At 48.8% G+C, this 46,005-nt stretch carries 45 protein-coding genes, 2 tRNA genes, 2 rRNA genes and 1 riboswitch (1 of these 50 cut by a window edge); of the genes, 15 read left to right on the top strand and 34 right to left on the bottom strand.

Annotated features, from left to right (window positions below):
- Both ggt and L4D06_RS18885 read left to right on the top strand, forming a co-directional pair.
- Nucleotides 1-528 carry the 3' portion of a gamma-glutamyltransferase gene (gene ggt / locus L4D06_RS18880; protein ID WP_429740710.1) on the top strand. 1,257 nt of this gene lie to the left of the window's left edge, so the window shows 528 of its 1,785 coding nt (coding positions 1,258-1,785); its start codon lies beyond the left edge, outside the window; its stop codon occupies nucleotides 526-528.
- 30 nt (nucleotides 529-558) lie between these two features.
- Complete coding sequence (locus L4D06_RS18885; protein WP_274166443.1) at nucleotides 559-1,056, top strand: DUF2780 domain-containing protein; 498 nt, start codon at nucleotides 559-561, stop codon at nucleotides 1,054-1,056.
- 157 nt (nucleotides 1,057-1,213) lie between these two features.
- On the opposite strand, the gene uvrD is transcribed toward L4D06_RS18885, so the two are convergent.
- Nucleotides 1,214-3,391, bottom strand: a complete 2,178-nt coding sequence (gene uvrD / locus L4D06_RS18890; protein WP_429740711.1) for a DNA helicase II — start codon at nucleotides 3,389-3,391, stop codon at nucleotides 1,214-1,216.
- Nucleotides 3,392-3,768: 377 nt separating this feature from the next.
- Here uvrD and L4D06_RS18895 point away from each other — a divergent pair, with 377 nt between their 5' ends.
- Genes L4D06_RS18895 through L4D06_RS18910 form a run of 4 tightly spaced genes read left to right on the top strand, consistent with a single transcriptional unit; the run spans nucleotide 3,769 to nucleotide 6,118 of the window.
- Nucleotides 3,769-4,029 (top strand): BufA1 family periplasmic bufferin-type metallophore, encoded by a 261-nt coding sequence (locus L4D06_RS18895; protein ID WP_274166441.1) that lies wholly within the window; start codon nucleotides 3,769-3,771, stop codon nucleotides 4,027-4,029.
- Nucleotides 4,030-4,053: 24 nt separating this feature from the next.
- A complete protein-coding gene (gene bufB / locus L4D06_RS18900) occupies nucleotides 4,054-4,911 on the top strand; it encodes an MNIO family bufferin maturase (RefSeq protein WP_429740712.1) in 858 nt (285 codons plus the stop codon).
- A complete protein-coding gene (locus L4D06_RS18905; protein ID WP_429740713.1) occupies nucleotides 4,908-5,663 on the top strand; it encodes an HvfC/BufC N-terminal domain-containing protein in 756 nt (251 codons plus the stop codon). The genes bufB and L4D06_RS18905 overlap by 4 nt, the downstream gene beginning before the upstream one ends.
- Nucleotides 5,664-5,680: 17 nt before the next feature.
- The gene (locus tag L4D06_RS18910; RefSeq protein WP_274166438.1) at nucleotides 5,681-6,118 is read left to right on the top strand and encodes a DoxX family protein; all 438 of its coding nucleotides are present in this window, start codon (nucleotides 5,681-5,683) and stop codon (nucleotides 6,116-6,118) included.
- Here L4D06_RS18910 and L4D06_RS18915 read toward each other — a convergent pair.
- From L4D06_RS18915 to lptM, 6 genes are read right to left on the bottom strand one after another with little or no spacing between them, the layout of a single operon-like run.
- Entirely contained in the window at nucleotides 6,102-6,827 is a 726-nt protein-coding gene (locus L4D06_RS18915; RefSeq protein ID WP_429740714.1) for an HAD-IA family hydrolase, read from the bottom strand. The two genes, L4D06_RS18910 and L4D06_RS18915, sit on opposite strands and share 17 nt — an antisense overlap.
- Before the next feature lie 44 nt (nucleotides 6,828-6,871).
- Nucleotides 6,872-7,786 (bottom strand): tyrosine recombinase XerC, encoded by a 915-nt coding sequence (xerC, locus tag L4D06_RS18920; protein WP_274166436.1) that lies wholly within the window; start codon nucleotides 7,784-7,786, stop codon nucleotides 6,872-6,874.
- A complete protein-coding gene (locus tag L4D06_RS18925; protein ID WP_274166435.1) occupies nucleotides 7,783-8,457 on the bottom strand; it encodes a DUF484 family protein in 675 nt (224 codons plus the stop codon). The genes xerC and L4D06_RS18925 overlap by 4 nt, the downstream gene beginning before the upstream one ends.
- Nucleotides 8,454-9,284 (bottom strand): diaminopimelate epimerase, encoded by an 831-nt coding sequence (gene dapF, locus L4D06_RS18930; RefSeq protein ID WP_274166434.1) that lies wholly within the window; start codon nucleotides 9,282-9,284, stop codon nucleotides 8,454-8,456. Before dapF ends, L4D06_RS18925 begins: the two co-directional genes overlap by 4 nt.
- A 9-nt stretch (nucleotides 9,285-9,293) precedes the next feature.
- Complete coding sequence (gene lysA / locus L4D06_RS18935) at nucleotides 9,294-10,547, bottom strand: diaminopimelate decarboxylase (RefSeq protein ID WP_274166433.1); 1,254 nt, start codon at nucleotides 10,545-10,547, stop codon at nucleotides 9,294-9,296.
- Nucleotides 10,548-10,571: 24 nt separating this feature from the next.
- Nucleotides 10,572-10,742, bottom strand: a complete 171-nt coding sequence (gene lptM / locus L4D06_RS18940) for an LPS translocon maturation chaperone LptM (protein ID WP_429740715.1) — start codon at nucleotides 10,740-10,742, stop codon at nucleotides 10,572-10,574.
- Between the two features lie 74 nt (nucleotides 10,743-10,816).
- Between lptM and cyaY the strand changes: the two genes are divergently transcribed.
- Nucleotides 10,817-11,128 carry an iron donor protein CyaY gene (gene cyaY, locus L4D06_RS18945; RefSeq protein WP_429740716.1) on the top strand — a complete coding sequence of 104 codons (312 nt, stop codon included), beginning with the start codon at nucleotides 10,817-10,819 and terminating at the stop codon, nucleotides 11,126-11,128.
- Between the two features lie 55 nt (nucleotides 11,129-11,183).
- Here cyaY and L4D06_RS18950 read toward each other — a convergent pair whose 3' ends face one another.
- Nucleotides 11,184-13,739: a class I adenylate cyclase gene (locus L4D06_RS18950; RefSeq protein ID WP_476397367.1), complete on the bottom strand. Its 2,556-nt coding sequence runs from the start codon at nucleotides 13,737-13,739 to the stop codon at nucleotides 11,184-11,186.
- A 567-nt stretch (nucleotides 13,740-14,306) separates the two neighbouring features.
- Here L4D06_RS18950 and hemC point away from each other — a divergent pair.
- The 4 genes from hemC to L4D06_RS18970 are packed head-to-tail and all read left to right on the top strand — an operon-like array spanning nucleotide 14,307 to nucleotide 18,406.
- Entirely contained in the window at nucleotides 14,307-15,242 is a 936-nt protein-coding gene (gene hemC / locus L4D06_RS18955) for a hydroxymethylbilane synthase (RefSeq protein ID WP_274166429.1), read from the top strand.
- Nucleotides 15,239-16,006, top strand: coding sequence for a uroporphyrinogen-III synthase (locus tag L4D06_RS18960; RefSeq protein WP_274166428.1), 768 nt, complete (start codon nucleotides 15,239-15,241; stop codon nucleotides 16,004-16,006). The genes hemC and L4D06_RS18960 overlap by 4 nt, the downstream gene beginning before the upstream one ends.
- The gene (locus L4D06_RS18965; RefSeq protein WP_274166427.1) at nucleotides 15,996-17,222 is read left to right on the top strand and encodes a uroporphyrinogen-III C-methyltransferase; all 1,227 of its coding nucleotides are present in this window, start codon (nucleotides 15,996-15,998) and stop codon (nucleotides 17,220-17,222) included. The genes L4D06_RS18960 and L4D06_RS18965 overlap by 11 nt, the downstream gene beginning before the upstream one ends.
- Nucleotides 17,219-18,406: a heme biosynthesis HemY N-terminal domain-containing protein gene (locus L4D06_RS18970; protein ID WP_429740717.1), complete on the top strand. Its 1,188-nt coding sequence runs from the start codon at nucleotides 17,219-17,221 to the stop codon at nucleotides 18,404-18,406. The genes L4D06_RS18965 and L4D06_RS18970 overlap by 4 nt, the downstream gene beginning before the upstream one ends.
- Nucleotides 18,407-18,807: 401 nt before the next feature.
- Here the strand turns inward: L4D06_RS18970 and L4D06_RS18975 are convergent, their stop codons facing one another.
- The 3 genes from L4D06_RS18975 to L4D06_RS18985 all read right to left on the bottom strand — a co-directional run bounded on the left by L4D06_RS18975 (nucleotide 18,808) and on the right by L4D06_RS18985 (nucleotide 23,006).
- Nucleotides 18,808-18,966, bottom strand: a complete 159-nt coding sequence (locus L4D06_RS18975; RefSeq protein ID WP_429740718.1) for a hypothetical protein — start codon at nucleotides 18,964-18,966, stop codon at nucleotides 18,808-18,810.
- Between the two features lie 15 nt (nucleotides 18,967-18,981).
- Entirely contained in the window at nucleotides 18,982-19,752 is a 771-nt protein-coding gene (locus tag L4D06_RS18980) for a class I SAM-dependent methyltransferase (RefSeq protein WP_429740719.1), read from the bottom strand.
- 86 nt (nucleotides 19,753-19,838) lie between these two features.
- Entirely contained in the window at nucleotides 19,839-23,006 is a 3,168-nt protein-coding gene (locus tag L4D06_RS18985; RefSeq protein ID WP_429740720.1) for an ABC transporter substrate binding protein, read from the bottom strand.
- Between the two features lie 121 nt (nucleotides 23,007-23,127).
- Between L4D06_RS18985 and asnC the strand changes: the two genes are divergently transcribed.
- The gene (asnC, locus tag L4D06_RS18990) at nucleotides 23,128-23,589 is read left to right on the top strand and encodes a transcriptional regulator AsnC (protein WP_028024249.1); all 462 of its coding nucleotides are present in this window, start codon (nucleotides 23,128-23,130) and stop codon (nucleotides 23,587-23,589) included.
- A 93-nt stretch (nucleotides 23,590-23,682) separates the two neighbouring features.
- Here the strand turns inward: asnC and hemB are convergent, their stop codons facing one another.
- The 9 genes from hemB to rmuC all read right to left on the bottom strand — a co-directional run bounded on the left by hemB (nucleotide 23,683) and on the right by rmuC (nucleotide 31,925).
- On the bottom strand, nucleotides 23,683-24,738 hold the full coding sequence (gene hemB, locus L4D06_RS18995) for a porphobilinogen synthase (protein WP_429740721.1): 1,056 nt from the start codon (nucleotides 24,736-24,738) through the stop codon (nucleotides 23,683-23,685).
- Between the two features lie 42 nt (nucleotides 24,739-24,780).
- Nucleotides 24,781-25,560, bottom strand: a complete 780-nt coding sequence (tatD, locus tag L4D06_RS19000; RefSeq protein WP_274166420.1) for a 3'-5' ssDNA/RNA exonuclease TatD — start codon at nucleotides 25,558-25,560, stop codon at nucleotides 24,781-24,783.
- Nucleotides 25,561-25,639: 79 nt separating this feature from the next.
- Entirely contained in the window at nucleotides 25,640-26,404 is a 765-nt protein-coding gene (gene tatC, locus L4D06_RS19005; protein WP_274166419.1) for a Sec-independent protein translocase subunit TatC, read from the bottom strand.
- A 37-nt stretch (nucleotides 26,405-26,441) separates the two neighbouring features.
- Nucleotides 26,442-26,795: a Sec-independent protein translocase protein TatB gene (tatB, locus tag L4D06_RS19010; protein WP_028024245.1), complete on the bottom strand. Its 354-nt coding sequence runs from the start codon at nucleotides 26,793-26,795 to the stop codon at nucleotides 26,442-26,444.
- A 3-nt stretch (nucleotides 26,796-26,798) separates the two neighbouring features.
- Nucleotides 26,799-27,029 (bottom strand): Sec-independent protein translocase subunit TatA, encoded by a 231-nt coding sequence (gene tatA, locus L4D06_RS19015; RefSeq protein WP_016959503.1) that lies wholly within the window; start codon nucleotides 27,027-27,029, stop codon nucleotides 26,799-26,801.
- Nucleotides 27,030-27,161: 132 nt separating this feature from the next.
- Nucleotides 27,162-28,796 (bottom strand): ubiquinone biosynthesis regulatory protein kinase UbiB, encoded by a 1,635-nt coding sequence (gene ubiB, locus L4D06_RS19020; RefSeq protein ID WP_274166418.1) that lies wholly within the window; start codon nucleotides 28,794-28,796, stop codon nucleotides 27,162-27,164.
- Nucleotides 28,793-29,425, bottom strand: a complete 633-nt coding sequence (locus L4D06_RS19025; RefSeq protein ID WP_274166417.1) for a ubiquinone biosynthesis accessory factor UbiJ — start codon at nucleotides 29,423-29,425, stop codon at nucleotides 28,793-28,795. The genes ubiB and L4D06_RS19025 overlap by 4 nt, the downstream gene beginning before the upstream one ends.
- 9 nt (nucleotides 29,426-29,434) lie before the next feature.
- Nucleotides 29,435-30,214 carry a bifunctional demethylmenaquinone methyltransferase/2-methoxy-6-polyprenyl-1,4-benzoquinol methylase UbiE gene (ubiE, locus tag L4D06_RS19030; RefSeq protein ID WP_274166416.1) on the bottom strand — a complete coding sequence of 260 codons (780 nt, stop codon included), beginning with the start codon at nucleotides 30,212-30,214 and terminating at the stop codon, nucleotides 29,435-29,437.
- A gap of 181 nt (nucleotides 30,215-30,395) precedes the next feature.
- Entirely contained in the window at nucleotides 30,396-31,925 is a 1,530-nt protein-coding gene (gene rmuC / locus L4D06_RS19035; protein ID WP_274166415.1) for a DNA recombination protein RmuC, read from the bottom strand.
- Between the two features lie 133 nt (nucleotides 31,926-32,058).
- On the opposite strand from rmuC, the gene L4D06_RS19040 reads away from it, so the two are divergent.
- Entirely contained in the window at nucleotides 32,059-32,937 is an 879-nt protein-coding gene (locus L4D06_RS19040) for a DMT family transporter (protein ID WP_274166414.1), read from the top strand.
- A 9-nt stretch (nucleotides 32,938-32,946) separates the two neighbouring features.
- Here the strand turns inward: L4D06_RS19040 and tsrA are convergent, their stop codons facing one another.
- Together tsrA and L4D06_RS19050 are read right to left on the bottom strand one after the other, a co-directional pair.
- On the bottom strand, nucleotides 32,947-33,237 hold the full coding sequence (gene tsrA / locus L4D06_RS19045; RefSeq protein WP_274166464.1) for an H-NS-like global regulator TsrA: 291 nt from the start codon (nucleotides 33,235-33,237) through the stop codon (nucleotides 32,947-32,949).
- Nucleotides 33,238-33,470: 233 nt separating this feature from the next.
- The gene (locus L4D06_RS19050) at nucleotides 33,471-34,667 is read right to left on the bottom strand and encodes a multidrug effflux MFS transporter (RefSeq protein ID WP_429740722.1); all 1,197 of its coding nucleotides are present in this window, start codon (nucleotides 34,665-34,667) and stop codon (nucleotides 33,471-33,473) included.
- A 99-nt stretch (nucleotides 34,668-34,766) separates the two neighbouring features.
- Between L4D06_RS19050 and L4D06_RS19055 the strand changes: the two genes are divergently transcribed.
- Together L4D06_RS19055 and L4D06_RS19060 are read left to right on the top strand one after the other, a co-directional pair.
- A complete protein-coding gene (locus L4D06_RS19055; RefSeq protein ID WP_274166412.1) occupies nucleotides 34,767-35,735 on the top strand; it encodes a LysR family transcriptional regulator in 969 nt (322 codons plus the stop codon).
- Nucleotides 35,736-35,818: 83 nt separating this feature from the next.
- Nucleotides 35,819-37,606 (top strand): aminopeptidase P family protein, encoded by a 1,788-nt coding sequence (locus L4D06_RS19060; RefSeq protein WP_429740723.1) that lies wholly within the window; start codon nucleotides 35,819-35,821, stop codon nucleotides 37,604-37,606.
- Between the two features lie 52 nt (nucleotides 37,607-37,658).
- On the opposite strand, the gene thiH is transcribed toward L4D06_RS19060, so the two are convergent.
- From thiH to L4D06_RS19120, 12 genes are all read right to left on the bottom strand, one after another.
- Nucleotides 37,659-38,771, bottom strand: coding sequence for a 2-iminoacetate synthase ThiH (gene thiH / locus L4D06_RS19065; protein WP_429740724.1), 1,113 nt, complete (start codon nucleotides 38,769-38,771; stop codon nucleotides 37,659-37,661).
- Nucleotides 38,772-38,786: 15 nt separating this feature from the next.
- Complete coding sequence (locus L4D06_RS19070) at nucleotides 38,787-39,557, bottom strand: thiazole synthase (protein WP_274166463.1); 771 nt, start codon at nucleotides 39,555-39,557, stop codon at nucleotides 38,787-38,789.
- Nucleotides 39,558-39,559: 2 nt separating this feature from the next.
- Complete coding sequence (gene thiS / locus L4D06_RS19075; RefSeq protein ID WP_274166409.1) at nucleotides 39,560-39,760, bottom strand: sulfur carrier protein ThiS; 201 nt, start codon at nucleotides 39,758-39,760, stop codon at nucleotides 39,560-39,562.
- Nucleotides 39,741-40,535 (bottom strand): HesA/MoeB/ThiF family protein, encoded by a 795-nt coding sequence (locus tag L4D06_RS19080; RefSeq protein ID WP_429740725.1) that lies wholly within the window; start codon nucleotides 40,533-40,535, stop codon nucleotides 39,741-39,743. The genes thiS and L4D06_RS19080 overlap by 20 nt, the downstream gene beginning before the upstream one ends.
- On the bottom strand, nucleotides 40,513-41,193 hold the full coding sequence (thiE, locus tag L4D06_RS19085) for a thiamine phosphate synthase (protein ID WP_429740726.1): 681 nt from the start codon (nucleotides 41,191-41,193) through the stop codon (nucleotides 40,513-40,515). The genes L4D06_RS19080 and thiE overlap by 23 nt, the downstream gene beginning before the upstream one ends.
- Before the next feature lie 8 nt (nucleotides 41,194-41,201).
- Nucleotides 41,202-43,115 (bottom strand): phosphomethylpyrimidine synthase ThiC, encoded by a 1,914-nt coding sequence (thiC, locus tag L4D06_RS19090; RefSeq protein WP_429740727.1) that lies wholly within the window; start codon nucleotides 43,113-43,115, stop codon nucleotides 41,202-41,204.
- Between the two features lie 108 nt (nucleotides 43,116-43,223).
- Nucleotides 43,224-43,322, bottom strand: a riboswitch (TPP riboswitch).
- Nucleotides 43,323-43,372: 50 nt separating this feature from the next.
- Nucleotides 43,373-43,756 carry a fluoride efflux transporter CrcB gene (gene crcB, locus L4D06_RS19095; protein WP_274166405.1) on the bottom strand — a complete coding sequence of 128 codons (384 nt, stop codon included), beginning with the start codon at nucleotides 43,754-43,756 and terminating at the stop codon, nucleotides 43,373-43,375.
- A gap of 488 nt (nucleotides 43,757-44,244) precedes the next feature.
- A tRNA-Trp gene (locus L4D06_RS19100) sits at nucleotides 44,245-44,321 on the bottom strand.
- 76 nt (nucleotides 44,322-44,397) lie between these two features.
- Nucleotides 44,398-44,538, bottom strand: coding sequence for a hypothetical protein (locus L4D06_RS19105; protein WP_274166404.1), 141 nt, complete (start codon nucleotides 44,536-44,538; stop codon nucleotides 44,398-44,400).
- An 887-nt stretch (nucleotides 44,539-45,425) separates the two neighbouring features.
- Nucleotides 45,426-45,502 (bottom strand) — tRNA-Asp (locus L4D06_RS19110).
- A gap of 105 nt (nucleotides 45,503-45,607) precedes the next feature.
- Nucleotides 45,608-45,723: ribosomal RNA gene (gene rrf, locus L4D06_RS19115) — 5S ribosomal RNA — on the bottom strand.
- Nucleotides 45,724-45,842: 119 nt separating this feature from the next.
- Nucleotides 45,843-46,005 (bottom strand): 23S ribosomal RNA (locus L4D06_RS19120); the annotation flags it as partial.

Raw genomic sequence — 46,005 nt, forward strand, 5'->3', positions numbered from 1 at the left:
ATCGTGGATAAAGCGGGCAACATTGTGTCAATCACCACCACGATTGAGAACGGCTTCGGCTCGCGTCTGATGACGCGAGGCTTCCTACTCAATAATGAGCTGACCGATTTCTCCTTTGCAACTCACAAAGATGGCGTACCCATTGCGAACCGCGTAGAGCCGGGTAAACGCCCACGCTCATCCATGGCTCCCACCATCGTGATGCGAGACGGTAAGCCTTATATGGCAGTTGGCTCTCCAGGCGGAAGCCGCATTATCGGCTATGTTGCCAAAACATTGGTCGCGCACCTTGATTGGGGGCTAGATATCCAATCCGCCATCGATTTACCCCACCTCGTCAACCGATTTGGCACTTATGATCTTGAAGCAGGGACTGACGCGGAAAGTTTCAAACCAGCACTTGAACAGATGGGATATAAAGTGAATATTCGTGACTTAACTTCAGGTATACACGGTATTGTAATCGATAGTGGCACCTTGGAAGGCGGAGCCGACCCAAGGCGCGAAGGATTGGTCACGGCCAAGTAGCCGAAATTAATGCCCCTCAGGAGGAGCACCATGTTACGTAAATTAAATGTGATGGCACTTTCCGCCGTATTGATCGCTGCGGCCATGCCGGCACATGCACTGAGTTTGGACAGTTTGGTGGGTGATGCAAAAAAAGAAGCCAGCAATCTGATGACTGGCGTCAGCAAAGAAGCGGCAGATAACCCACTCACGTCTCTGCTTTCAAGCGATCTCAACGTCAACGACGATCAAGCAGCTGGTGGCGCTGGCGCATTACTGGCAATGGCGTATCAAGAGCTTGGTACAGATCAAGCAAGCGAGCTCACGAAGATGGTTCCGGGTTTGGACTCTCTCACTGGCGCCATTCCTGGCGATCTAGGCAGCATGCTAAATAACATGGAGTCGGTGAACAAAGTGTTCGACGCGTTAGGGTTAGACCCTACCATGGTGACCCAATATGCGCCGGTGATCTTGAAGTACCTTGGTGAGCAAGGAGCCAGTGATTCGTTGTTAGGTTCGCTATCAAGCCTTTGGGGTCAAGCGGCTTAATTGCTCCGTGCTCCGCCGCTAAAGAAAGCACTCAAAAAAAATCAGCAACGCTCAAGTATCAAAAAGGGAGGCATTCAGCCTCCCTTTTTCTTTATGTCTCTTGATGAAGCTTGGTTTAGCTTTGCCAGTCAATTACCGCTTTCAAAAGGCTCAAGCCTTACATAACTTCAAGCTTGGCATATTGTGTCACCAACCACTTGATACCCTCACCGTTAAACGCCACCTGCACACGGCTTTGGTTACCACTGCCTTCAAAATTAATGATGGTGCCTTCACCAAACTTAGGATGCTGCACACGCTGGCCTAAATTAAAGCCCGTTTGGTTGAAGTTCTGCTGAGATTGGGTTTGTGAGAATCGACCACTCGCAGCCGCAGGGCGTGTCACCTTGGCACGCATGCGCACTTCTTCCATGCACTCTTCTGGCAATTCACGAATGAATCGAGACGCTTTGTGGAACATGTCTTTGCCATACACACGACGCATTTCTGCGTGGGTAATGTAGAGTTTTTGCATGGCGCGCGTCATACCCACATAGCAAAGACGACGCTCTTCTTCGAGTCGACCCGCCTCTTCAGAAGACATCTGGCTTGGGAACATGCCCTCTTCAACACCCACCATAAACACCATTGGGAATTCCAACCCTTTGGCACTGTGAAGCGTCATTAACTGGACGGCATCTTCGAACTCATCAGCCTGCCCTTCACCCGCCTCCAGTGCTGCATGAGACAAGAACGCCGACAGTGGCGACATGTCTTCTTGCACTTCTTCAGGCACTTCGTATTGTCGCGTTGCCGTCACCAGCTCTTCCAAGTTATCGATACGTGCTTGGGCTTTCTCGCCTTTCTCAGCTTCGTACATAGCGCGTAATCCCGAATTTTGGATCACGTAGTCCGTTTGCTGGAACAGTGCCATTTCACGGGTGTCGTCTTCCAACGCATTCACCAACTCGACAAAGCGACGCAATGAATTCGCCGCGCGCCCCGCCAAGACTTGCTCTTCCAATAGCTGAACGCTCGCCTCCCACATCGTGGCACCGCGATCACGCGCCGCCAAACGAATGGTCTCCAAGGTACGATCGCCGAGGCCACGGGTGGGTGTGTTTACCACGCGTTCAAAAGCAGCGTCGTCAAAACGGTTCGCCATCAAACGTAGGTACGCCAACGCATCTTTGATTTCTTGGCGTTCGAAGAATCGCATGCCGCCGTATATGCGATACGGCAGACCCGCTTGAATCAAGGCTTCTTCTAGTACACGTGATTGGGCGTTATTACGGTATAGCATGGCGCAATCATTCAATGCGCCGCCATCGTCATGCCACGATTTGATTTTACCGACGACAAAACGCGCTTCGTCTAACTCGTTAAACGCACTGTATACAGAGATCAATTCACCTTCTTGACCATCGGTCCATAGGCTCTTACCCATGCGCTCGGCGTTATTAGTAATGAGGTGGTTAGACGCTTTCAGAATGTTGCCCGTTGAACGGTAGTTCTGCTCCAAACGAATCGTTTGTGCGCCTACAAAATCGTCGAGGAATTGTTGAATGTTCTCAATTTTCGCGCCGCGCCAGCCGTAAATTGACTGGTCATCATCACCCACAATCATCACATTGGCTTGTGTCCCCGCCATCATGCGAAGCCACGCGTATTGGATGTTGTTGGTATCTTGGAATTCGTCCACCAGAATATGCTGGAAGCGCGCCTGATAATGCTCTCGGATATGGGTTTTATCACGCAGCAACTCATGGCAACGCAATAGGAGTTCAGCAAAATCCACCAACCCCGCTCGGTCACAAGCTTCTTGGTAAGCGCTGTACACACGCAACCACGTCTTTTCGACAGGATCAAATTGCGCATCAATATGGTGTGGGCGTAGCCCTTCGTCTTTTTTGGCGTTGATGTACCACGACGCCTGACGCGCAGGCCAATGTTTCTCATCCAGATTTTGCGCTTTGATCAAACGACGCAGCAAACGCTGCTGATCATCTGAATCCAGAATCTGGAAATCTTGCGGCAAATTCGCATCAAGATGATGGGCACGCAAAATGCGGTGGCACAAACCGTGGAATGTACCGCACCACAAACCGGAGGATGTGCCCTGCATCAATTGATCAATACGACCACGCATTTCCGCAGCGGCTTTGTTGGTAAAAGTCACGGCCAACACAGAAAACGGAGAGGCATGCTCGACTTTCATTAACCATGCAATGCGATGAACCAGCACCCGGGTTTTACCACTCCCCGCGCCCGCTAGCACCAGATAGTTGCCGAGCTGGGCGGCTACGGCTTCGCGTTGTTTGTCGTTAAGACCGTCGATCAGGTGGGATACGTCCATCGTTCATTCACTGGTTATTTATACACTGGTTGGAGATTATATACCCAAGTGACTTTCAGGTGCGAACCTAAGACCAAAATTCTGAGGAAAAACGCATTAGCTTTACGTTTTGAGCAATCTTCGGGGCTGAGTCATTGTGATTAGCGCTGTCATCCTCACTATTCACACAGCCCACAAATAATATTTATGCATTACAAATCATAAGGTTAAATAATCTCACACCGACCAGACTATTAATTTTTTGTAAAAAATAACCTCAGTAGCGAAAGTTTTCATATGTTCCACCTATCTTTTTAAGTGAGCACGTTATGAAGACGGCTCTATCTTTAATCAATTGATAATCCTAAGGACCTCCGTCCTTACAATGAGGAATTGACATGAAAAAGACGAATTTTGCTGTCGCTGCTGCTGTCACTAGTCTGCTTGCTGTGGGTGCTACCACATTAACCACCACTGTTGCTCAAGCGGCAGAAAAAGAGAAATGCTACGGCGTGGCGAAAGCCGGTAAAAATGACTGTGCTACCAACACGAGCTCATGTGCTGGTACTTCAACGAAAGACGCACAATCTGATGCATTCATCGTCGTACCAGAAGGTCTATGTGACCGTCTATCGGGTAGCTCTAAAACCTCATCTTAATCGACGAAAGCAAAGGGATTAGGCATGGATAAGTTTTCACCATGGATTGGTGTGGGGCTTAGGCATCCACATCATGAACACTTCACTAATCAGACTCCGGATATAGGATGGTTAGAAGTACACAGTGAAAACTTTTTCCAGCCTGATTCTGCTGCTGTCGAGACATTGCTCGCCCTGCGTCGTCAATATGCGATTAGCTGTCATGGGGTGGGCTTGTCATTAGGGTCTACCGACCCCATTAACCGCGAACATTTACGTCGTCTAAAACGACTCATAGATACCATTGATCCATTCTTCGTGTCCGATCACTTAAGTTGGAGTTCGGTTAACGGCGAGTACTTTAATGATTTGCTTCCCCTTCCTTATACCGACGAAGCCCTTGAGGTGTTTTGCGCCAATGTCGATGCCACACAAGATTATCTTGGTCGGCAAATGCTGGTTGAAAATCCTTCGAGCTATTTGAGCTTCAGCCATTCCACGATTCCCGAATGGGAGTTTTTAGCCGAAGTCTCACATCGCACAGGCTGCGGCTTGCTGCTCGATCTCAACAATATACACGTCAGTGCCTTTAACCATGGCTTTGACGCTCAACAATATTTAGCAGCCATTGACCCCGACAAAGTCAAAGAGATTCATCTTGCTGGTTACACAGTGAATCCGTTGCCTGAAGGGGAGATCTGGATTGATACTCACAGCCAACCTGTTTCTGAACCTGTGTGGGCACTCTACCGCGCATGGATAGCTGCTAACGGACCGCGACATACCTTGATTGAATGGGACACGGATATTCCCGCCCCCGAGGTTCTCCTCGCGGAGGCAAAAAAAGCCCATGATATTCTCACTACGCTCTCCCCCAGCACTCTCAGTGGGGTGGCATCATGACCTCCCCCGATTTGGCTTCCCTGCAACGCCAGTTTGGTGATGCATTGCATTACCAGCCTCACGAGTTACCCGTTGAGCGCGGCGTGACATCGCCCGATGCTTTGCTTCAGGTCTATCGCAATAACTTTGTGATGACACTGAGTGAATGCCTTACCGTGGTTTACCCCGTGGTCAAAGCACTCGTCGGGGATGTCTGTTTCGATGCGATTGCACGACAACATGTGCTGCACACGCCAATGAAAGATGCCTGCGTGGATCGTTACGGCGAGGGTTTCAATCACACGATTACCGCCATACCAAACATCATTGAAGCGGTTCCCTATTTGGCGGACATCGCGACACTGGAGTGGCATATTCAAACCGTTAATCAGGCGGTTGTGCCACCCGCGCCATTTCCCGTTGATGCGCTCGCGTTGGTTCCACCAGAAGAGTTTGGTGATATTCACCTGCACGTCTCGCCTGCTGCCAAAATCATTCAAAGTGACTTTGCCATCAGCCAGATTTGGGATGCAGTGACTCGCCAAGACGAGGAACAACTTCAATCTATTGACTTTAATTCTGCAGAATCTGTACTCATACATTTCAGGCATGACACGCTTACCGTGACTGTGCTGGACGCCATTGAGGCAGGTTTGATTGACGCCTGCGCACATTCGCCATTTCGAGATATTGCCCCAGAGCAGTTGCAACATATTGCCAGCGCCATGCAGCGCGGTGTCTTTACTGACTTCAACCTTACTCGCACGCCATAAGAAAAAGGATATTGCGTATGCTTTCTTTGATTACCAAACTGGATAATATTTTTGAATCTGCGCTTAAGCCTCTAGCGCCAGCGTTGTTGCTGATCAGCCGTTTATGGGTTGCGTGGGTCTTTTTCCGAGCGGGACAAACCAAAATAGCGAGCTGGGATAGCACCCTCTATTTGTTTGAATATGAATATCAGGTGCCCGTTTTACCTTGGGAAATGGCCGCATATCTAGGAACTGCCGCAGAGCTTATCTTGCCGGTATTCTTGGTGTTAGGCTTACTTACACGCCCTGCTGCGCTTGCCTTATTTGTGTTTAATATTGTGGCGGTGGTGTCTTACCCTGCGCTTTGGGACAAAGGCTTCTTTGACCACCAGATGTGGGGCGTCATGATGTTGGTCACCATGATTTGGGGACCAGGTTTGCTGGCTGTCGACAATAAACTCAAACAGCGCGGGTGAGGGTCAGAAGTTGACTCAGGTGGGAGATTTCCACATCCGGTAATAACGAAGCATGCCGCTGCACCGTCAGCGGCTGTTGCGTATCATTAAACCAACACGCTTTAAAACCTACCAATTTCGCGCCTCGCACATCCGACTTTAAGTGATCGCCGACATGCAGAATACGTGATGGTTTTTGCCCAAGAAGAGATTTAGCTTTCATAAAAAGTGCAGGGGCAGGCTTGGCAGGTCCATCAGGCCCTGCTTGAAGTATTCCTTGAAAGTAAGGAGTGAGCCCCAATCTATCGCAGTCGACATTGCCGTTAGTGATCGCCACCAAGGGATAACGCGCAGACAACGCAGATAGGGCTTCGACCGCTTCATCAGGAACCACAAAATTACTGCGCTCCATCAAAAAGAAATCAACAGCGCTATTGGCGAGTTGCGCTCCGGCGCTGTCACTCAGGCCGCAGCGACTGGCAGCAAGGCGGATTTGAGCACGTCGAATTTCAGTCACAAACCCTTTCAAACACGCATCATTGTCGATCACTTGCTGTCGCATTTCTTGCCACTGTGACCAACTAAATGCCGCCATTGGCGCACAATGCTCTTCTAACCAATCCAGTAACTTTTGCTCGGCACGAATAATGACGACGCGATTGTCGTAAAGGGTATCGTCCAAATCAAAGGTCAACGCACTCACCGCTTCCCATCTACGATAAAACTTCATGTTCATTCCTTTTCATCGTCAGTGAGCGAGATCAGCCCGCTGCGCTAGTCACTCTTGCGCTTTCGTGCCCGTGGATGGGCCGCATCATACACTTTGGCAAGATGCTGAAAATCGAGGTGGGTATACACTTGTGTTGTCGACAAGTCAGCATGACCCAACAACTCTTGCACAGCGCGCAAGTCGCCGGATGACTCCAGCATATGGGTCGCGAAGCTATGCCTGAGTTTGTGCGGATTAATATGACTATTCACTGCCTGCTTTTGCCCCCACTCAGCCATACGTTTTTGTACGCTACGCGGGGAGATACGGTTTCCCAACTTGGAAATAAATAACGCCTCTTCAGGCCCTTTGAGCAGCAGGTTGCGCACTTTTATCCAATTGATCAGCCATTCTTTGGCCATGCCAGTAAACGGCACAACGCGCTCTTTGTCACCTTTACCAATCACACGTAAGTCGCCCTTTCGTACGGCGACATCACGAAGATTAAGGCCAATGAGCTCAGACAAACGCAACCCAGCGCCATACATCAACTCCATCATGGCGCGATCTCGCACCGCTAATGGGTCGTCGGCGTCCACAGAAAGCAGTTGGTTGATTTCATCGACATCGAGATTTTTCGGTAACGTACGGCCTTGCTTGGGCGCAGCCACGCCTTTAGCTGGATTCGCACCCAAAACGCCATCGGCCACCAGAAAATCAAAGAAACTACGAAGGGCGGATAAGCGCAGCGCAATACTGCCCGGTTTTAGGCGCTCACGTTTGGCTTGAGAAGCGATTTGACGCACCCAGCCGGCATCCACGTCCTGCCATTGGGTCACGCCAGATGTTTGCAAGAACGTGGCGCAGGCAGTGAGTTGTTGACGATAATTTGATTCGGTATAGCGGCTTAAGCCTCGCTCACGGATCATGTAGTCAAAAAATCGCGCCAACGGTTTTTCCATCGACGAGAGGAGACTCATTCGTCATCCTGCCATTTGTTCAGCAATATGCCGATGTGCTCGGCAATTTGCTCAACAAACAAGGTGTCCATGCTTGGCTGAAAATGCCCGCCGTCTTTACTCGCAAACGACAAAAAGCCGATTTCTTTGCCCGCAAACACTGGAACCAATGCGTACGACCCGAGTTCAGGCGCTTGGCTCACAAATTGCTGACCTTCGGCTTTTCGCAAACGACCAAGATAAACGCGTTGACCACAAAAGTGCGCTGACTTCACTGCGTCGACACTTTTCTTGTCCAGCGCATGATGCCCAACATCGTAAAACCGCAGGCTTACCTGCAATTGCAGAGATGTCGCCAACACTCGCAACGCTTGATGAATCGCTTGCTCATCATTGGCGGCAAACAACGCTTTATGAGTTTGCGAAAACGCCCTAAACAGGTTTTCATTTCCTGCGGCAATACTCATTAACTGCGTGATGTCTTCTTCTAATTCCGCCACGCGATCACGTAATCGACCGAGCTGAATTTCAACCAAAGAGACCGTGCCACGCTCGGCGTGAGAAATACGAAGCTGCGCCAACAACTCAGGCTGGCGTAGAAAGAAATCTGAATGGTCTTTCAAATAGCTGGCCACGGCATCTTCAGTTAATGCTTTTGCCAGTGGCCCTTCGAGCTTGGAAAGCTCCGTCATACTGTTATTTGTCCATCATAAACATGTGAGGTTGGGCCTGTCATATACAAAGGATGACCCGGTCCACGCCAGCGAATGTGAAGATTGCCGCCCGGCAATTGCACGAGTACAGACTCATCAAGCAAGCCTTGCATGATACCCACGGCAACAGCGGCGCAAGCCCCACTGCCACACGCTTGTGTTTCGCCAGCGCCACGTTCGTAAACACGCAGGCGGATCTCGCTGCGCGATACAACCTGCATAAAGCCTGCATTCACACGCTCTGGAAAACGCTCATGCGATTCCACTAACGGGCCCAAGGCCTCTACAGGTGCAGTATCAATATCATCAACCACGGTCACGCAATGTGGATTTCCCATGCTGACTGCACCAACAAACAAGGTGGTATCTTCTACACGTAAAATATAGGTTTTTTCTTCCGCATTTGCGCGAAATGGAATTTTAGCGGGTTCCCAGATAGGCTCACCCATATTGACCGTGACACCATCATCACTCTCAATATTAAGCACCATTTTTCCCGATTTGGTGCTGACATGGATTTGATGTTTGTTGGTTAGCCCTTTCATACGAACAAAGCGAGCAAAGCAGCGCGCACCATTGCCACACTGCTCAACTTCACTGCTGTCGGCATTAAAAATCCGGTAGTGAAAATCACTTTCTGGATCATAGGGGGGCTCGACCACCAAAAGCTGATCAAAACCCACCCCCGTGTTTCTGTCCGCCAAACGACGAATCATATCCGGGGAGAAATACGCATTCTGCGTCACGCAATCAACCACCATAAAGTCGTTGCCGAGACCATGCATTTTCGAAAATTGTATTTGCATCCGGTTCCTTTATTCAGGCAAAACCTGTTCTAACTGCCACAGTGACTCTAGAGGCTCTCTCTGACGAACCAGATGGGCCGTTTCACCGTCAACGATCACTTCTGCTGCGCGACGACGCGTGTTGTAATTTGATGACATCACGAAGCCGTATGCACCTGACGAACGTACCGCCAGTAAATCCCCTGCTTCAAGAACCAGCGCGCGATCCTTACCTAGGTAATCACCCGTCTCACACACAGGGCCAACAAGATCGTATGTCTTGGCTTCCCCTTCACGAGGACGAAGCGGCACGATGTCTTGCCAAGCTTGATACAAAGCAGGACGAATCAAGTCGTTCATTGCGGCATCAATGATGGCGAAATTCTTTTCAGCGTTATGCTTTAGAAATTCCACTTTGGTCAGCAATACGCCAGCGTTGGCTGCAATCGCTCGACCCGGTTCAAACACCAATTCAATGTCTTGGTGATTATCAAGACGGTCTAGCAGTGCTTTTGCATATTCTGACGGTTGAGGCGGTTTTTCATCGTGATACGTCACGCCCAAACCACCACCCACATCAAGGTGTTTAATTTGAATACCATCTGCACGCAAAGCATCAATCAGCGCCAATAGGCGATCTGTTGATTCAATAAACGGTGCCAATTCCGTTAACTGTGAGCCGATATGACAGTCGATACCATGAATGGCTAAGTGTGGCAGGCTATGCGCGTACTGGTAAACCTCACGAGCACGATCAAACGCGATACCAAACTTGTTCTCTTTTAAGCCCGTGGAAATATATGGGTGCGTTTTCGCGTCCACATCGGGATTGATGCGCAAACTCACTGGAGCGACTTTGCCTAACTCACCCGCGACTTGGTTAAGTCGATCAAGCTCGGATTCCGATTCCACGTTGAAGCACTTAATACCTAACGACAGGGCACGCGCCATTTCATCCGCCGTTTTAGCCACACCGGAGAACACCACTTTCGCTGGGTCACCTCCTGCCGCCAACACGCGCTCAAGTTCACCTTGTGACACGATGTCAAAACCAGAGCCTAGACGAGCGAGTACATTGAGCACGCCCAAGTTGCTGTTTGCCTTAACGGCATAACAAATCAAATGCGGATGATCGCCCACTGCGTTATTGAATGCATGCCAGTGGCGCTCTAATGTCGCACGCGAATAAACATATAGCGGCGTGCCATAAGTTTCAGCCAATTGCGCCAATGGCAGCTCTTCAGCCCAAAGCTGTCCGTCATCCTGATAATTGAAGTAATCCAACGTTGTCCTTCCCTGTCCGATATATTATGGCTGATCAACGCCCTGAGCTTGCGTATCCTGTGTGTTTTCCGAGTCTACTGGCGCACCATTTTGCGCTGGCGCGTCTTCGGGAAAATAAAGAGGTCCTTGCTGACCACATGCCGACAGCAGGGTAAATGCTGCTAACACAGCAAGTTTCAGGGTTGTTCGCATCATTTATGCCAGTGATCCAAAAGTTAATGACCTCTATAATCGCATCAACACACTGAAAAGCAATAGGACGGAATACAATGAACGCAAGCGAATACCACGATCTTGTCGACACAGAATGGATGGCCATAGAAGAAGGCATCGATGAATGTGGTGCGGATATCGATTACGAGACATCTGGGAATGTCTTGACGCTGGATTTCGAAGACCGCAGTCAAATCATCATTAATCGTCAGGAGCCGATGTCAGAAATTTGGTTGGCATCAAAATCAGGTGGTTTTCACTTTGGCTACAAAGACGGTAAATGGCTATGTAGTAAAACAGACATGGAATTTAGCGACATGGTGAAGCAAGAGTGCAGCAAGCACGCTGGAGAAGCGGTGAATTGGTGATTAGGGTTGGTTGATTATGTCGCTGACCGCCTCTGGCGAACAGCGACACAATGCACTATCTTGACGCGATCTGCGCGGGCTCACTGCGCATTTCTGCACCGCGTTGCCACTGGCGATCACTCTTGTATGGGATCACCTGCGCACGACCATCCGCTTGATGAATAATGTCGTAGAACTGTGGGAGGTTGAAGTTAACGGCTTGCCCGCTAAAACTCACTTTCTCTTGTGACGAAGTGTAGAAACGGTTCACCCCTTGCACCATTTCTTCTTTATCACCACTGCACTGTCGGTACATTTCTACCCGGTTGTTTTCATCCAACACGTAGATATTGAACCCTTCTTTGCAGTCTTCAAAGAAGAACTGGATAAGACCTTCACTCGCATAAGCATCCACCACTTCTGGCGGATGAACTTCACCTTCTTTATCCAACACCACCAATGGCGAACCATTGATCTTATTGGTAGATATCGAGCGATAAAAGTCCACTGAGTTTTCGAGTTTCTGAACCGACACACCGCGACGTTCAAAGAACAAACCAAAGGTTTGATCAGCCACACGTATCGCCTTAAAGCGACGGCGTTTTTCCTGATCAACAGGTTTTAAACGCATGTCGATACACTCGGCCACCAGTTGATACACCAAATTACGGATAAGCCCGCGCATTTTTCCTGCGTAGCAGAACACATCCACCGACTCAGGGGGAATGGCGTCTTGGTGCATCTTACCCAATAAGGTTTTCAACACGTCCAACATCGCATTGTCGCCCTTGAAGTTCAGGGTACGAACTTCGTTCCAGCTATTGCGATACACCAAATCCACACTGCCCACCAAGCATTGCTGCTCAGCACCGTAGCTAAAGATGTCGGTGTTTTTGAAATCGAATCGGACTGACGGTTGCTTCAATTCGGAAGTGGGGTCTTGCTCAAGGTTGATAAACAACGCCAGTTTACGAATTTCACATGGGCTGGATAAGGCTTGCAGAGACGGTTGCGGTCGACGCACCGTAAAGGTATTTCGCATGTCGCTGACGAGCTGATAGAGCTTATCAATGTCCACGTTGCTGGTGCGCGCGACAGAATGCAAACAGGTTGATTCGGTCAACATACCATTGAAATAAGCCCAAGCAACCAGCTTAGATAGATAGCGGTTATGCTCTAAGGGGGCACGACCAATAATATCTACCGGCTTGAGTGATTGCTTATACAAATACCAACCCGGCGGGTTGTTACGACCATCAGGCACCTGAATCAAGGTTAAATCGGATTCATGCAAGTCTGGCGAAAGCTGAGGGTTAAGCAAAGTGACCTTACCCGGCAACACTTCAAAGGCCGCATAAAGCTTACGAGCCAAAATGCTGATATCTTCAGGGCTAATAGCCGAGGTGATGTCATTGCGGCGTGCAAAGCGGATCAGGTTACGATAACTCAGCATCAAAGCTTCTAGTAGCTCATTGTGAGCAACCTTCACTTCTTCTACTTTCCAGTTGCGACGGTTATCTAACCGAGCAATATCGTCCTGCGTCCATCCCCACTCTCGCGTCAGCACGCACAATACTTCGCGACGCCAAGGCACAGAGCCAGGTCCTGGCTCACGAGTCAGTTTTTCGTGGGTTTTAAGATAGAAGCAGCGACGCACTAAATCCAAACGGCGGTGATCGTCAATGCGCTCAAGATAGCGAGTCACTTTCTCTAACATGAGGTAGTACGCATCTGACTGGTACACGTCCAGCATGCCCGAGAAGAAACGGCGTTTGCCGTCAACGCTTAGAAGCTGTGTGCCCGGATATTCCCAAGAATAAGCTTCCAGCAAAATCGCTTTGAGTACCGATTTATAAGGTGAATCAATACTTTTATACAGTTGCCAAAGGCTAGAGCCAAAATACTCTTCGGCAGGGATCGATGGCAAACCGCCAAAGTCGACCCAATCATCACGGCGAAGTGAACCATTGGCGATCAGCTCACCCACGTACTCTTCATAGCAGTTTTCCATCTCCGGCGGCACCAAGTACCAAAGAAGCTGTTGGCCTGCCAAGTGCACGGCTGAGCGATAAAATTCGTCTAGCAAAAGGTAGTGTTGACTTGAACCACAGTTATCTGAGGTCATTTCCTGTGCAAGGTTTTGACGGAAACGCTGCTCACACATCACGAAGAAGTTCACTTCAACGCCTTGTGCCATGGCCCAATCGGAAATCAACGAGCACTTCGCATCCAACATACTGCGCTCTTCTTCACTCACCCACTGTTGCACACACACCCAAATATCAAGATCGCTGCTCAGGCTTTGCCCCATAGACGCAGTACTGCCCATAGAGAACATGCCCTTAATGGGGAAATCTTGAGAGAGCGGTTTTTCGGGTGCCGACGTATTAGATGCCAACGCGCAGTCATTCACGAAATCGCATTGTGTGTCGGAAAGGGTGAAGCTAGAAATGCCATGAACGACACTGCGCTCAAGGTAGCCAGGAACGGCAGGATGATTAAAGTGCAGCAAGGCAGGCAATACGTTAAATACGTTAACGGCCTGAGAGTGCATTGCGCTTCGTGCGCGCTCCAATCTCACTCGATTGAAGGCGTCAAGACGCTCTATTTGCTGATCAACATAGTTTTGCAAGATTAACATCCAAAGTTGCCGACATCCTAGTCAACGAAACAGGTCTCACCGAATTACTACTACCGCGAGGCCCATGGATAAAAACGTGATCAATCTAACAGTTTTTACTCGGAGCGTAAAGCAACCAACGACGCGATTTTTCCGCATCACTTCGCTCACTCTGTGAACAAAACTGTGAGATACATTACGATCTATCTCAAATTTGATTCGAAATAAGGTGAACCAAGTAGTATTTCACACCCTATATCAACCGTTATTATTTGATCCATATCACACAGGATAGTCTACGCCGCCACGCTTCGCACGTTTTGCCCCGCGGTTATTGCCCTCCAATAAGATTTGTCCCCGTTATCGACATCATCAAGCCTCACTTAATACTCTTTTTCCTGCGCGCTTTATTGGCACTCTTTTGTCGACGTCTGAATATTTGGTCTTTATTTCAGCCAATAAGTCTCCCTTACGTCGCATCATATGCACCGACAGACCTCTGAAAACCTTTATCTTGAGGTGGTTTGGAAATAAGAAGCGGTGATACGATGAGAGAATGAAAATCACATGGACCCCACTATGAATTCAACGCCAATCCGCATCGCAACACGCAAAAGCCCACTTGCGCTGTGGCAAGCAGAGTATGTAAAAGCTGCCCTTGAAGCTACGCACCCGGGTTTGATTGTCGAACTGGTACCTATGGTGACCAAGGGCGACATTATTCTCGACACACCGCTGGCAAAAGTCGGTGGTAAAGGCCTGTTCGTGAAAGAGCTAGAACAAGCCATGATCGAAGGGCGTGCAGATATTGCCGTTCACTCGATGAAAGACGTACCCGTCGAATTCCCAGAAGGGTTGGGATTGGTGACAATTTGTGAGCGTGATGACCCGCGTGACGCCTTCGTTTCCAACCGCTACGAAAGCCTAAGTGATTTACCACAAGGCGCGATTGTCGGCACATCTAGCCTACGTCGTCAGTGTCAAGTTCGTGAAATGCGCCCTGATCTGGTGGTGAACGATTTGCGCGGCAACGTCGGAACACGCTTAGGTAAACTCGACAATGGTGAGTACGACGCCATCATTCTTGCTGCTGCAGGTTTGAAACGTCTCGGTCTGCACGATCGTATTCGTAACGAAATCGAACCTGAAGAAATCCTCCCTGCCGTTGGACAAGGCGCAGTGGGTATCGAATGTCGACTCGATGATGAGCGTGTACGCACATTGCTTGAGCCGCTATCAGATGCCAACACCACTTATCGCGTGCTCTGTGAGCGTGCAATGAACAATCGCCTACAAGGCGGCTGTCAGGTGCCTATCGGTAGCTACTCTGAAATCCAAGGCGATCAAATCTATTTACGCGCATTGGTCGGCGAACCCGATGGTAGCGAAATCATTCGCGGTGAAGTGACTGGACCACTAGAAAAAGCCGAAGAGTTAGGCACAGGTCTTGCCGAGCAATTACTGGCAGAAGGCGCCCGCCCTATTCTTGAAAAACTGTATCAGGACGAAATATGACCGTCGTGGTCGTCCGTCCAGCACCTGCGTGCTATGAGCTGGTCGACAGCCTCAATCACGCTGGAATAAAGGCGCTGCCCGCGCCTTTGTTGTCTTTTTCTGCTGGCGCCGACCTCCCAACGCTCTCAGATACACTTAACGCACTGCCCAGCGGCAGTGTCGTGGTGGCCGTGAGTCCTCGCGCTGTTGAATATGCACAAGCTCATTTAACCGAGCAGCATACCCCTTGGCGCAAGGATCTTCATTTCGTGGCGGTGGGTGAAAAAACCGCCAACACTTGGCATGCTCTCAGCCAAGTTGATGCCATTCAGCCCCCAACCGAAGACAGTGAAGGTATGCTGTCGTTACCTGTTTTTTCAAAAGTTGATGCCCTCAATGTCTTGATCCTTCGAGGGAACGGCGGTCGAACCTTGCTAGGAGACAACCTCGCTGAAAATGGGGTCAAGGTACGCTATTTTGAAGCCTATCAACGACACTGGAACGCAGACGCCCTATCATCGTTAGCCACACAATGGCGCAAAGAGCTCGTCGATACCTTGGTGGTAACCAGTGGAGAACAACTTTCACTTTTATGCCAGACAATCTCAGAGTGTGACCAGCAATGGTTAAAAGAATGCCATATACTGGTGCCAAGCAAACGGATTTACAATCAAGCAATTGGCTTTGGTTTTTCTGCAATCAACTGCGTAAACAGCGCATCTAATCAGTCGCTGCTACGCGCTTTATACGAGATGAACAACTCGGGACATTCGGATGACAGATAAGAATAAACCTTCGGGCACGGAGAAAGACACAACAGCGCCAGCATCCTCCAAAGACACGGCGAAGAATGCGTCTGACAATGCCACCAACTCTCGTTCTACCGCCGACACCAAGGTGTCTAAACCGACTGAGGAAGCATCGTCTTCACCAGCCTCAACGCCTGCAAAAGACTCGCAACCCTCCGCCCCTGTGAAGAAAAACAAAAGTGGTCGCGGATTGGCTGTTGTCGCTATCGTGTTGGTTATCGCACTCGGTGGCGGCCTTTATTACCACGGTCACCAGCAATCAACACAACTGAACGCTGGTATGGCAGCACTTAGCACACAAGTGTCTGAGCTGAAAACAGCACTCGCTAACAGCGAAACGCAAACACAGAATGCAGTGCAAAAAGCCACGCAAGATACTCGCGTGCTGATCGACCAACAAGACAAAACCATTCTTAGCCTTCAATCTGCACTGGCTGACGTGAAAGGCCGCCGCCCTAATGACTGGTTGCTTGCTGAAGCTGACTACTTGGTCAATCAAGCGGGTCGCCAATTATGGCTAGAGCATGATGTGCTCACTGCCACGACTCTGATGGAAACCGCCGATCAACGTATTGCGGCATTGAATGACCCCTCTCTGACGCCATTGCGCCAGGCGATGGCGAAAGACATTCAACAACTCAAAGCCATTAAACGAATTGACCGTGATGGTATTGTTCTGCGACTCAATAGCTTGCAACAAGAGGTGGACAAACTGCCGTTAGCCAATGCCATTTTACCTGAGGGCGAAGTTGTTGCGCCTGAACAAGTATCCGGCAATGTTGATGATTGGCAGCAAAACCTAAAAGCATCCATGAGTGACTTCGTCAGCCAATTCATTACTTATCGCAAGCGCGAAGGTGATGTAGTGCCATTGCTCACGCCAGCTCAAACCTTCTATTTGCAAGAGAACCTTAAAGCGAAACTGGATCAGGCCATCACTGCGGTTTATCGCGAAAATGGACGCTTGTACGCAGAGTCCATTAAGACTGCGGAAGAGTGGGCTGCCCGTTTTTACAATCAAGATGCCAAGATCACCGAAAGCTTTATCAGCACACTCGACACGCTCAGCAAACAGACCATCGAAGTGAGCTACCCTGAAGCCCTTGAGAGTCAGCAGCTAGTGAGTGATTTGTTGGCAGACCGATTGCGCCGAGACCTCGCACCATTGCCTGCAGAGGGGACTAGCCAATGATCAAAATCCTCCTATTAGTCATCGCACTTATTGCAGGGTTGGTTGTTGGCCCGGACTTGGCGGGCAACCAAGGCTATGTGCTGATCTCTGCGGCAAATCAAACCATTGAAATGAGCCTGACAACACTGGTGATTGTGGTGATTGCCGCGTTTGGTGCTTTGTTTCTACTCGAGCTTGTTATTCGCAAGCTACTCTCGCTGTCTAGCTCTACACGTGGCTGGTTTTCAGGCCGCAAGAGTAAAAAGGCACGCAGTTTCACGAACCAAGGTTTGGTTAAGCTGCTAGAAGGTGATTGGAAGCAAGCCGAGAAGCTGGTAGTAAAAGGCGCTAGTTTTAGTGATGCGCCACTGCTGAACTACTTAGCCGCGGCAGAAGCAGCGCAAGGCCGTGGTGATGTAGATAATCGCGACCGCTACTTGCAACAAGCTGCCGATTTTGGCGCTGACAGCCTTGCAACGGCGCTAACGCGCGCCAAACTGCAATATCGCCAAGGCCAATACGAAGAAGCGCTAGCGAGCCTTCAAGGCCTAGTTGATGCAAACCCTCGCAATGCCATCTTGCTTAACTTGCTGAAAGATACCTACCTGCAGCTTCAAGACTGGCAAGCTCTGTTGCGTTTACTACCGTCACTCAAGCGCGTAAAAGCCATCACTGAGGACGAGACAGCCAAACTTGAGATCAAAGCTGAATGTGGCTTGATGGCGCATATTGCCACTCAAAAAGGCAGCGACGGTCTTCTTGCTCATTGGAACAGCCTATCTCGCGCAGCGCGTCAGCAAACCCCTCTGATCGCATGTTTAGTTAAACAACTGATCGCAAGACAGGCAGATTCGGAGGCTTACATTATTTTGCGTGAGAACCTGAAGAAGAAGCCGGATGAAACCTTGATCGGTCTGGTGTCTGAGTTGTCACTGCCCGACTATCACCCCGTAATATTGAAATTGCAGGATTTGCTGCGCTACAACGAGAACAACCCAGTCACGCACAGTGCTTTGGGTCAGTTGTTTTTCCGTGAAGGTAAATGGGCAGAAGCACGCCAGCACTTTGAAAGAGCGCTTGATGTTCGCCCTGATGTCACCGACTACGCATGGTTAGTCGATACCCTTGAAAAGCTCAATGAATCAGGTGAAGCCAACCACGTTTCACGTGAAGCGTTAAAACTCGCGCTACCTCACAAAGACTGAAACATTTCCCGCACAAAAAAACGCCCATCTGGGCGTTTTTTTATTCACATAATTCTCGAAAGGCATTAAAAACAACCCAATATGTTTCAATACGTTAATAATCATTAAGGGCTATTTACAACGCATTGTTAAGACAAAGTAGCTGTTATCAAATAGGAAGGTAAAAAATTGATGTCCAAACTTTTTGATAGTGAGCACGCCCAATCATGGATATGTTACCTTGGATCATAGTGTCAGGCTTGATGGTTTCGGTTGTTACCGGTCTGCTGACAGTTCTGCTAGTCAAAGGCATGGAGTAATCCTCGCCAATGACAGACGCCTCCTTCTGGAGGCGTTTTTGTTTTTAGAGTTAGGGTGTTAAAAGAGGACAAACATCGCGCAAAAAAACGCGAGACAACCATTTACGGTTTGAGAGATATCGGCTTACACAGCACTTTCTTGGTATTCGCTACACGAGCACACTTACGACACGCATACTCAGGCGCTTTCACAAGCTTCGCCAACTCCAGTACGTCTTTTTCGATTTCTTTACTTTTCCAATCACATAACGTCTTTGCCACAGTCACTTTTCCTGCTTAGCGCATCGCCGCTTTCACGTAAACGTCAAAACGATTCTTCTTCGTTTCAATCTGAGTCGAAGGCGTTTCACCCGCAATAAACTCTGCATAATCAGGGCGCTTCACCACCACGCGTTTGGTGGCCAACTGATAAGCAGGAGAAAACAAACCATCAGCGTCATGATCGGCACCCACAAGCGATTGAAATACACGCATTTCTTTTTTGACGAGCGCGGACTTCTTCTTGTGCGGATACATAGGGTCAAGGTAGACCACATCAGGACGTTCACGGGTCGAATCTTCAACCAGTTGGGCGAGCGCATCATGGCTGGACGCATGTACCATGGAAAGGCGCTCAGTAACCCAATGGCCAATTTCAGGATCCAGCTTGGCACGTTCCAAGCCATCTTCAAGAAGCGCGGCAACCACAGGGTGGCGTTCTACCATCTGAACCTTACAACCAAGTGACGCCAATACGAATGCATCACGCCCTAACCCAGCAGTGGCATCGAGTACTGTCGGCGTTGCCCCTTTGTTAAGACCAACCGCTTTCGCAATGGACTGCCCTTTACCGCCACCAAATTTCCGGCGATGACCGACTGCGCCGCCAATCAGATCGACGAATACGGCGCCCAGTTTAGGCTCATCTAATTTGCGAAGCTCTAACCGTGATTCGGTTAAAACCAGTGCAAATATCGCATCGCTCTCATGGGTAAGCCCCCAACGTTCAGCGATAGTATCTAGGGTGTCTTGGCGCGTTGGCGCTTCGCAGGTTAAAGCAATCTGCACCTGAGTTCTCCGGCAAACTATTCTCGGCGAGTATAACCGTAAGCTGCGCCCAATTGGAGTAAAGAAAACAGCAAACGCTCTGCCGTTTATTTCATCGCCAGGATTGACGGCTGTGCCGATTCGCTTTTGATCAACGCTTCCATCGGTTTAGGTCTGCTGAAGTGATACCCCTGTGCGTAATCAACGCCAAGGGTTTTTAAGCGGGTTAGTATGGCTTCATTCTCAACAAATTCAGCGACAGTCTTCTTGCCCATCTGTGTCGCCAACTCATGAATTGCACGCACCATGGCATAGTCTGTTTCGTCTTCGGCAATATCACGCACGAACTGACCATCAATCTTGATGATATCCACCGGCAGGCGCTTGAGGTAACCAAATGAAGACAGGCCTGAGCCAAAGTCATCCAATGCGATGGTACACCCCAACCGCTTGAGCTTAGTGAATAGCTCTATCGCATCGGTCAAATTACCAATCGCCGCCGTTTCGGTGATTTCTAAGCAGATCGAAGTACTAGGAAGCTTGCTGGTAGTCACAGCATCAATCAGAAATGCAATGAAGCCCGCATCACTCATTGAGCGTCCTGACAGGTTTATCGAAATCATCGCGATATCATCAATGCACTCAGGATTGGATTCAAACCAGCCCAAGGTTTTTTCGATGACTCGCTTGTCGATCAGATGTGCCATGTTGTAGCGCTCTGCTGCGGGTATAAACAGGCCAGGAGCAACATGGTTGCCCTCTCTGTCTCGCATTCTTACCAAGACTTCAAAGTAGAGCTTTTCTTTCAACCTCGAAGAGACACTCTCAATCGTCTGCGCGTACACTTCGAGCCTATCTTCAGCAAGGGCTGCGTGGATTTGATTCACAAACGCCATTTCACGCTCGTGACGACGCAGCTCTTTGTCATCAGGGCGATAAAGATGAACACGGCTTCGACCATCGTGTTTCGCGGCAAAGCACGCTGTATCCGCTTGAGCATGCACTTGCTGCTGCGTACCTGCCGTTTTATCCAACATTCGAATGCCGACTGAGCAACCTAATGCCAAACGTGTGTTGTTCCAGTAGAAATCCATTTCACTCAGCGCATCAAGGATTTGCTTTCCTTGCTCTAACGCTTGTGATTCATCGCATTGGTAACAGATAATGGCAAATTCATCGCCCCCTAAACGCGCCAGAGTCGCACCGGATGGAAGCATCTCTCGTAACGCTTGCGCCGTTTGCTTTAACGCCTCATCACCTGCCTCATGGCCCACGGTGTCATTAATCACACGGAACTGATCGAGGTCGATATAGAACATGGCATGCACGAAATACTCGTCCGTTGCCGAACGTAAGGCATTCCCTAAACAGATTTCGAAATAGTTGCGATTGAAGAGGCCAGTTAGAAAATCATGCTGCGCCTGGTAGCGCAGTTGCTCTTCCATGCGACGGTTTTCGGTGATGTCCTCACCCACCAGCAAAAGCTGTGACTGCACTTGAGTAGAGCGAACACTTTCTCGAATCCAGCGCTCTTGACCGTCACTGGTTCGATAACGCGTTTCACGACGCCAAATATCAAAACGCTGGCGGTCTTTGCTACCCAACAGGCTGCGCGGTGGCAAGCTATCATCAGCGTAAAAGTCCGTGACTTTGTGCCCCAACATGTGGCGCTTGGAGAAGCCTAGCCACTCCGTCGCACATTGATTGACAGATTGGATTCGTGATTGATGATCGATGGTCAGCAGCATCACAGGTTGCTGCTCGTATAACATTCGATATTCCACTTCACTGCGCTGCAGCTTTTGTTCCGCCAATTTACGCTGGCTAACATCTCTTGCCTCAAACAAAATCTGAGCATCCGCATCACTATGATCAGGCAAGGCTTTTAGTGCCACATCGAGGATGACTTCGTTTTGCTGGGCAGATAACAAACAGGCTTCAAAGCGGCTGGTTTGCCCTTCAATCAATGATTCGATATGCAGTTTTAATCTGTCACCACTGAGCCAATCATTCCAACGCCAAAGCGGCATAGACTCCCGCACTTCCCATTGAGGGAAAACACGTTGGAATGCGCCATTGGCAGACACCACACGCCCTTGGTAATCAAGCAATGCGATATATTGATGGCTTTGGTCAAACACCCCTTTGAACAAAGCGCGGCTTTGCGCCAATCGACGCTCGCCTCGTTTTTGCTGACGCATATGTTTGGTCAACACCATGATAATCACACCAGCGATCAGCATGATGGCCACACTGCTGAGAATCGCGTCGCGATTAGCCGTAAGAAATGATGGGGGTTGATTAACAGCAACCATTTGAGGGAACAGCGTCAGATCAATCCTCTTCTTCTTCGCGGTGTTGTATTCAAACATGAGCTGATTTGCGTCAGTCACAATCGGTGGCATGTTGGGAGATTTCAATGCTTCAATCAGCAGTTGTGCTTGAACTTCTCCATGATGTTCACCATCAACCATCACGCCGCCGATTATGCCGTGTGGCAACATAAAACTGTTCGCGCCGTAAACTGGCACCTTGGCACTGTCGGTCACTTGGGTCAGTAAATCACCGTGCGTCATGAATGCGCCATCAATGTCTTTGAAGTAGGAGACAAACATCACCACATCGCCAGCTTCAAACTCGACGATGCGCTTAGTCAAATCATCAAAGTTCAGTTGGTGAAGGCGGTTTACCTCGAGACCCAAGTCATCGGCATGCTCCAATTGTTTTTCTATCGCCTGCCAGTATGCTCGGCTAGAGTAGGCATCATCAACAGCGAACCAAACTCGCAGGGTATCGGGATGCAGTGTCTTAATGAGCGCAAGGTTGTCTTGTACGTTGATAAGCTCTTCAACGCCTGACAGGCGTTGAATGTTTTGAAAAGGATCATATGAGGGAACATTGAGCCCAGAGAAAATAACAGGAATATCCCCTAACTCTGCAGCCAACGCATTCACAAGCCACAGTGCTGCGTTGTCTGTTGTCAGAATGGCGTCGTATTGATGATCTTTTAAACGCGCTTGATAGAGCTTTTTCAGCTCCGATATAAAGTCAGCCGTTTGAATTCGCTTGGTATCTAAGTAGGTATGCTCGACAACAATGTTTTGCCCATCTATGTCTTGCCCTTCTATGCCCCGCTCTATCCCACGGACCAGAGATTCCGTCCAAAAAAAATCAGGATGATAGGAATGCACAGCAAGAACCTGATAGGCTGCTAACGCTGTGCCACTTTTCATTATGAGAAAAGCGAGCAAAAACCATTTAAAGATCTGGTGCATAGGAACTATGGCTTAATTTTTTCTGACTGTATCATTAGTATGACACCCTATTGGCAAGCCTGTCATTTGGTCAAGTTTCATGCACGGAAACTGCGGGTAACATGGAGTTTAGTGAATAGATATGAATGAAATTGCAAAGCTAGATGATTTAGATCGCCAAATCCTGCATACATTGATGGGCGATGCCAAAGTCCCTTACGCTGAAATGGGCAAGCGCTTTTCGGTCAGCCCCGCCACAGTGCATGTGCGTGTTGAAAAAATGAAAGCAGCCGGCATCATCACTGGCACTGAAGTACTCGTGAACACCAAAGCCCTGGGTTATGACGTGTGCTGCTTCATTGGTATCAACCTCTATGCCGCGCGTGATTACCACTCAGCAATTGAGAAATTGCAGCAACTGGATGAAGTGGTCGAAGCCTATTACACCACAGGGGCTTACAACATTTTTGTGAAGCTTATGTGCCGTTCAATCGAAGAATTGCAATATGTGCTGATCGATAAGCTTCAGGCTATTGAAGAGGTGCAATCAACAGAAACACTGATTTCACTACAAAATCCGATCAAACGAAATGTCGCGCCATAGCGATAAGCGATAAGCGATAAGCGATAAATTCTCAGTCCCTGAATGAAAAATGCCAGCATAAGCTGGCATTTTGTCTTTGGGCGGTGCGGAGAGTTATTCGGCACTTTCCTGATTTGGCAGGTCTGGAATATCCATTTGCTGATCTTCAGCCAACCAACGCGCCACATCTTTGGCAAAGTAGGTCAAGATACCGTCCGCTCCAGCACGCTTAAAGCACAGTAACGATTCCATCACAGTTTCACGCTCGTTGAGCCAACCATTCAGAGCCGCGGCTTTGTGCATCGCGTATTCACCCGAAACTTGATAAGCAAAGGTTGGCACTTTTAGCTCTGATTTCACACGGCGCACTACATCCAAATACGGCATGCCCGGTTTCACCATGACCATGTCCGCACCTTCATTAATGTCCATCGCCACTTCGTGAATCGCTTCGTCGCTATTGGCTGGGTCCATCTGATAGGTTTTCTTGTTACCCCCTTTCAGATTCGCCGCCGAACCGACCGCATCGCGGAACGGACCGTAATAGGCTGACGCATACTTCGCAGAATAGGCCATGATTTGCGTGTGAATGTAACCCGCCTCTTCCAGCGCATCACGGATAGCACCAATGCGACCATCCATCATGTCTGACGGCGCAACAACATCCGCCCCAGCTTCTGCATGAGACAAGGCTTGTTGGATCAACACTTGGGTGGTTTCATCATTCAACACATAGCCGTCATCATCCGTCAAACCATCCTGACCAGACAAGGTGTATGGGTCGAGTGCTACATCGGTGATCACGCCTATTTGCGGCACATGCTCTTTCAGCAGACGTACCGCACGCTGAACCAAGCCTTCTGGGTTATGCGCTTCATCCGCACTGGCAGATTTAAATTCTTTTGGTACGACAGGAAATAGCGCAATGGCAGAAACACCAAGCTTTGCAAGGTATTCTGCTTCATACAACATCAGATCAATAGACAGGCGTTCAATTCCTGGCATTGATTCAATCGGTTCACGGCGGTTCTTACCCATCAATACAAACATTGGGTAAATCAAATCACTCGCTGACAGTTGATTTTCTGCCACTAAGCGACGGCTAAAGTCATGTTTGCGCAGACGGCGCAGTCGACGGGCCGGGAATGCGCCCTGAATGGATACAGTCACGATATCCTCCTTAATCCAAGTGCTTTGATCGAATAATAACGTTTAGAGTTTAAATAAGCGACGGGTGTTATCAACACTTTGTGAGATCACATGCTCTGTGTCTTGCTCACGCAATACAGCAATGGTTGACGCAATATGCGGTAAGTAGCACGGCTCATTGCGACTTGATTTAGGTTTAGGTTTCAAATCACGGGGTAATAGATAAGGCGCATCCGTTTCAATCATCAACCTATCATCGGGTATTAGCGGCACTATCTCTCGCAACGCTTCTCCACGCCTTTCATCACACACCCAACCCGTGATACCAATGTAAAGCCCGACATCCAAGCACTCTCGAAGCTCGTCTTCTGACCCAGTAAAACAGTGCAATACCGCACCCGGCAATTTTGGTAACCATGGCGTCAATATCGCCATAAAGCGCTCGTGAGCATCGCGACAATGCAAAAACACCGGCATGTTCAGTTCCGCTGCAAGGCGAAGATGGGCTTCAAACACCGCTTCTTGCTGAGGGCGTGGAGAGAAGTCACGATTAAAATCCAGACCGCACTCCCCAATTGCCACCACTTGGGGTTGGCTCGCGAGTTCACAGATTGTAGGCAGTGATAAATCATCTACCGATTTGGCATCATGCGGATGAACGCCAGCCGTTGAATAGGCAAAGTCTGGATATTGAGCAGCCAGCAGAGCTGCCTGAGGGCTGGTTTCCAGATCGGTGCCTGTCAGCAGCATTGCGCTGACGCCAGCAAGCTGCGCTCGCGTAACGACATCATCTCGGTCTTTATCAAATCGGCTGCTGGCGAGGTTTACACCAATATCAATCACAGTCTTTCCTTCAATCCGTTAATCGCATAAAAAAAAGCCAGTGTATCACTGGCTTAATTCTCATTCACACGGGCAGGTATTATCCCTGACTTTGCTCTTCATTTTCGTCGCGGCCTTCCTCGTCAGGTCGTTTATAGAAACGAGAGAAGAAAAGCCCGACTTCAAACAACAGACACATAGGAATCGCCAACAGTGTTTGCGAAATGATGTCAGGTGGCGTCAGGAACATGCCTACGACAAACGCCGCCACAATAATGTAGGGACGCTTTTGGCGTAAATCATCAGGGTCTACTGCCCCGGTCCACACCAACAGAATAATCGCCACGGGTATTTCAAATGCAATACCAAAGGCCATGAATAGCGCCAATATAAAATCGAGGTAGCTCGCGATATCGGTCGCTATCTCAACATCTATCGGTGCGATAGATGTAAAGAAGCCGAAGACCAATGGAAATACAACGAAATAGGCGAACGCGACGCCGCAATAAAACAGCAACGAGCTAGATGCTAACAACGGCATCACAAGGCGTTTTTCATGTTTGTACAAACCCGGTGCCACAAAGGCCCAGATTTGGTACAAGATCATTGGCACAGCAATGAACACCGACACGACAAGGGTCAGCTTGATTGGCGTAAAGAAGGGCGAGGCCACATCTGTCGCAATCATACTGGTGCCTTCAGGCAGGCGATCAACCAAAGGCGCGGAAACGAAGGTATAAATATCGTTCGCGAAATACACCAATCCAAGAAACACCACCAGCACGGCCAATAAGGCGCGTAGCAGTCGGTCTCTTAGTTCAACTAGGTGACTAATAAGCGGTTGAGTATCTTCAACAGTTGACATAGTTTCTCGACAAAAACTGGAGCCCTAAAACAAACCGTTATTCGGTTTTATCTTTGGTCGGGCTAGAAGCGCTAGCAACATCAGTGTTTTCACTCTTACTGGCGTAAGGGCGCTGAACATCTTCGGCTGCTTTTTTTAGCTCATCAACAGACTGCTGCAAGTCAGGCGACAGGTTTTGCATTCCCATCTGCTCGGCTTTTTTCAAGTTATCCTGTAGCTCTTGGATTTTCAGCTCTTGTTCGAGCTCATCTCTCACTGAGCCAGCCATACGTCGTGCCGCACCAACCCAGCGAGACACATTGCGAATAGCCACAGGTAAACGTTCAGGGCCGAGAACCACCAGACCTACAACTGCGATCAGGATCAGCTCCCAAAAACCGATATCAAACACGGATTATGCCTGCTCTTTGTCTTTCGCTTCGCTTTTCTGTGCCGTGCTGTCTTTCTCTTCCAGTTTCTCTTGGACGAAATCAGCGTCTTTCTTTTCGTCATCAGTCATGGCTTTTTTGAAGCCTTTAACTGCTGAACCCAAATCACCACCAATGTTACGCAGTTTCTTGGTTCCAAAAAGAAGGATCACGATGACGGCAACGATAAGCAATTGCCAAATACTAATACCACCCATCTAGTACTACCTCAGTGTTATATGGTGAATAAGCGATGTAACGCGAGTTTACTCGCACAATGTTACAACTCATATGATATGTTCAAGCTACCTCAATTTTTCGCTTTCAGCGAGAATAACTTGAATTGATATTCATTTATTAAATGCTCGCCATGCAAGTAACCAACTACATGCTGCGGCAGAGCCCGCCAATAATGGCAAATCCTCTACCTGATTACTGTAAAGTATGGCAGAAGTCACCAGCAGCGTTGCACCAACGCCCAATAAAAATCTCGCACGGTTATGCTGTTTGCGAGATTGCATAAACTCTTGATACATGGTGTCCAGACGCTGGTTCACCTGACGCCCTTGGCGCAAACTGTCGTACACCAACTCAGGTAATTCAGGCAGTTTTTCAGCCCAAAATGGCGCTTTTTCTTTGATGGCATTAATGACCGCTTGTGGACCAAGTTGACGTGACATCCACTGCTCAAGAAACGGCTTCGCGGTGTCCCAAAGATCAAGCTGCGGATAAAGTTGTCGACCCAGCCCTTCTACGTACAACAAGGTCTTTTGCAACAGAACCAGCTGAGGCTGCACTTCCATATTGAAGCGACGTGCTGTGTTGAAAAGATTCAGCAGAACGTGACCAAATGAAATCTCGCAAAGGGGCTTTTCAAAAATCGGTTCACACACCGTGCGGATGGCAAATTCAAACTCATCAACGTTAGTGTCATGCGGCACCCAGCCGGAATCCACATGAAGCTCAGCGACTTTGCGATAATCACGATTAAAGAACGCGAGGAAGTTTTCCGCCAAGTAGCGCTTATCTTCTCGATTCAAGGTGCCAACAATGCCGCAATCCAAGCCTATCCATTGAGGGTCTTCGGGGTGTTCATAAGAAACGAACACATTGCCTGGATGCATGTCTGCGTGGAAAAAGCTGTCGCGGAAGACTTGGGTAAAGAAGACTTGAACACCACGCTCTGCCAGCAGTTTTAGATCTGTGCCGTTCGCTTTGAGTCCTTCAAGATCGGAAACCTGAATACCGTATATGCGCTCAGACACCATCAAATTAGTTCGGCAATAATCGCTGAATGTTTCTGGTACATACAAAATATGATCGTTTTCGAAGTTGCGGCGCAATTGAATCGCATTCGCCGCCTCACGCATGAGATCAAGTTCATCCAGCAAGGTCTTTTCGTACTCGCGTACCACTTCTACGGGCTTCAAACGACGCGCTTCCGGCAAGAAACGGGCAACGATTCTCGCCATGCGATACATAAGTTTGATGTCCGCTTGGATAACCGGAAGGATATCAGGGCGAATCACTTTCAAAACGACCTCGCGGCCATTTTCTTTCAATATCGCGGTGTGTACTTGTGCAATGGATGCAGAGGCTAGCGGCGTTTCATCAAAGTCATCAAACCACGTTTCTAGTGGACCACCAAGTGCCGCTTCCATTTGGGCTTTCGCCAGCTTTCCGTCAAACGGCGCAACCTGATCTTGCAACAACGCCAGCTGATCAGCGATTGCGGGTGGGAACAAATCACGTCGAGTCGACATCATTTGACCAAACTTGATCCAAACAGGTCCTAGCGCTTGCAGCGCTAAACGTAAACGCTCACCGACCGCCATGTCCTTATGCTCGTTTTTCATCCAAAACAGCATTTTGCGCATCAAGTGAGGGCCACGAGTAATGGGCTGCTTAGGTAGCAGCTCATCAAGACCATAGCGCAATTGAACTTGGGTGATTTTATACAGGCGGCGAATTTCGCTTGGCGTCATGCGTTTTCCACCTTAGTGACCACGGCAAGTTTTTTCTCAAAGGCATCAAAACGTGCTTGAAGCCTTGATGCTTGGCTTTGCACGTCATCAACCTGATCAGCAAAATACGCCACTTCAAGTGCCCCAGGGGCTAAACGCCATTCTTCCACCACCAACTCTGCAGCATAACGTTGGTTACGCTCACCGACGGATTTGAGCAATGCGAATCCCTGTTTGGCGCCACGCACCACGGTGTGTGCCACCACATCACCCGTGTAGTGTGACAACCACTCGGCAATGTCTGGATTTAAGCCATTCAGCAAATTAGAAAACTGCTGAGCGACGTCGATATCCCCTTCAAGGTGCAGTTTGTCTTGCTTAATAAGCTGGGTCAGATTGGCTTTGTCTTTCAGTTGCGGCGCAACTGAAATCGGGAGTGCCAAATCACAATCAGCATGCCCTTCATAATTGGCCAGCACATCAAGTTGCTGACTAAAGACAAACACCAACTGCTTGTTAATATCGGTGAGGCTGACACGCAGCACTTTTCCTTTTAGTCGCGACAAGCGTCGCTGACTTTCTGCATCCTGACGGATCAAAGTATTAAGACTGGTTTCAACCACCGCAGTGACTAATGGGTCGAGAGGCATAGCGGCACCTTAGAATTTATAACCACGGTGCAGGGCAACAATGCCACCGGTCAAGTTGAAGTATTTGGTCTGCTCAAAACCCGCATCTTCCATCATGCTCTTCAGCGTTTCCTGATCAGGGTGCATGCGAATAGATTCTGCCAAGTAACGGTAGCTTTCTCCGTCGTTCGCAATCAATTCACCCATTTTTGGCAATAGGTGGAACGAGTAGGCGTCGTAAACTTTTGATAATGGCTCAACGATAGGTTTAGAAAACTCCAACACCAGCAGTCGACCACCGGGCTTAAGGACGCGATACATGGATCGCAGCGCTTTGTCTTTGTCCGTTACATTGCGCAGACCGAAACCAATGGTGATGCAATCGAAGTGATCATCCGGAAATGGCAACTCTTCTGCATTGGCCTGAACATAGTTAACGTTACCCACCACGCCCATATCGCGCAGTTTGTCGCGACCAACATTAAGCATAGAGTTGTTAATGTCAGCCAAAATCACTTGGCCTTTTTCACCCACGATGCGAGAGAATTTTGCGGTCAAATCCCCTGTGCCACCCGCCAAATCCAGTACACGATGACCAGGACGCACGCCGCTGCAATCAATCGTAAAGCGTTTCCAAATTCGGTGAATACCCATGGACATCACATCGTTCATGATGTCGTATTTTGCGGCCACATTGTGGAAAACGTTCGCAACCATACCCACTTTTTCATCTTTGGAGATCGTTTTAAAACCAAAGTGGGTGGTGTTTTGCTCTGCGTCCTGCGTCACGCCCTGTGTCAAATCTGTCATTATTAACCCCTGAGTAACACCGGGCTCGGAATATGAAGTGCCCGCTATTTTTGCGCTTAGTGTACTTTACATACTCAAACAACCACAAGACGCGTAGATCAGTGTGATGGCGACATCTTATGGTTATTTTAGTCAGCTCACACCCTGCTGTGCATGCTTGGTGTGCCAACTGTCTGTCCCGTTATTCACTGGACGTGGGCAAGGCAACATGATCGCTATGCGTTTCCGAATCGTCCGAGGTGTCTCTTTTCAACATCGCAGGGCTGATATCGCGCTTTACTTCCACCCCAAGAGATTTAAACCCTTCCACTTGGCGTAAAATATTTCCGCGCCCCGTCGAGAGCTTGTTCAATGCACTGTGGTAACTGTCGCCGGCTTTATCAAGTGCTGCGCCCAGTTGCTCCACGTCGGTGACAAACAATCGAATTTTGTCGTAAAGCTTACCCGCTCTGTCTGCAATTAAGCGTGCATTTTGGTTCTGATGCTCATAACGCCATAGGTTATTAATGGTTCTCAGTGCCACCAACAAGGTTGTCGGACTCACAAGCATAATGTTGTGATCAAGCGCTTCTCGGATCAAAGAGGGCTCTGCTTCAAGTGCAATTTGGAAAGCGGGCTCAATGGGAATGAACATTAAGACGTAGTCGAGACTCTGAATGCCATGCAACTGATGATAATCCTTTCGCCCTAGCCCACGGATGTGCGCGCGAATTGCCGCAACGTGCTCTCTCAGCGCACTGTCCCTATCAGCCATGGATTCAGCATGGAAATATCGTTCATAAGCGATGAGAGCCATCTTAGCATCCACAACCACATCTTTTTCTTGTGGTAAGCGAACGATGACATCAGGTTGATAGCGCTTGCCTTGCTCGTTTTCCAAACTCACTTGGGTTTGATATTCATACCCTTCACGCAAACCGGACTCTTCCAACACACGCGCAAGTACCACTTCACCCCAGTTGCCTTGCTGCTTATTGTCGCCTTTTAATGCCTGTGTCAGGTTGACCGCTTCGCGGGTCATGTCTTCGTTAAGCTTTTGCAGGCTTTTAATTTCGTGAATCAACGTGTGCCTTTCTTTAGCTTGCTCTCCGAAACTATCGGTCACCTGCTTATGAAAACCTTCCAGCTGGCTTTTTAGCGGCCCCAGCAAGGAGTCTAAACTTTGACGATTTTGCTCATCAACCGTGCGCGCTTTGTGATCGAAAACCTTATTCGCCAAGCTTTCAAACTGCACACGAAGGCGCTCTTCCGCACCTTCTAGCAAGCGAATCTTGGCATCCGCCGACTCTAACTGTTCTTCGGTACGGGTTTGCTGTTCATTCAATGCGAGTTCAAGTGCCGCTTTTCTTTCCCGCAGGGCATCCACTGTCTCCGCTAACTGCGTTTTTTCTTCGCGCAGGGCGTCCATCTGGCGCAATTTTTCTGCCGCGGCGGACAAACGTCCATATTGCAAACGAAGCTCTGCGCTGAGTCGGTCACGCTCTAAATCTAAGCCGTCTAACTCCTCTTGAAGTGTGCGGTTCTCGGTCTGCAAATGTTCCACCGCCGCCAAATGCAGTTTTTCGTCCGCATCTCGCTGCTGCTGATGGAGCTCTCGCAAACTACGTTGAGCCATGCGCTGATAAGTGACACACGCTATCAACGTCACTCCTGCGCTGATACCTGCCACCAGCCATATCATGCCATCTGAAAATAGGCTTTCGATCTGCATGCCCTTAACCTTTTGAATTGTGATTATTGCCTGTCTTGAAGGCTAATAAGACACTGGATAAATGTCCAGCCTTTCTGTTTAGAGGGAAGTGCTCTAGACTGCTGTTTTCCTTCTTATCAAGTAAGCATTTCTCATGAATGATCGCCTTGCGATTGGCTACGGATTGGCTGCGGTGTTGCTTTGGTCAACCGTCGCGACGGCCTTTAAAATCACACTCACCTATATGGACCCGATCCAAATGCTGGCTGCTGCCAGTGTGGTATCGGCGCTTTCCCTTGCCGCGGTTGCTGCTTGGCAAGGCACATTGAACCAATTAGCCTCAACCTTCTCTCGTCGTCCCTTGTATTATTTGATGCTTGGGCTTATCAACCCGTTCATCTATTATCTGGTGCTCTTCAAAGCCTACGATCTGTTGCCCGCATCTCTCGCGCAGCCTCTCAACTACAGTTGGGCGATCACCCTCACGCTCATGGCTGCCGTTTTTCTAGGTCAGAAAATTCGTCAACAAGATTGGATTGCTGCAGCTTTGGGTTATGCCGGTGTGGTCGTCATTGCCACTAAAGGCAATATTTTAGATTTGAACTTTGATAGCCCACTAGGAGTGGGGTTGGCGCTGCTTTCAACGCTATTGTGGGCAGGGTATTGGATTTTGAACGCGAAAAACCAAGCCGACCCCGTGATTGGGCTCTTGCTTGGTTTTATATTGTCCTTACCGTTTTCAATCGGCCTAAGCTTATACTCCAGCGATTGGAGTGGTATTCCATGGCAAGGCTGGTTGGCGGTAAGTTATGTGGGCCTATTTGAAATGGGGATCACATTCGTGCTTTGGCTCAAAGCCATGAAACTGGCCACCAATACCGCCAAGATCAGTAACCTTATCTTTATTTCGCCATTTATCTCATTGATATTACTTGCCAATATTATAGGCGAGCAAATCCACCCAACGACCTTAATCGGCTTGGTAATGATTATTGCCGGATTAGCTATCCAGCAACGAAAAACAAAGGCGTGATAAAAACAGTTAGGCGTTGCGCTGCGTTAGATATTGGCGCAGCTCTTCCACTGAAATGCCATCATCAGCAATTTCTTGTGCAAGCTCTTGAACGCGTTCACCACGGCGCTCTTCAATAATTTTATTGAACTGATGCACCAATTCACGCAATCCACTGATGGGTACTTGGCGAGCTGCACGTTGAATTCGATCTTCGCTCATACCGCTTAATTCAGTGAGAAGTTTACCAAACATCATTTTTTCAGGAGATTCGTCAAGCATCTCCAAGTGACGAGCTAATTCAAGCGTCGACATCGACATATATATACAGCCTATGGTTTTATTTTTAGGGAAAGAAATGAGGTGTTCGCACACTAAATATACTCCCTTTGCACAATAAGCAACAAAAAAATGCCCGCAGAAAATTTCTAACGGGCAAATAATTATCCATTTGTACTGTGTCAATCAGGCTCAATGCCCCTGAAAACCACCAATGTACAGATTAGGTTGTCGAGACCTTGCGCTTTTCGCGTCTTATTATTTTTATGGATTTATTAACACTCGGCGGTATGCCAGCGCTTGCCAGCAGAAGACCAAAGTAGGGCCAGTCCTGGTACAATTAACAACATATGGAACACAAGGAGATGCGGTTCAGAAAGACCCGCGCGTTGCGTCAAGCTCACCAAAATACCCGCACCACTCATTTGGAATAACCCCAACAGTGCAGCCGCCGTTCCCGCTCTCTGACCAAAAGGCTCAAGCGCTTTACCCGCTGAAGAACCCAACACCCAAGCAAAACCAAACGAAGACATAAATACAGGCACCATGAACGCCCATGCTGTTTGTGTGGAGCTCAATGCTCCCATCAAGATGCCTGCAAATACCAATATCATCATGCCAGCATTGAGCGTTTTACGACTGCCGACGGTATCCATGACTTTTGGCGTTGTCATGGATGCAAAAATATTGAGCGCGGCATTGATAGCAAACCATCCGGTGAATTGCTCCATAGACAAACCCAACCCGTTAATCAATCGCACAGGCGCCGAGGTCACATAAGCCAAAATAACAGCCATCGCCAACATACAAAGCACGGCGTGGAAGATAAACACAGGCTCTTTCAGTACTTGCCAATAACGAGATGGGCTCAACAATGCACCGCTTGAGTCAGTGTCAGCCGGACGTGTTTCGCGAAACAGGGTAAACACCAACACCAAAGCAACGATGGCATAGCCCATCATGAAGCTGAAGTTTGAGCGCCAGCCAAACTGTGCCGTTAGCCAACTGCCCAGCAAAGGTGCTAGCGCGGGAATAAAACAAATAGCGCCATTTAGGTAGCTGATCATCTGTCCACTTCGCTTTCCACCGAAGCTATCGCGTACCGCTGCAAACGCACACACCGAGGTTGCACATGCACCCAGACCTTGCAGCAATCGAGCGATTAACAACGCATCCAGTGATGATGCAATCCAAGCCATTGCGGAGCTTGCGGCGTAGATAGTGATCCCGACCAAGGCGACAGGTCGACGTCCAAAGCGATCAGCCAATGGGCCTGCCAACAACTGCCCCATGCCTAAACTCACCATAAACCAAGAGATAGTGTCTTGAATACGCGTAGGAACAACGTCAAATTCTGTGGCCATGATTGGCATGGCAGGCAAATAGATATCAATAGCCAGTGGGCTAAACAGTACAAGCAGTACCATCAAAGCGACCAAGCGACTATCAGGTTTTGAAGAAGGGATGGACATAAAGGACTCCTGATAAATTACCGCGCAGTGTAGTCTTGTTTTGATATGAATAAAAATGGCATATTGTCAGGTCAAACATTCCCCCATGGAATATCACAAATGAACTTAAATCGACTCCTCAGATATGATTTCAATTTACTGATTTGTCTCTATGTTTTGCTCGAAGAGTGCAATGTCACTCGGGCGGCTCAACGCCTAAACCTCAGCCAATCTGCTGTCAGCAAGAACCTGTCAAAGCTGAGGGAGCAGTTTGACGACCCGCTATTCAATCGCACGTCACGAGGGTTGCACCCCACAGCAAAAGCGCAGTCATTAAAGCCAGGCCTAAAGACACTGTTAAGTCATATTGAAGGGTTAACCGTGTCCGATGACTTCCACCCTGCCACCAGCGATCGTCGCTTTCATTTCGCCTTGGTTGAAAGTGCCTATCCGCTGCTGCTGCCTCGATTTTTGGGAGAAATACTGGATGCAGCGCCTTCCATCACACTGGATACAGAAGCATGGGGCGCAGGCACCTTTGATGCGATGGCTCGAGGAGAGGTGGACTTTGGCATTACTGGCAAAGATTTGAACCCTGCCGATGCCATGCTCACCCTAATGCCACCCAAAGGCATTGTTTATGAAGAACTTTATCAAGACCATCAAAAAGTGATTGTACGTAGAGATCATCCATTGCTCTCTCGGCCTTGGGACTTGGACCGTTACCTTAAGCAGCGCCACATACAGGTTCGTTGCGATGGCAGCGACCGATGGTTACTCGACTATAAACTGGCAGAGCGCGGGCTTGAACGAGATATCGCAATGTATGTCCCAGACTTCAACAGCGCTGCGAGTTTATGTACACACACAGATCTGATTTTTACCGCCCCCTCTCACTTTGCTCATGCTGCTGCGAAGCAGTTAGATCTCGTCGTAACAACCTTACCAGAGCCTCTTCCTCCGATGGCATATACGCTATTTTGGCATCAAAGTCAGGAATCCGATCCTGGCCATCGTTGGCTTAGACAGCTAATAATATCGCGCTGTAGACATATGACAGAAATTGCAGCGACCGAGGAAAACAAGTAGGTTAGAGGATTGAGGTGACCACATTCACCCCATGCTTTTTTGAACAATACGATCAATGAGAACAGATAAGAATAGGACGAAAAATGCACGCCAATTACGCTGAACGTGTCGACGCATTACGACGCTGGCTGGAAGAACAAGCACTGGATGCGCTGGTTATTCCACATGAAGACGAATTTCTTGGAGAATATATTCCTGCCCACAATGAACGTCTTCACTGGGCCACCGGTTTCACTGGCTCGGCAGGTGCTGCCGTCATCACCCGCGATAATGCGGCCATGTTTGTCGATGGACGCTACACCGTGCAGGTGCGCAAACAAGTTCCGGGTGACATTTTTGAATACCGTCATTTGATTGAAGAGCCTGCATTACAATGGCTGCTCACTAACCTGCCACAAGGCAGCAAGGTCGCTATCGACGCGCGTCTTCACAGTGCAAACTGGTTAGCCAACGCGAAGCAAGCCGTCGAAGGAAAGATCAACCTCATCACCATCGATAGCAATCCCATTGATACGTTGTGGCATGACCGCCCAGCACCTTTGCTCACTCAGGCTCGCTTGATGGGCAATGACATCGTCGGTCAAAGCAGTGCTGATAAACGAGCGAAAATCGGTCAAGCACTCACACAAGCTGGCACCGATGCTGCATTGCTTAGCCAGCTAGATAGCATTTGCTGGTTGTTAAATATTCGCGGGGGCGATGTGTCTCGTCTTCCTGTACTGCTCTCTACCGCCATCGTTGAAGCCAACGGCAATGTCACGTTGTTTATCGACCCGAACCGCCTACCTGAAGCGTTCTCGGCCCACGTCGGCGCAGGCGTGAGCATTCAATCGCCTGACGCATTGGCGTCATCTCTGGCTGGCTTTGGCGGAAAAACCGTCTTGGTCGACCCGCAAACCAGTAATGCTTGGGCGAGTGAAGTTCTTGCTAACAACGGCGCGTGTATCGTGCATGCCACGGACCCATGCATGCTCCCGAAAGCGGCGAAGAACCCAGTCGAGATTGCGGGTATGAAAGCCAGCCATGTTCGAGATGGTGTGGCAGTGAGTCGTTTCCTCGCTTGGTTGGATGCGCAGGTTAATGCCAACAACCTCCCTAACGAAGCCGAACTCTCTGACAAGCTCTATCAGTTCCGTGAACTCGATGAGACACTGGCAGATCTAAGCTTCGACACTATCTCTGCTGCAGGCGGAAACGCAGCGATGTGCCACTACAACCACCTCAACCAACCTAAGCCGGGCGAACTTGAGATCAACAATGTTTATCTGGTGGATTCAGGCGGTCAGTATCCTGATGGCACCACAGACATCACGCGAACTATAGCTATTGGTGAATGTGCCGACGACGTGAAGCAAGCCTTCACACTAGTGTTGAAAGGTCATATTGCGCTCACCACGGCACGCTTCCCGAAAGGAACAGCCGGCAGCCAATTGGATGCACTGGCTCGCCAATATCTATGGGCGCATGGGTTTGACTACGACCACGGAACCGGACACGGTGTTGGTCATTTCCTGAGTGTTCACGAAGGCCCTCAGCGCATCGCTAAAGCGCCAAATACCGTCGCATTATTGCCAGGCATGGTGCTATCAAATGAGCCAGGCTACTACCGTGCTGATGCATTTGGTATCCGCATCGAAAACCTTGAACTAGTGGTGGAGGTACCGACGCAAGGCGACATGAGCATGCTAGGTTTCGAGTCACTGACTCGTGCTCCGATTGATCGTCGTTTGGTGGATATCACTCTACTGACAGACAGCGAGATCGCATGGTGGAACGATTACCACCAGAAGGTATGGACAGACATCAGCCCAAGCTTGGAAGGCTACGACTTAGCATGGCTAGAACAGGCCACGGCACCGTTGTCTCGATAAGTTCAGCAAAAGAAAAAGGCTCCTCGGAGCCTTTTTTAATTATCGATTCTTGCTAGCCCGAATACCCAACTTGCCAATCTTTCCACACCACATCAAAACCCGCCTGTTTAACCGCACTGGCAACCTCTTGGGCGCTGCGCTCATCGGATACCGCAAACTGCTCAAGTTCGGGTTCATCGTCTGCATATCCTCCCGGTTGCGTTTTCGATGCCGCTGACATCGAGGTAATACCAAGCGGTAGCACTTTGTCACGAAACGCGGGAGACTCTCTTGTCGATAAAGACAGCTCTACTTCAGGGTTAAACAAACGATATGCGCAAATCAACTGTACTAACTGTCTATCTGTCATCACAGATTTTGGTTGAACAGCACCTTCGCACGGTCGTAAGCGTGGAAAGGAAATGGAATACCGACTACGCCAATACGTTTGCTCCAAATAATCGAGATGACTGGCGGCAAAAAAACAATCTGTACGCCACTCATCAAGCCCAATCAAAGCGCCAATACCGATTTTATCTACGCCAGCTCGAGCTAAACGATCGGGAGTGTCCAAACGATACGCAAAGTCTGTTTTGTTTCCACGAAGGTGGTGCTCTGCGTACGTCGAGCGATTATAGGTTTCTTGGTACACCATGACGGCATCCAACCCTAGCCCTTTCAATTCCGCATATTCCATTTCAGCCAAGGGCTGCACTTCCATCGCCAGATAACTAAAGTGCTGCTTGATAGCTGGAATAGCTTCCCGAAAGTACGCCATCCCCACCTTGGTTTGATGCTCGCCCGTCACCAGCAGAATGCTATCAAAACGCATCTGTTTTATTGCGTCACATTCGCGCTGGATTTCATCCAATGACAAGGTGCGACGCTTAATGCGGTTTTCCATTGAAAAGCCACAATAGGTACACGCATTCGCACATAGATTGGAGAGGTACAAGGGCACATAGAAATTAACGGTATAGCCGAAGCGACGTCGCGTCATCACGTCAGCTTGTTGCGCCATTTGCTCAAGAAAAGGCTCAGCCGCTGGTGATATCAACGCCTTAAAGTCTTCAAGGTCGCGTTTGGGCTTCGCTAACGCTCGGCTAACATCACCCGCCGTTTTGCTATAGATGGAAAGTCGAATGTCATCCCAGCTTAAGGTTTTCCAATGTTCAGAAAAGCTCATCATCCCTCCTGAACATTATGCCAGTTCATCGAGAAAAGCGGTCAAAGGGCTAGACGCAACAGCGTGTTGTACCTTGCCAGCTAACCCCGCTTCATACGCCATTCGTCCGCTTTCTACCGCAAGCTTGAATGCACGCGCCATGGCAACCGGATTAGCTGCAGCGGCAATTGCTGTATTCACCAATACTGCATCAGCCCCTTTTTCCATGGCAAAGGCAGCATGAGACGGCGCGCCTATCCCAGCATCAACTACCACGGGTACTCGTGCTTGGTCGATAATGATATCGAGAAAATCACCCGAGACTAATCCCTTGTTACTTCCAATTGGCGCCCCTAAAGGCATGACAGCGGCACAGCCCACTTCCTCTAATCGCTTGCACAACACGGGATCAGCATGACAATACGGAAGAACAACAAAGCCTTCTTGCACCAACTGCTCCGCAGCTTTTAACGTTTCGATGGGATCTGGCATCAAGTATTTTGGATCAGGATGGATTTCCAACTTGAGCCAATGAGTACCGAGAGCTTCTCGCGCTAAACGTGCTGCAAAAACGGCCTCTTTCGCTGTTTTCGCTCCCGAGGTGTTCGGTAACAAATGGATACCAGACGCAATAAGAGGCGCAAGAATGTCATCATCACGGTTGGTGATATCAACGCGCTTCAGTGCCATGGTGACGAGCTCAGAACCGCTTTCTGAAATACTCTTCGCCATAACAGAGGTTCCGGAAAACTTCCCAGTCCCAGTAAATAGGCGAGATGAAAAGACTTTATCAGCAATGGTTAACATCATTATCCTCCAGCAATCGCCTGAAATATGGAAATCTGAATGCCTTCAGTTAAAGGCGTGTGTTGCCATTGGTGGCGAGGGACAATGTCACCCTCAATCGCCACCGCCACTGATTGCTCAGGTAACGCCAGTTCAGCTATCAGTGCCTTAAGTTGAATTGCGTCTTTTATGACGTAGGCATTGTCATTGAGCCAAATTTTCATCAAAGACCTCCTGCTGTTGAGCCTGACAAACCAAGCATTCCGTTTCACGAGGAATTGTCATTGCACGTAGTGACAAAGATTTTCCATCAAATTGGTAGAAGCGCGTCAGCGGCTTTTCTGATTGGGTAAGATATTTCAAGGTTTCAAGCGCTTGAAGGTTACCCATTATTCCTACCACCGGCCCAACAACCCCCGCACTTTGGCAATTTCGCACAGGAGTATCACTCGTTTCTGGAAACAAACAGTGGTAGCAAGGTGTCGCATTATCAGCAAAATCGAACACCATCAGCTGCCCACTCCAGCCAATGGCTGCGCCAGCAATTAGCGGCGTGTTCGATGCTACACAGGCTTGGTTCACGGCTTGGCGTGTTTCCATATTGTCACAGCAATCGAGCACAATATCTGCCAAAGAAATTTCCAATGTCAGTACCTTGCCTGACAAACGGCGTTCAACGGCTCGGGGTGAAACCAGAGGGTTAAGCGCCATCAATTGTGTTGCGAGCGCCTTTGCTTTCCCTTCACCAATATCCGTGTCGCGATAGGCTATCTGACGAGGAAGGTTTGAGCGTTCCACTTTATCGTCGTCAGCCAGCACAAGTTGACCTATACCTGCCCCAGCAAGATAAAGGCTTGCAGCTGTACCTAACCCACCACAGCCAACAACCAACACCTTGGCATTCGTCAGCTGTTTTTGCGCCTGCTCCCCCCAATCAGGAAGCATGATTTGACGGCTATATCGATCAAACGCTTGATCAGACAAAGGTAGTGCGTTCATTTCGCGCATCCTCTGTCAGAACTTCCGCAAATGCCTGTAAGGTCGCCGCTAAGTCATTCGATTGGGTAACCGCTCGAACTACGGCAATAGCATCAACACCGGAGCGCCAAACATCGGCAGCTACCGAGAGGTCAATCCCACCAATGGCGACCGTAGGAAATCGACCACTGACCGTTTGTAGATGTGTTTTCAACTGATTCACACCTTGAGGCGGTGTTGGCATTTGCTTGGTCGGTGTTGGAAAGATATGCCCAATCGCGAGATAACTCGGGGTCAGTGACATCGCGATATCTAGTTCATCTGCCGTGCGCGTCGACAAACCAAGCCTTATCCCTGCTTTGGCGATTGCATTAAGATCCGCAGAAAGAAGATCATCTTGGCCAAGGTGAATACCATAGGCACCAGCAGCAAGCGCTTTTTCCCAATGATCATTGATAAATACCTGCGCATTACACAACCTGCCGCACTTAACTGCCTCTTCAATCATGGTGCTTAGATTTGGGTGATTTGCATCTTTCACACGAAGTTGGACGGTACGCACACCAAACGCTAATAGTCGTTTGAGCAACGCAATATCATCAACAACAGGATAAAGAGGGCCTATGCCCTCATTCATCCTTGCGAAAGATAAATTCTTCAACAAGGTAGGAGTAGTCATCGCTCCTCCTACGCTTTTTGATGGTAAAGTTCGCTACCCTTGGCTAAGAACTCCGCAGATTTTTGCTTCATTCCTTCTAGCGGATCGTCCAGCATTTTTACTTCAATTGCGTCACCAAGCTCTTGATTCTTGGCGTACTCCCTCACTTCTTGGCTGATCTTCATCGAGCAAAATTTCGGGCCACACATTGAACAGAAATGCGCGACTTTCCCTGACTCTTGGGGAAGCGTTTCATCGTGATAAGCACGAGCGGTATCAGGGTCGAGTGCGAGATTAAACTGATCTTCCCAGCGGAACTCGAAGCGAGCTTTAGACAGCGCATTGTCTCTCACTTGAGCGCCAGGGTGACCTTTCGCCAAGTCAGCAGCATGTGCGCACAGCTTATAGGTAATAAGCCCCACTTTAACGTCATCTTTGTTGGGCAAACCAAGGTGCTCCTTCGGGGTCACATAACAAAGCATTGCACAGCCAAACCAACCGATCATGGCCGCGCCAATACCTGAAGTGATGTGATCGTAGCCCGGTGCGATGTCTGTGGTAAGAGGCCCAAGGGTGTAGAAAGGCGCTTCATGGCAATGCTCAAGCTGCTCGTCCATGTTTTCTTTGATCATGTGCATCGGCACATGTCCCGGCCCTTCAATCATGACCTGAACATCGTATTCCCAGGCTACCTTAGTCAGCTCACCCAAGGTGCGAAGTTCAGAGAATTGCGCTTCGTCATTTGCATCTGCGATCGACCCAGGTCGTAACCCGTCACCAAGCGATAGGGCGACATCATATTGCGCACAAATTTCACAGATTTCTCGGAAATGTGTGTAAAGGAAGCTTTCGGTATGGTGAGCAAGGCACCACTTCGCAATGATAGAGCCACCGCGAGAAACAATGCCAGTCACTCGTTTTGCGGTCATAGGAACATAGCGTAGCAGCACACCAGCGTGGATAGTGAAGTAATCAACGCCTTGCTCAGCTTGCTCAATAAGCGTGTCTCTCATCACTTCCCATGTCAGATCCTCAGCTACACCATTGACCTTCTCTAACGCTTGATACATTGGCACGGTGCCAATAGGCACTGGGCTGTTACGTAAAATCCACTCGCGAGTTTCGTGAATATTTCGCCCTGTAGAAAGATCCATCACAGTATCGCCACCCCAACGCGTCGACCACACCAACTTCTCCGTTTCTTCTTCGATAGAAGAGCTCACCGACGAGTTACCGATATTTGCATTCACCTTCACCAAAAAGTTTCGGCCAATGATCATCGGCTCTGATTCTGGGTGGTTGATGTTTGAAGGAATAATGGCGCGACCTTCCGCGACTTCTTTACGAACAAATTCTGGCGTGATTTCTTTGGGTAAGTTTGCTCCGAAGTTTTGACCTGGGTGTTGACGGTTAAGCTGCTCATCGGAATAAGTTGGGTTACCCATGTTCTCGCGTATCGCTATATATTCCATCTCAGGCGTGATGATCCCTTGGCGCGCATAGTGTAGCTGTGTCACGCAATGCCCATTCTTGGCACGACGTACGCTCGGTAATTGACCAAAACGCAGTTCATCTAAGGTGTCATCATCTAGACGAATTTGGGCAAACTCTGAAGTAACTTTATCGAGCAGCTCCGTGTCTGAACGCTCTTCAATCCAACGCTCACGAAGTTTCGGTAAACCAGAGTAAATATCGATGTCATAACTCGGGTCGGTATAAACACCAGAAGTATCATAGACTCGAACAGCTTCGTTATCTTCAAACTGAGGGTTTTTCTTGTCTCCACCTATAAGGCTTGGCGCCAAAGAGATTTCGCGCATACCAACACGAATATCAGGGCGAGAGCCTTCTACATGGATTTTCTGAGAATTAGGGAAAGGTTGTACCGACAGGTTGTCGATAAAGGTTTTTGCATCATTTCTAGATTGTTTACGACTCGACATAGCATTACTCCAAATATTGTGGGAATAAATGCTTGCCGGATTGGCTCTGCAAGAGTTTGATTGCTCAAAAATACACCTATCTGAAAAATAGATATACCTACGGCATTAATGTTTGCTTCTCTTGTTTCCTTCGCAGGTATTAGCCTGATCAGGTTCAACGGATCCCGCTTTCGCGGTCTCAGCCAAATGGCACTCCGACAAGTATTAGCCAGCAGTATAGGTAATCGAATCAACCATCTCAACCTCAGAGTCTGTGACTAACTGCGCATTAATAGCTGAAAACCTGCCCAAGCAGCAAAAATACAAACCACTACATTCAACACAATGTTAAGCCCCATTTTGAACCACTCCCCCTGCTGAAGAAGTAAAACGTTGTCCATGGAGAATGTTGAAAAAGTTGTTAAGGCGCCAAGAAAGCCAAGGCCAACAAGGTGTCGCCAAGGACCCGGGCCAAACGTTTCTTGTTCCAATGCAGCAACGAGCACGCCCATTATCAAGGAACCAATAATGTTCACAACCAGCGTCCCGTATGGAAATCCGCGTCCTAGTAAAATCGCGCAAAGCTCAGAAATGAGATAACGAGAACATGCGCCAGTCGCACCACCAATGGCAATATAGAAAAGCAAAACTGCTTGATTCATGGCATCAACCACTTTTATTGATTAAAAAGTGGAAACAGGATACGCCCAATAGAAGCCAAGTGCGATGGCTGGATCAGGATATAAAAAGGATCATTCAGAAAAAGCGACTTAAACGAAAAAGACTCCAACATTTCTGCCGGGACGCGCAGTCTAGAGCATGAAAGTGGAAGGGGTGGAGAGATTTGACCGGGCTGGCGTTCCAGCTCCCAACATCCCTTTTCAAAAGTGACAGATATGAAAAAGCCCCGACATTGCTGTCGAGGCTTTAAATGTGGCAGGGGTGGAGAGATTCGACCGGGCTGGCGCTCCAGCTCCCAACATCACTTTTCAAAAGTGACAGATACGAAAAAGCCCCGACATTGCTGTCGAGGCTTTAAATATGGCAGGGGTGGAGAGATTCGACCGGGCTGGCGTTCCAGCTCCCAACATCACTATTCAAAAGTGACAGATACGAAAAAGCCCCGACATTGCTGTCGAGGCTTTAAATGTGGCAGGGGTGGAGAGATTCGAACTCCCAACACGCGGATTTGGAATCCGCTGCTCTGCCAATTGGAGCTACACCCCTATATGAACGCCATTTTAACGAGAATAAGATAAATAGCTAGGGATTAATGCCAACACGAGCGCTAAGTGCTCAGTAATTATGCTAAATCATGTTTTTCGGCTTGATTCTGTTTGTATTTATTAAAAACCAACAGACCAATCAATGCAGGTCCAGCAACAGCCATAGCAACGGCGGTGCATAACAATGTCATTTGAAGTAACGCTGATAAATCATTCATTGCAATGACTCTCCAAACCAATAAATGTGAGATGCATAATACCGAGATGGTATAAAAAATAATTCTTAATAGTAAGAACACGTATCGATCAAGTTAACATTTACATCGTTTAATACGTAATAAATCAACATTGATCATCAAATGTATAAATAATCATACATTAAGTATTAGCCTTACCAATCTTATAAATCAAATTGTTAATAAGCAATTCGTTAAAAAATACAATGAGAGTTGTTCAAAATTGCCTAAGTGAATCGACAGCACTTCCCAAACAAAGTCTAGAACCCAATTTTTCGTTTACACCAGGCTAGAAAGATAAGCGCAGGAACATGCACTACTCACTAAAACGAGATAAATAAGACACAAAGAATGGGGAAATTTAGACAACAAAAGCGTGAAAAAAAGGTCAATACATGACGATCAGGGAAGATCTCGAATCTCAATTAACACTTCAGGGGAATCAATTAGAAGGCGAGTAAGCGTCTTTTCAATATGCTACAGACGATAAAAAGCCCCGCTATTGCTAGCGAGGCTTCTTAATAAATGGCGGAACGGCCGGGGGCGCGCACGTCCGGGACTCAAGCCGAAGGCTCGTGAGAGTCCRTCTACAAAACCTACAAACGATAAAAAGCCCCGCTATTACTAGCGAGGCTTCTTAATAAATGGCCGCGCTCGTCCGGGACTCAAGCCGAAGGCTCGTGAGAGTCCATTGACAAAACCCTCAGACGATAAAAAGCCCCGCTATTGCTAGCGAGGCTTCTTAATAAATGGCGGAACGGCYGGGGGCGCGCWCGTCCGGGACTCAAGCCGAAGGCTCGTGAGAGTCCATTGACAAAACCCTCAGACGATAAAAAGCCCCGCTATTGCTAGCGAGGCTTYTTAATAAATGGCGGAGCGGACGGGACTCGAACCCGCGACCCCCGGCGTGACAGGCCGGTATTCTAACCAACTGAACTACCGCTCCACACGGTGATAAACAGTGTCCTGTCTATCCGATACATGTCGTTCAACTCATGTATCTAATCTTTTTGCCTTCATCTTTTCTTAAAAAGACGAAAACGAATTTGAAGCCTGGCGATGTCCTACTCTCACATGGGGAGACCCCACACTACCATCGGCGCTGTTACGTTTCACTACTGAGTTCGGCATGGGATCAGGTGGGTCCATAACGCTATGGCCGCCAAGCAAATTTTGTTGTGTTTCCCGCTCATCGCGAAAAACTAAAATCTGGGAAATAATCTGACTAGCTTCTCTTACACATTCAATGTTCTACTTTGAGTCCGCTAAAACCCCTTGGGTGTTGTATGGTTAAGCCTCACGGGCAATTAGTATCAGTTAGCTCAACGCCTCGCAGCGCTTACACACCTGACCTATCTACGTCGTAGTCTTCAACAACCCTTTAGAGACCTTAAAGGTCTAGGGATGACTCATCTTGAGGCTCGCTTCGCGCTTAGATGCTTTCAGCGC

Source organism: Enterovibrio makurazakiensis (assembly GCF_050336585.1).
In the GTDB taxonomy this organism is placed as follows: domain Bacteria; phylum Pseudomonadota; class Gammaproteobacteria; order Enterobacterales; family Vibrionaceae; genus Enterovibrio; species Enterovibrio gelatinilyticus.

Coding starts and splice junctions, on each gene's coding strand:
- ubiB (WP_274166418.1), bottom strand. CDS start 28,796: ATGACGCCAAGCGAAATTCGCCGCCTGTATAAAATCACCCAAGTTCAA.
- thiS (WP_274166409.1), bottom strand. CDS start 39,760: ATGAAAATTTGGCTCAATGACAATGCCTACGTCATAAAAGACGCAATT.
- L4D06_RS18910 (WP_274166438.1), top strand. CDS start 5,681: ATGCTTTCTTTGATTACCAAACTGGATAATATTTTTGAATCTGCGCTT.
- hemC (WP_274166429.1), top strand. CDS start 14,307: ATGAATTCAACGCCAATCCGCATCGCAACACGCAAAAGCCCACTTGCG.
- L4D06_RS19055 (WP_274166412.1), top strand. CDS start 34,767: ATGAACTTAAATCGACTCCTCAGATATGATTTCAATTTACTGATTTGT.
- L4D06_RS18965 (WP_274166427.1), top strand. CDS start 15,996: ATGACAGATAAGAATAAACCTTCGGGCACGGAGAAAGACACAACAGCG.
- L4D06_RS18985 (WP_429740720.1), bottom strand. CDS start 23,006: ATGCACCAGATCTTTAAATGGTTTTTGCTCGCTTTTCTCATAATGAAA.
- L4D06_RS18915 (WP_429740714.1), bottom strand. CDS start 6,827: ATGAAGTTTTATCGTAGATGGGAAGCGGTGAGTGCGTTGACCTTTGAT.
- L4D06_RS19025 (WP_274166417.1), bottom strand. CDS start 29,425: ATGCCTCTCGACCCATTAGTCACTGCGGTGGTTGAAACCAGTCTTAAT.
- thiH (WP_429740724.1), bottom strand. CDS start 38,771: ATGAGCTTTTCTGAACATTGGAAAACCTTAAGCTGGGATGACATTCGA.
- asnC (WP_028024249.1), top strand. CDS start 23,128: ATGAATGAAATTGCAAAGCTAGATGATTTAGATCGCCAAATCCTGCAT.
- L4D06_RS19080 (WP_429740725.1), bottom strand. CDS start 40,535: ATGAACGCACTACCTTTGTCTGATCAAGCGTTTGATCGATATAGCCGT.
- L4D06_RS19040 (WP_274166414.1), top strand. CDS start 32,059: ATGAATGATCGCCTTGCGATTGGCTACGGATTGGCTGCGGTGTTGCTT.
- L4D06_RS18905 (WP_429740713.1), top strand. CDS start 4,908: ATGACCTCCCCCGATTTGGCTTCCCTGCAACGCCAGTTTGGTGATGCA.
- L4D06_RS18960 (WP_274166428.1), top strand. CDS start 15,239: ATGACCGTCGTGGTCGTCCGTCCAGCACCTGCGTGCTATGAGCTGGTC.
- L4D06_RS19050 (WP_429740722.1), bottom strand. CDS start 34,667: ATGTCCATCCCTTCTTCAAAACCTGATAGTCGCTTGGTCGCTTTGATG.
- uvrD (WP_429740711.1), bottom strand. CDS start 3,391: ATGGACGTATCCCACCTGATCGACGGTCTTAACGACAAACAACGCGAA.
- thiE (WP_429740726.1), bottom strand. CDS start 41,193: ATGACTACTCCTACCTTGTTGAAGAATTTATCTTTCGCAAGGATGAAT.
- dapF (WP_274166434.1), bottom strand. CDS start 9,284: ATGCAAATACAATTTTCGAAAATGCATGGTCTCGGCAACGACTTTATG.
- L4D06_RS18925 (WP_274166435.1), bottom strand. CDS start 8,457: ATGACGGAGCTTTCCAAGCTCGAAGGGCCACTGGCAAAAGCATTAACT.
- cyaY (WP_429740716.1), top strand. CDS start 10,817: ATGAACGCAAGCGAATACCACGATCTTGTCGACACAGAATGGATGGCC.
- tsrA (WP_274166464.1), bottom strand. CDS start 33,237: ATGTCGATGTCGACGCTTGAATTAGCTCGTCACTTGGAGATGCTTGAC.
- L4D06_RS19105 (WP_274166404.1), bottom strand. CDS start 44,538: ATGAATGATTTATCAGCGTTACTTCAAATGACATTGTTATGCACCGCC.
- L4D06_RS18895 (WP_274166441.1), top strand. CDS start 3,769: ATGAAAAAGACGAATTTTGCTGTCGCTGCTGCTGTCACTAGTCTGCTT.
- tatC (WP_274166419.1), bottom strand. CDS start 26,404: ATGTCAACTGTTGAAGATACTCAACCGCTTATTAGTCACCTAGTTGAA.
- L4D06_RS18885 (WP_274166443.1), top strand. CDS start 559: ATGTTACGTAAATTAAATGTGATGGCACTTTCCGCCGTATTGATCGCT.
- bufB (WP_429740712.1), top strand. CDS start 4,054: ATGGATAAGTTTTCACCATGGATTGGTGTGGGGCTTAGGCATCCACAT.
- crcB (WP_274166405.1), bottom strand. CDS start 43,756: ATGAATCAAGCAGTTTTGCTTTTCTATATTGCCATTGGTGGTGCGACT.
- rmuC (WP_274166415.1), bottom strand. CDS start 31,925: ATGCAGATCGAAAGCCTATTTTCAGATGGCATGATATGGCTGGTGGCA.
- L4D06_RS19070 (WP_274166463.1), bottom strand. CDS start 39,557: ATGTTAACCATTGCTGATAAAGTCTTTTCATCTCGCCTATTTACTGGG.
- tatA (WP_016959503.1), bottom strand. CDS start 27,029: ATGGGTGGTATTAGTATTTGGCAATTGCTTATCGTTGCCGTCATCGTG.
- xerC (WP_274166436.1), bottom strand. CDS start 7,786: ATGAGTCTCCTCTCGTCGATGGAAAAACCGTTGGCGCGATTTTTTGAC.
- thiC (WP_429740727.1), bottom strand. CDS start 43,115: ATGTCGAGTCGTAAACAATCTAGAAATGATGCAAAAACCTTTATCGAC.
- L4D06_RS19060 (WP_429740723.1), top strand. CDS start 35,819: ATGCACGCCAATTACGCTGAACGTGTCGACGCATTACGACGCTGGCTG.
- ubiE (WP_274166416.1), bottom strand. CDS start 30,214: ATGACAGATTTGACACAGGGCGTGACGCAGGACGCAGAGCAAAACACC.
- L4D06_RS18970 (WP_429740717.1), top strand. CDS start 17,219: ATGATCAAAATCCTCCTATTAGTCATCGCACTTATTGCAGGGTTGGTT.
- lptM (WP_429740715.1), bottom strand. CDS start 10,742: ATGATGCGAACAACCCTGAAACTTGCTGTGTTAGCAGCATTTACCCTG.